A 56,387-nucleotide genomic window follows, 5' to 3' on the forward strand; every position below is an offset into this window, starting at 1 on the left:
GCATACGCTCGACAGCAGTGAGTTTGAACTGCCTGGAGAAAACGGTGCGTTCCCGCCGCACTTGCATAGCGGGAACAGCGTCTGATACGGCAAGCAATGTCTTCTTGGTCATGATGGATTCCTCTGGATGTCACTATTTTCTCAAATTAGTGACCCTCCATCAAATCCGGGCTAGCTCAGTCTGACCCCAGCCTTTTGCTGCGTACAGTTTTCCAGCGGATTTGCGTTGGGTTTAGCGCGCCACGGCCTCATACCTCGCCACCGCCACCCCATCCTTCAACAGCAGCAGCTGCTGGCCGTCAAAGCGGTAGCCATTGACTGTGCCCAGGCTTTTCAGCAGCTGGTTTTCCAGGTCCATGTCGGCTTTTTCGCAGGCCATCATGGTGCCGGCGAACTGCGAGAACATCAACGTGCTGCTGCCGTTGGTGCCATAGGCGCCCATCATCTGGTTGCAACCGCTGTGGCCGCTGACACGGCCGTCGTTGAAGACGATGGTGATGTCGCGCTGGCGCGGTGCGCTGCGAATCACGGGCTGGCCATTGAACTGCTTGAGTTTCCAGATGGTGCCGGCCAGCGGCGGCGCCGGCCTGGCTGGGGCACTGGCGACAGGCGTGCCGGCGGCCTGATTTGCAGGCGGGGTCTGCGCACAGCCGGCGATCACGGCGGCAGCGCCCAGGATGGAAACGGCTCGGAAAAATGTCAACATGGCGGTCCTTATTGTAAAGAATGGCGGCAGATTAGCAGAAGTGCGCCCGGCAAGCACGTACGCCTGGGCGCGTATTTACGGTTTTTCGCTGTCCAGGCGGGTGGCCAGGGCGGCGCGCGCCGCCGCCGCATAGGCGCGGCAGGCGCCGGCATCGACAAAGGCTTCAGTGCCCTTGTCGGCGCTGGCCGCCAGCCTTTGCCACAGTGTCGATGCTGCCGGATGCGCCGACACCAGCACATCGCAGGGCAGTTTTTGCATTACCTCGAAGCTGTGCGCAAAGTCGGCCAGCGCGTTCGGATACTCGCTGCTGGCGCTGAACTTGAAGCCGGGGCGCGACACCGGTTCCAGGCTGTCGGCATACACCATGTCCAGGCAGCGCTTGCCTTCGCACGATTGCCAGCTCCACGACAGGCCGCCCGGCGTATGGCCAGGCGTGGCGTGCGCGGTGAGCGTGAGCGCACCAACCGTGTAATGGTTGCCATCGCGCGCCAGGCGCATATCGGTCACCGGCGGAAGTTTGGCGGCCGCATGGTATTGCGGATCGTCCGGCCCCACTTCGCCGGCCGCCAGGTCCAGCGCCGACGACGGACTGGCGAAGACCAGCGCATCGCTGCGCCGCTGCAGTTCCGCCAGGCCGCCCGCATGTTCGGCATGGCCATGCGAATTCATGATCATCTTGACGTCCTCGATGCGAAAGCCCAGCGCCGCGATATTGGCGATGATGGTGCTGGCCGACTCCGGCAGGCCGGCGTCGATCAGCACATGGCCTTCGCTGGAAGTAATCAGCACCGAGCTGGCGTCCTGCGTGCCCACATAATAGGTATTGGCAAACAGGCGGAACGGCGCCGGGCCTTGCGCCTGCGCCAGCAGCGGTGATGCCAGCAGCAGGGCCAGCGCAGGTGGAAAAAAAGAGGGCATTGCAGTCCTTGTCAGTGGCCAGGGTGACCCATGCTGACATGGAAAGGGGCGCCGCGCAAATGCGGCGCCGGTTCAGATCGCGTGCGCCGCGTGCAGTTCGCCGAGGATGGCGTCTTTCAGCGCCGCCTGCGCGGCCGGGGCGCGCGAGCGCGGGCGCTCTGCCGTCACGTCGTAGTGGGCGCGCGGCGGGCCGGCGCGGGTGTCGAGCATGACGATGCGCTCGCTCAGGTACAAGGCTTCATCGATATCGTGCGTTACCAGCAATACCGTCAAGCCGTGGCGTGCGGCCACGTCGGCCAGGAGATCTTGCAGCTTCATGCGGGTAAATGCGTCGACGGCGGAAAACGGTTCGTCCAGCAGCAGAATGCGCGGCTGGCCGAACAGGCCGCGCGCGATCGCTGCGCGCTGCGCCTGGCCGCCCGAGAGCTGCTTGGGCAGGCTGTCTGCCAGGCCGTGCAGGCCCACTTCATCGAGCAGCTGCGCCACACGCGGATTGTGTTCACCTTTCGGGCCCAGGCCAAAGGCAATATTTTGCGCCACCGTCAGCCACGGAAACAAGCGCGGCTCCTGGAAGATCAGGCCGATATCGGCATGCACGCCGGCGAGCGGCTTGCCGTCCAGGCGCAGGCTGCCGCGAAAGTCGGCGTCAAGGCCGGCGACGATGGACAGCAGGCTGCTTTTGCCGCAGCCGCTGGCGCCGATCAGGCTGACGATCTCGCCACGGCGCAGCTGCAGTTGCAGGTTATGCAGCACGCGGCGCGCGCCCCAGGATTTGTCATGGATGGCGATGTCGAGCAGGGCGGGCATGTGATGGCTTCCTTTCAAATGGCGGCGTAGCTGTCGCGCCACGCCAGCAGACGGTTTTCCAGGCGCTGCATCAGGCTGTCGCTGGCCTTGCCCAGCAGGGCCAGCAGCACGATGGCGGCCAGCACGATATCGGCGCGGCTGGTTTCTCGCCCGTCGCTGAGCAGATAACCGAGGCCCTGGCTGGCGGCGATCAGTTCGGCCGCCACCATGAACATCCAGGCCAGGCTCAGGCCATTGCGCAGGCCCGTGAAAATGGCCGGCAGGGCGGCCGGCAGCAGCACGCGCCGCGCCAGCGCGGGCCGGCTCAAACGGTACATGCGGGCCGCGTCGATCAGCTTGCGGTCGACGTCGCGGATGCCCGAGGCCACGCCCATATACACAGGGAAGAAGGCGCCGATACCGATCAGTACCAGCTTGGGCGCTTCGTCGATGCCCAGCCACAGCAGCAGCAAAGGTACCCAGGCCAGCGACGGAATCGCGCGCAGCGCCTGGAAGGTGGGGTCCAGCAGCGCCTCCATGGTGCGGTTCAGGCCGACCGCCGCGCCGAGCAAAATGGCCAGCAGCGCGCCGCCGGCAAAGCCGATGGCCACGCGCACGGTGCTGGCCAGCACATGGCCGGCCAGTCCCTGCTGCGCCAGGCCGGCGATGGTGGCGGCAATCTCGCTGGGCGCCGGCAGCAGGTTGGCCGGTATCAGGCCGGCGCGCACGCCGATTTCGGCCGCCAGCAAGGCCAGCACGGGCAACAGCAAACCCAAAGCTGTACGCGGCAGGCGCAGCCTGCGGCGGCTGCCGGTATCGCCGATCGCAGGTGCGGCAAGCGTGTCTCTGGCCATGACGGGTCCTATGCCTTTTTGATGTAAGGAATCGCAAAGCGCGTATCGACCAGGTCGTTGATGGCGCGGTTCAGGTCCGCACCCGGCTTGACCAGCGCCTCATCGACCAGGATGGGCGCGGCCACCAGCAGCGCCTTCACGTGTTCGTTTGACGGCTGCGGATTGCTGAAGTCACTCCTCAGTTTCACTTGCAGCAGCGCCACCGGCAGGCTGACCTTGGCTTCCTCGGCGAGGATTTTTGCCGCTTCGGCCGGATTGGCGATGGTCCAGGCGCGTGCCCGTTCATAGGCCTGAATGACCTTGCCCACTTCGGCTGGCCGGCTGGCCAGGAAGTCCTCGCGCACGTTCAAAAAACCATAGGTATTGAAGGCAACGTTACGGTAGATCAGGCGCGAACCGGCTTCCAGTTCGCTGGCCGCCATATGCGGGTCCAGCCCGGCCCACGCATCGACCTTGCCTTGCTCAAGCGCGGCGCGGCCGTCGGCATGCTGCAGGCCCACGTGTTCGATATCGCCGCGTTTCAGGCCTGCCGTCTTCAGGGCGCGCAGCAGGAACAGATACGGGTCGGTGCCCTTGGTAGCGGCGACTTTCTTGCCCTTCAAGTCGGCGATGCTTCGAATCGGGCTGTCCTTGCGCACCACCAGCGCCGTCCATTCCGGGCGCGAAAAAATATACGGCGCGCGGATCGGATTGCCATTGGCGCGCGCCAGCAGCGCGGCCAGGCCGGCGCTCGAACCGATGTCGATGCTGTTGGCGTTCAGGTATTCGAGCGCGCGGTTGCTGCCGGCGCTGAGCACCCACTTGATGCTGGTGCCATCAGCCTTGAAGGCTTCTTCGAGCCAGCCGAAGCGGCGCAGCACCAGGCTGGTGGGCGAATAATAGGCGTAGTCGAGGCGCAGCTCTTTCAACGGCGCTTGCGCGGCGGCGCGGGAAAGGCCAGGCAAGGCGCTGGCGGCGGCCAGTTGCAATACGGTTCTGCGTTTCATGGAGTCCTGAGTAGTAAGTGGAGAGTCATGCCGCCAGCGTGGCGGTGTCGTTCGTGATGCGCACTTGCCGGCCCGCGTGGCTTTCCGGCAGGCGCGGGCCGTTGCCGAATACCTTGTGGCGCAAACTGCCTTGCTCGTACTGTGTCCTGTAGCGGCCGCGCCGCTGCAGTTCGGGCACGATATGTTCAACCACGTCGGCCATGCTGTCGTGGGCCACGGCAAACGCTAGGTTGAAGCCGTCGATGCCGGTGTCTTCAAGCCAGCTTTCCAGCTGGTCCGCCACCTGCGCCGCATCGCCGACGATTACCGGGCCACGCCCGCCCAGGCCGATATACTGCGCTGCCTCGCGCACGGTCCAGGTGCGCTCCGGGTCGGCCTGGCTGAACGAGGCCAGCGCCGAGCGGCCAGCATCGGAATCGATATAGTCTATGGTGGCGTCGAGCGGGTAGCGCGAAAAATCCACGCCGGTCCAGCCCGACAGCAGCACCAGTGCCGCCTCGATATCGATATGTTTCACGTAGTCGTCATGCTTGGCGCGCGCCTCGGCTTCGGTGGCGCCCGTGATGATCAGCGCCTGCGCGTAGATCACCAGCGCATTGCCATCGCGCCCGGCTTGCCGCACGGCCGCGCGCAAGTCGTCCGCATAGCGTTTCACCACCGTCTTGCTGGGGCCACTGACAAAGGTCGCTTCCGCATGGCGCGCCGCAAAGCGCGTGCCGCGCGGCGAGGTACCGGCCTGGTACAGCAGCGGCGTGCGCTGCGGCGACGGTTCGCACAGGTGAATGCCCGGCACCTTGTAATGGCGGCCCACGTGGTTGATGGCATGCACGCGCGCCGGATCGGCATAGATGCCGCGCGCCTTGTCGTTCACCACCGCGTCGTCGTCCCAGCTTTTTTCCCACAGCTTGTAGACCACGTCCAGGTATTCGTCGGCCAGGTCATAGCGCTCGTCGTGGCCCAGTTGCTGGTCCAGGCCCAGGTTGCGCGCCGCGCTGTCGAGATACCCGGTGACGATATTCCAGCCGATACGCCCTTTTGTGAGGTGATCGAGGGTGGAGATGCGCCGCGCAAACGTGTATGGATGCTCGTAGGTCAGCGCGCAGGTGACGCCAAAACCGAGGTGCGTGGTGGCCTGCGCCATCAGCGGCACCAGTGCCAGCGGGTCGTTCAGCGGCACTTGCACGCCGTGCGTCAATGCCGCATCCAGGCTGCCCTGGTACACGTCATACACGCCCAGCACGTCGGCCAAAAACACCGCGTCGAACAGCCCTTTTTCCAGCAGCTGCGCCAGTTCGGTCCAGTGTTCGGGTTGCGTATAGCGGTGGCTGCGGTCGCGCGCATGCGTCCACAGTCCTGGCGACTGATGGCCGACGGTGTTCATCTGGAAGGCGTTGAAACGGATCGCTTTCACCATTATTTGGCTGCCGTCTGCAACGCTTGCTGGTAGTCGGGTTTGACATAGCCGGCAAAGTGCTTGTTGGTGATGTCGAGGAATTCACGCGAGCGGTAGGCGGCGGCCAGGTCTTTCGCGAACTGCTTGTCCTTGTCGGCTGTGCGCACCGCCACCAGGTTGATGTAGTTGGGCGGGATTTTCTCGGCCACCAGCGCCTCGGTCAGCTTCAGGCCCGAGGCCAGCGCGAAATTGCCGTTGATGAAGGAGTAGTCGGTGTCGCCCAGCGAGCGTGGCAGCTGCGCCGCTTCCAGTGGCAGTATCTTGATCTTCTTGAGATTGACGGCGATATCTTTTTCGGAAGCGCGCACCGGGTCGATATTGTCGCGCAGCTTGACCCAGCCCAGCTGGTCGAGCAGCACCAGTGCGCGCGCCTGGTTGGTCGGATCGTTCGGCAGGCCGACGGTGGAACCTTCCTTCACTTCCGCCAGCGACTTGTGCTTCTTGCTGTACAGGGCGATCGGCGCGGTGGGCACCTGGATCAGGTCCGTGATGGCCAGCTTGTGTTCGAGCGCGAATTTTTTCAGGTAGACGATATGCTGGAAGGCATTCGCGTCCAGCGAGCCTTCGGCCAGCGCGAAGTTCGGCTGGATATAGTCGTTGAACTCCACCAGCTTGACCTTGTAGCCCTGCTTTTCCAGGATAGGCTTGATGCCCAGCTTGATCTGGTCCGCATACGGGCCGGCGCTGGCGCCGATGGTGATGTCTTTCGGGTCCTTGGCGTGGGCGAAGCCGGTGGCCAGGGCGAGGCTCAATGCGCTGAGAACAAGGGTGCGGCGGGCGATGGTCATGGCGGTGTTTCCGTATGGTTGAAATAGTGTCAGGAATAAGCCGTCGGCTCGGGCACGGTGCCCGACAGCGCATAGCGCCCCAGGTCGCGCAGCTTGTAGTCGACCGGGTCATGCAGGGTATGCACGCGCACATTGCGCCAGTAGCGGTCAAAACCAAATTGGGCCGAGGTCGAGCGCGCGCCCGTCAGTTCGAACATCTGGCTGCTGATTTCCAGGCCCGCCTTGTGCGACAAAACCTTGGCTTCGGCCACGGCGACGGCCAGCAGTCCCCGTTCCTGCGCAGTGACCAGGGCACCCTTTCGAAACACCGTATCGAGTTCCTGCGCGGCCAGGTCGGCCAGCACTTGCGCGGGGCGCAGCAGCAGCCATAGCTGGCCGTAGCGGTGCTGTACTAAGGGGTCGTCCGTCGCTTCCTTGACGCCGGAGGCAAACCAGGCCTTCGCCTGCCCGCTGGTATAGCTGCGCGCCGCCTCGAAAGCGCCTTCGGCGATGCCCAGGTAAAGGTTGGTCATGATCAGTTGGGCAATCTGCGAGCGCACGGTGGCCTGTGGCGTGGCTACCTGCGCGGGTGCCTGCAGCACCAGGTTCGCCGGCAGTGCCACCTGCGTGAAATGCACATTGCCGCTATCGGTCTGGCGCTGGCCGAACGCGTCCCAGTCGGGCTGCACCTGCACGCCTGGCTGGCTGGTGGGCAGGGCGGCGATCAGCGCCGTTTGCGTGGGCGCATGCCAGGCCGACACCGTCAGCCAGTCCGAACCCACCGAGCCGGATGAAAAACTCTTGATGCCATCGAGGACAAAGCCGTCGGCGCTGTCGGTAGCAACCACGCGCTTGTCGAGCGGGTTCAGGGCATTGCCCCAGAACAGGCGCTGGTCTACCGTCAACGTGAGCAAGCGGCGCTGCTGCTGCGCGCTGCCGTACAGCTGCAAGCCTGCCAGCTGTAAATGGTGAAAGCCGAACACATGGGCCAGTGCGCTGTCGGCGCGCGCCAGGATACGGATCACCTGGTACACCAGCGGCCAGGAAGCGCCCTGGCCGCCGAATTGAACCGGGATCGACAGGGTCAGCAGGCCGGACTCGCGTATCCACTCGCGCTCTTGTGCAGCATGGCCGCCGGCCTGGTCGCGGGCGTTGGCGTTTTCGGCCAGGCGCGCGGCAAGGGCGGTGGCGATACCGATCGCGTCAGGCTCGCTAGTGCTGATTGCAGCAGCGTTCGTGTACAGGTGTGCAGCAAGGTGTGCAGCAGGCATGGCAGTCATTCCAGAAAATCGATGCAGCCAGTATTGCACCGGAATTCAAGCGCCGTACACGAAGAAAAGCGCGCATGGATATGCGAAAAAATTTGATACGGGTGATTGCAGATGGGCTGCCGGGCGTAGTAGCACGATAGTCGAAAAACGCATATCGAAGCGTGAAAGCATTCGTTTTATCCAGCCGTTGATGGCGATAGGCTGCATGCATATACAGCAACGCCTATCGACAACCTTCAGGGGACGGACATCACATGAGCATCCTTTTACTGGGCGGCAGCCCGCACATACCTTCCAGCTCCAGCCGCTTGCTGCTGCATATCGGCGAACAGCTGGCGCTGCATGGCCACACGTACAGCAAGCTCGATGTACGCGACCTGCCGGCGCGCGCGCTGCTGCAGGCTGACTACAGCGATCTTGACATCGCCGGCGCCGTGCGCGCCGTGGCCGAAGCGGACGCCATCGTGATCGCCACGCCGATTTATAAAGCCTCGTACACGGGCCTGTTGAAAGCCTTCCTCGACCTGCTGCCGCAAGACGGCCTGGCCGGCAAGCTGGTGCTGCCGCTGGCCACCGGCGGCGGCCATGCCCACACCCTGGCGCTCGACTATGCGCTGCGGCCGGTGCTGCACGCGCTGGGCGCCAAGCAGGTATTTACCAGCATCTACGCCAATGCGCAGCAGCTGGACTGGCATGAAGAGCGCGGTCTGAGCCTGGATGCGCCGATCGAACTGCGGGTGCAGGCCGGGATTGCCGAAGTATCGGCCGGCCTGTTCATCCTGCAGGGCGCGCGCCGCCCGGTAGCGGCCAACGGTGATGCTTTGGCGCCTGCCCGCTCGCTGCAGCAGCAACCTTATACGTCTTCCCTTCAAACCGCCTGACCCATCACCCTATTAGGAACCGCCATGACCAATCGCCTTGAACAACGCCTTTCCCGCCGCACCACCGTGGGCTTGCTGTTGGCCGCCCTTGCCGGCCTCGGCGTGATGGCGGCCGGCATGCCGGTGATGGCGCAGGCGCAAGTGAAGGCCGAAGTGCGTATCGGCTATCAGAAGTACGGCACCTTGACCCTGCTGAAAGGCCGCGGCACCCTGGAAAAACGCCTGGCAGAGCAGGGCGTGGGCGTGAAATGGACGGAATTTCCGGCCGGCCCGGTGCTGCTCGAAGGCCTGAACGTCGGCAGCATCGATTTTGGCACCGTCGGCGAGGCGCCGCCGATCTTTGCGCAGGCGGCCGGCGCCAACCTGGTCTACGTCGGCAATGAGCCGCCGTCGCCGGCCAGCGAAGCGATCGTCGTGCCCAAGGGTTCCTCCCTGCGTACCCTGGCCGATTTGAAGGGCAAGAAAATCGCCCTGAACAAGGGCTCGAACGTGCACTACCTGCTGTTGAAAGCATTGGAAAAGGCGGGCGTGGCCTATGCCGATATCCAGCCCGTGTTCCTGCCGCCAGCTGATGCGCGCGCCGCTTTCGAGCGCGGCAGCGTCGATGCCTGGGCCATCTGGGACCCATTCCTGGCGGCCGCCGAAAAACAGATCGGCGCGCGCGTGCTGGCCGACGGCAAGGGCCTGGTCGCGAACTACCAGTTCTACCTCGCTTCGCGCACCTATGCTGAAAAAAATCCCGAGATCCTGCGCATCGTGCTTGACGAAGTGGCCAAGGTCGATGACTGGGGCCGCAGCAATCCGGACGAAGTGGCGACCATTCTGTCGGCGCAGACGGGCTTGAGCAAGGATGTGGTGGCGCTGGCCGCCTCGCGCTATGCCTACGGCGTCAAGCCGGTATCGGTCGACGTGATCGCGGCCCAGCAAAAGGTGGCCGACGCGTTTTCCAACCTGAAGCTGATCCCCAAACCCATCGTTGTCAAGGACGCGCTGCTGCCCGTCAAGCAAGTCGCCACCAAATAACAAAGAGAGATAGAGAACACCATGTCATTGAATATATTCTGGTTCATTCCTACCCACGGCGACAGCCGTTACCTGGGCACCTCGCAAGGCGCGCGCGCCGTCGATGCCGACTACCTGCGCCAGGTGGCGGTGGCCGCCGACACGCTGGGCTACGACGGCGTGCTGCTGCCGACCGGCCGCTCCTGCGAAGACGCCTGGGTGGTGGCGTCATCCTTGATCAGCGTGACGCAAAAGCTCAAATTCCTGGTTGCCGTGCGCCCCGGCCTGTCGACTCCCGGCCTGGCCGTGCGCATGGCCTCGACCTTCGACCGTTTGTCGAATGGCCGCCTGCTGATCAATGTCGTCACCGGCGGCGACCAGGGCGAACTGGAAGCGGACGGCCTGTTTGCCGATCACGCCAAGCGCTATGAAATCTCGGACGAATTCATCAAGGTCTGGCGCGCCACCCTGGCCGGCGAGGGCGGCGCGGCCGGCTACGATTTCGAGGGCAAGCATATCCAGGTCAAAGGCTCCAAGACCCTGTATCCGCCGGTGCAAAAACCGTATCCGCCGCTGTATTTCGGCGGTTCGTCAGAGCCGGCGCATGAGCTGGCGGCCGAGCAGATGGACGTGTACCTGACCTGGGGCGAGCCGCCGGCCGCCGTCGCTGAAAAAATTGCCGACATCCGCGCGCGCGCCGCAAAAAAAGGCCGCACGGTGCGCTTCGGCATCCGCCTTCATGTGATCGTGCGAGAAACCAACGAACTGGCCTGGCGCGCGGCCGATGAACTGATCAGCCACCTCGACGACGAAGTCATCGCCAAGGCACAGGCGGCGTTTTCCAAGATGGATTCGGTCGGCCAGCAGCGCATGGCAGCCCTGCACGGCGGCAACCGCGACAAGCTCGAAGTGTCGCCCAACCTGTGGGCCGGCGTGGGCCTGGTGCGCGGCGGCGCCGGCACGGCCCTGGTCGGCGACGCCGAAACGGTGGTGGCGCGCATCAAGGAGTATGCGGACTTGGGCATCGACACCTTCATCTTTTCGGGCTACCCGCACCTGGAAGAATCTTACCGCTTTGCCGAACTGGTATTTCCGCTGCTGGGCAAGGGCAAGGCCGTCGGCGAGCAGTCCCTCTCCGGCCCGTTCGGCGAAGTCATGGCCAGCAATATCGTGCCGGCGGCAAGCCAGAAAAAGGCGGCCTGAGATGGCGGCGCCAACCATCAAGGCTGCGCCCAATCCCTGGCGCGACAACCTGGCGCCATGGGCCTTGCCGGTGGCGCTGCTGTTGGGTTGGCAACTGGCGTCGCAGCTGGGCTGGTTGTCGAGCCGCATCCTGCCCGAACCGTGGGCGGTGGCAAAAGCCTTCTGGTCCCTGGCCGAGTCGGGCGAATTGTGGCTGCACCTGAAGACCAGTTTGTGGCGCGCCACCGTCGGCTTTGGCGTGGGCGCCGGCCTGGGCCTGCTGCTGGGGCTGTTGACGGGCAGTTTTCGCCATGCCGAAACCTTATTGGATACCACCTTGCAGATGGTACGCAATATCCCGGCGCTGGCCCTGATCCCGCTGGTGATTTTGTGGTTCGGCATCGACGAAACAGCGAAACTGTTCCTGCTGGCCGTCGGCGTATTCTTCCCCGTCTACCTCAATACCTTCCACGGCATCCGCTCGGCCGACCAGGGTCTGATCGAAATGGCCAAAAGCTACGGCTTGTCCGGCTGGCCCCTGTACCGCGACGTGATCCTGCCGGCCGCCATGCCGTCGATTCTGGTCGGCGTGCGCTTTTCGCTGGGCCTGGTATGGGTGCTGCTGATCGTTGCCGAAACCATTTCGGCGCAGGCCGGCATCGGTTACATGACCATGAATGCGCGTGAATTTTTGCAAACGGATGTGGTACTGGTGGGTATCCTGCTGTACGCCTTGCTGGGCAAGGCTGCCGACCTGTTTTCACGGCGCCTGGAGAAACACTGTTTGCGCTGGAATCCCGCCTACCGTTAAGAAGGAATCATCATGCTGTTAGCTCCGATCCAGATTGAAACGGATTTGTTTTCCCACTTTGCGCAGGATGACTTGGCCGCTCCCGTACGCGCCAGGGTGGCGCCACTGGCGCCGCTTGAGCGCAGCGGCGTGCCGCTGTCGCTGACGAACCTGAGCAAGTCCTACACCACGCGCCCGGTGCTGAAAAATGTCGACCTGAAGCTCGAAGCCGGTGAATTCGTCGCCATCGTCGGGCGCAGCGGCTGCGGCAAGAGCACCTTGCTGCGCTCGATCGCCGGCCTGGAAAGCATCGACCAGGGCTCGATCACGGTGGGCTCGGGCAAGACCGAACCCGATATCCGCATCATGTTCCAGGAAGCGCGGCTGCTGCCATGGAAAACCGTGCTGGAAAACGTCGCCCTCGGTTTGCCGCGCGGCGTGGGCGCGGCAGCGGCTTCCTTGTGGACGGTGGGGCTGGCGGAACGGGCCGACGAGTGGCCGGCGGCGCTGTCGGGCGGCCAGAAGCAGCGCGTGGCACTGGCGCGCGCGCTGGTGCATGAACCGCAGCTGCTGCTGCTCGATGAACCGCTGGGGGCACTCGATGCGCTGACCCGCATCGAGATGCAGCAGCTGATCGAGTCGCTGTGGCTGGCGCGCGGCTTTACCGCCGTGCTGGTCACGCACGACGTGGCCGAAGCGGTGGCGCTGGCAGATCGCGTGCTGCTGATCGAGGATGGGCAGATCACCTTGGACGTGCAGGTCGACCTGCCGCGCCCGCGCCAGCGGGGCAGTGCGGCATTTGCGGCGCTGGAGCAGTCTATTCTGGGGCGGGTGCTGCAGCCGACTGCGCCAGCACGATAAAGCCGTCTTCATCGACGGTGGCCACCATTGCTTCATAGCTGGCGATTGACGGATGGCGCGTGGCCAGCGGATGCGCATGCGTGGCGCTGATCACCATCACCTTGGCGCCGGCCGCTTCACCGGCTTCGATGCCGACCGAGGCGTCTTCGAACACCAGGCAGTCGGCGGGTGACACGCCCAGTTTTTCCGCAGCCAGCAAATAGCAGTCCGGCTTGGGTTTGCCTGCCTTGACATCTTCGGCCGTTACCATCACGGCGGGCACCGGCATGCCGGCCGCTTTCAGGCGCGCCACGGCCAGCGCGCGCGGCGCCGAGGTGACGATGGCCCACTGTGCGGGCGGCAGCGACTGCAAAAAGCGCTGGGCGCCGGCGATTTCAATAATCCCTTCCACATCGATGATCTCGGCATCCGTGATGCCCTGCGCTTCGTGGCGCGGATCGAGGCCGGGCAGGGCCAGCCGGGTGATCGTGTCGACCGAGCGCGCGCCGTGGATGGTGGGCAGGAATGTGGCCACGTCCAGGCCCTGGCGCGTGGCCCACAGGCCCCAGATACGTTCGGCGGCAGCGATGGAATTGATCACCGTGCCGTCCATGTCGAACAGAAAAGCGCGGTAGCGGCCGGCGGCTGCCGAAGGTGGGGATGCGGGAACGGCGGACATGGCTTCCTTCCAAAAGTAGGGTGAAAGCCATTGTAGCGGCAGTGCGTTTTTATTTCAGGTAGACGGATTCATAGCGGGCCACCGGCGCGCCGTCCTTGAGCAGTATCAGCTGCTCGCCCTCGATGCGAAAGCCCGTCACGCTGTTCAGATTGGCCAGCACGGCGCTTTCCAGCTGCATCGCCGGCGGTGGGCACATCATGCGCGTGCCGGCCAATTGCGTAAAGCGCAGCACATCAGCCGCCACCGTATAGCCGCCCATCACCCGGTTGCAGCCCGTGAAACCTGTGACCTTGCCGTTGTCGTCCAGCGTGATGCGTACTTCGCGTTCCTGTTCCGGCGTCATGCTGACGCGCGCGCCATCGAGTTCGGTCAACTTCCAGTAGGTATTGGTCAGGGAGGCTTTTGACGAAGTGGGGGCGGTGCTGGCGCAGCCGGCGGCCAGCGTAATGGCGGCGGCAAGCGGCATGAGTCGTGCGAGTTTGAAAACGGGGAACATGGGATCTCCTTCTGGTCAGCTGACAGGCATCGAGCGTATCAAAAGACCGGAAGGAGGGGCGCCAGCGAGGTTGCAGGATTACTTTTTCAGCGTCTTTTCCAGCGCGACCTGGTAATCGGTCTTCTCGTAGCCGGCAAAATGCTTGTTGGTCACGTCCAGAAAGGCGCGCGAGCGGTAGGCCGCTTCCAGGTCTTTCACCCAAGGCTTGCCCTTGTCGGCCGTGCGGATCGCCACCAGGTTGATATAGCTGTCCGAGATTTTCTCGGCCACCAGGGCGCTGGTCAGCTTGATGCCGGCCGCCTGGGCGAAGTTGCCGTTGATAAAGGCGAAGTCGGTATCGGCCAGCGCGCGCGGCAGCTGCGCCGCTTCCAGTGGCACCAGTTTCAGTTTTTTTGGATTGGCTGCCACGTCGCGCTCGGAGGCGCGCAGCGGGTCGACGTTCGGTTTCAGCTTGATCCAGCCCATCTTGTCGAGCACCACCAGCGCGCGCGCCTGGTTGGTCGGGTCGTTCGGCATGGCGATGGTGGCGCCGTCCTTGATCTCGGTCAGGGCCTTGTGCTTGCTGCTGTACATGGCAATCGGAATCGTCGGCACGGTGATCAAGGGCGTGATGGCCAGCTTGTTATCGGTGGCGAACTTGGTGAGATAAACGATGTGCTGGAACACGTTGGCGTCCAGCGAGCCTTCGGCCAGCGCGTAGTTCGGCTGCACGTAGTCGTTGAATTCGACGATCTTGACTTTGTAGCCCTGTTTTTCCAGGATAGGCTTGATGCCGATCTTCAGCTGGTCGCCATACGGGCCGGCGCTGGTGCCGATAACGATTTCCTTCGGGTCTTTTGCGTGGGCCGAAAAGGCCAGGGCCAGGCCGACGGTGGCGGCGAGCAGGTTGCGGCGGATGGTGTTCATGTGATTCCCTTGATTCAAATTTGGATTAACGTTTGTCGAGGCGCTTGGCGATGCGGGTGCCGGCGAACTGGATGATCTGCACCAGCACGATCAAGATGGCCACGGTGACGACCATGATGTCGGTTTCGAAGCGGTAGTAGCCGTAGCGGATGGCCAGGTCGCCAATGCCGCCGCCGCCGACCACGCCGGCCACGGCCGAATAGGACAGGAAACTGATCGACAGCACGGTCAGGGCCAGCACCAGTCCGGAGCGCGCTTCGACCAGCAGCACGCGCACGATGATCTGCATTTCGGAGGCGCCCATGGCGTGCGCCGCTTCGATCACGCCGCGCGGCACTTCGCGCAGATTCTGTTCGACCAGGCGCGCCAGGTAGGGAATTGCGGCAAACGACAGCGGTACCGCGGCGGCCAGCGGGCCGATCGAGGTGCCGGCGATCACGCGCGTAAATGGCGTCAGCGCGACCAGCAGAATTATGAACGGGAACGAGCGCACGGTATTGACCAGCCAGCCGAGGATCATCGACAGCGGACGGTTTTCCAGCGACTGGTTTTCCGATACCAGGAACAGCAGCACGCCCAGCGGGCCGCCGATCAGGATGGCGGCGGTCAGGCCAATGCCCAGCATGGTCATGGTCTGGCCGAGGGCCACCCAGATTTCCGGCAGCAGGGCGACGACGTTATTGATCGATTCTTCAAACATGGCTTGCGTCCTTCCAGGCAGTCGCTTCAAATGCTTCGGTGCCGTAGTAGGCCAGTTCGCGGCCCAGCGCCGTCTTGCGCGGGGTGGCGGTGTCGGCGAGTTCAAACTGTTCGGCAATCGCGCCGTTTTCCACCACCGCCACGCGGTTGCAGATGGCGCCCAGCACCGACAATTCATGGCTGACGAACACGATGGTCACGCCCAGGCGCTGATTGATGTCGCGCAAAGTGCCCAGCAGCGCGCGCGTGGTTTCGGCGTCCAGCGCCGACGTTGGTTCATCGCACAGCAGCACGTCCGGGTGGCTGGCCAGCGCGCGCGCAATCGCCACGCGCTGTTTCTGGCCACCCGACAACTGCGCCGGATAGCTGTGCTGCTTGTCGGACAGGCCGACCAGCGCCAGGCATTCCTCGACGCGGGCGGCGATCTGCTCGCCCTTGGCCGTGCCATGGATTTTCAAAGGGAAGGCGACGTTGTCGAACACGGTGGCGTTTTGCAGCAGGTTGAACTGCTGGAAGATCATGCCGATATTCTGGCGCGCATCGCGCAGTTCCTTCTTGCCCAGGCTGGTCAGTTCACGGCCGGCCACGGTGATGGTGCCGCTGTCCGGGCGTTCGAGCAGGTTGATCAGGCGCAGCAGGGTCGATTTGCCGGCGCCGCTCTTGCCGATCAGGCCAAAGATATCGCCAGGGTAGACATCGAGCGTGACGTCCTTGACCGCATGGAATTGTTGGCCCTTGGGCAGCGCGAAGGTCTTGTTCGCGCCTTCGATGCGGATCACCGGCGGGCGGGATGGTGTGGTCATGCTGTTCCTTTTATTATTGGCGCGTCGTGGCGCTGGCAGTGCCCGTGCTGAGGCGGCGGATAGCGGCCATGCGACGTCGGTTGCGTAGTATACCCGATCGCGTTATTGCGCCAACGACAGAATCTTGCTTTGGATATGCAAATAATGTCTATGGCGGCGTTTCAGGCAGCGAAAAGCAGACGCAGCGATTGTTTGCCGAATTAAATTCAGATCGCTAAATCAGGCTGGCTGTTTGCCGGGGCAATATTCGCAGGCGGGAAGCGTGCGGCGATGCGCCTTGCCAGGGGGGTGCCGGCAGGAAGCGGCGTTTAGTGCTCGACCACCGGTGGCGCCGGGGCAGATTCTGCTTCGGCGGGCGAGGCGGCTGGCGCCGGGCCTTCCGGACGGCGCAGCAGATAGACCAGCACGCCAAGCTCCATCGCACCGACCATGGCGATCACCCACCATGGCGGGTGTCCCAGGCACATGGCGACAAAGCCGATCGCCATGCCCAGCGCCGCCATGGCCTTGCCGCGGCGCGAGACGGCACGGTGCTGGCGCCACTGGCGCAAGGGGTGGCCAAAACGCGGATGGTGCAGCAGCCAGTGTTCCAGGCGCGGCGAGGCGCGGCTGAAACAGGCCAGCGCCAGGATCAGGAAAATCGTGGTGGGCATGACCGGCAGCATGGCGCCAATGATCCCCAGCGCCACCATCAGCATGCCGGCCGCCGTCCAGGCCCAGCGGCGCAGGCGCGCGCCATGCGCTTCGCGCACGGCCGGTGCTACCGCCGATGGACCCGCGTCGCTCATAGTCCCTGCGCCTCGACGTGGCCGTGCATGCGCATGAAGGCGGCGCGGGCCCCTTCGATCAGGCGCGCTTCGCCATCGAGGTCCAGCGGCGCCGCGTCCAGCACGGCGGTGAATTCGCGCCAGTGGCGTGCGCGCCCGTCCGGATGACCGGCCAGGTGGCGCGCGCCAAAGTGTTCATCGAGGCCGATCTTGCCGGCCAGTTTGTACAGCACGGCCGCGCCCAGCTTCGAGCCTTCGCTGACATACAGCCAGCCCAACGCGGTGGCCAGGTCCAGCTGCGCATCGAACGGCGGCGTCGGCGAGTCCACCGGCAGGGCGGCATCGAGGTCGCGCAGGTCGGCCGCGATGCTGGCGTAGCGGCGGCGCTGTTCCAGGTCGGGCAGCAGGGCGGCCAGGCCGGCATGGTCGTACAGGGCGTCGACATCGCGCAGGAAAGCATATTGCGCCTGCAGGAAGCGCGCATAGTTTTGCTGGTTGTCGAACGGCGCGCTGGCCATGATGCGCTTGTCGAGCACGTCGTGGGTGGCCGAGGTGTCGGCCTTCAGGCGCGCGCTGCGCGGCAGGGCAGGGCTGGTGGTGGCGCGCGCATCGGTGGAGTCCGGGGTGGCAGCTGTCAGTGCAGTCATTGCGGTCATATGCGTAGGGCTCGCTTCAGGTCTCGATATTATGGAGGATGCGGCGCGATATTGCAGGCGCGGCAAAAGGCAGGGATGATAGCAAGCACCCACAATAATAACAAGAATCATTCTCATTTAAGTTGGTGGAGTTTTTCGGCAGCGCGGTCAATAATCGATAGCAGAGGCCGGTGCCGTGGGGATTTTGCTCTTACTATCGATTTTTTCGATGCTAACTAGGTAAATTTTCCGTTTTACATCGATCTTCATGCCATGCATAATCGTTGCATCAGAAGCCACTCCAGCCAGCCCGATTGCAATCATGCAGGCGAGCTGCTTGCGGTTTTACCTTAATCCACACTTTCAGGAATTGAACATGAAAAAACTGCTCGCCTTTATCGCCGCCGCCGGCTTCTCGCTGTCCGCCTTTGCCGCACCGGAAGTGTATGTCATCGATGGCAGCCACACCTTCCCGCGTTTTGAATACAGCCACATGGGTTTTTCGACCCAGCAAAGCCGTTTCAATAACACCACCGGCAAGATCACCCTGGACCGCGCCGCCAAGACCGGTTCGGTCGAAGTGCTGATCGACACCAAATCGGTCGATACCGGCTCGACCCTGTTCAACACCCACATCCAGGGCGAAGACTTCCTCGACACCGCCAAGTTTCCGGTCGCCACCTACAAGTCGACCAAGTTCAACTTCAAGGGCGACAAGCTGGCCACCGTCGACGGCAACCTGACCCTGAAAGGCGTGACCAAGCCAGTTACCCTGACCGTCACCTCGTTCAACTGCGCACCGCACCCGATGCTGAAAAAAGACGCTTGCGGCGCCAACGCCACGGCCCAGATCAAGCGCTCGGAATTCAATGCCGGCAAATATGCGCCAGCCGTCAGCGATGAAGTGACCCTGACGTTTGCGATCGAATCGGTCAAAGAGTAATTGTCTTGAATTGAAAAAATGGCGGCGGGCCGATGGTCCGCCGCCATTTTTTTCGCCTGTCGTGAATTTGCGGTTACGACAGGTGATGCACCTGCTGCTGCCCGTACACGGGTGTGTCCAGCCCTTCCATCCGCGCCTTCAGCTGCAGCGACAGATACTGCGAATAATGGCGCGACTGGTGCAAATTTCCACCATGGAACCACAGCGCCTGCTGCTGCGTCGGTTTCCACATATTGCGCTGTTCGCCTTCCCATGGGCCAGGGTCCTTGGTGGTGGCTGAGCCCAGGCCCCAGACTTTGCCCACCTTGTTGGCCACTTCCGGCGAGATCAGGTCGGCTGCCCAGCCGTTCATGGAGCCATAGCCGGTGGCATACACCACCAGGTCGGCCTGCAGTTCGGTGCCGTCCGTCAGCACCACGGAATGCGCCTTCAGCTCGGTCACGCCGACGCCGCTTTTCAGCTTGATCTTGCCGTCGGCCACCAGCTCGGAGGCGCCGACGTCGATGTAGTAGCCGGAACCACGGCGCAGGTATTTCATGAACAGGCCTGAGTCGTCATCGCCGAAGTCCAGCATGAAGCCTTTTTCTTCGAGCCGCGCATAGAAGTCGGCGTCGCGCTCACGGATCGCCTTGAACACGGGCTTCTGGAAGTCGGCCAGTATTTTGTACGGGATCGAGGCAAACGTCAGGTCGGCCTTGGCCGTCGTCATGCCGGCTGCCAGCGCGCGTTCGGAATACAGGTCGCCCAGCGCCAGGTCCATCAGCGAATCGGATTTCACGATATGGGTCGACGAGCGCTGCACCATGGTGACGTCCACCCCCGCTTCCCATAGTGCCGCGCAGATATCGTGGGCCGAATTGTTCGCGCCAATCACCACCACCTTCTTGCCGACATAGGCGTCCGGTCCCGGATGCTGCGACGAGTGCTGCTGCTCGCCCTGGAATACGTCCATGCCCTTGAATTTGGGCATGTTCGCCTTGCCCGACATGCCGGTGGCCAGCACCAGCTGCTTCGGGCTCAAGGTGACCGGCTGGCCATCGCGCACCACCTTGACGGTCCACTCGCCGGTGGCGTCATCGAAACTGGCCGACTCGCAGGTGGTCGAACCCCAGTAGTTCAGCTCCATGACCTTGGTGTACATTTCCAGCCAGTCGCCAACCTTGTCCTTCGGCGTGAAGACGGGCCAGTTATCGGGGAAAGGGATATACGGCATATGGTCGTACCAGACCGGATCGTGCAGGCACAAGGACTTGTAGCGCTTGCGCCAGCTGTCGCCGGGGCGGGCATTTTTTTCGATGATGATGGTTGGTACGTTCAGCTGTCGCAGGCGGGCGCCAAGCGCGATGCCGCCCTGGCCGCCGCCGATGATCACGCAATACGGCTGGCGCCCGTAGCCGAGTTCGGCCGCTTCGCGCTCGCGCTGCTCCAGCCAGCTGCTGCGGTTGGTGTGCGCACCGTGTTCGGCGCCCATCGGCCGGCGGCCACCCTTGGCTTCTTCAAAGCCTTTCAGCTCGCTCATGGTGGTAAGCAGGGTCCAGATCCTGCCCTCGCGGATGCGCACAAACCCCACGCCGCGCGCCAGACTGGTCTCCACCGTGATCCAGCATTGCGTGACCCCTGCCGCCTCGCTGGCCTGTTCGCCGTCGGCGATACGGATGGTGACCGGCTGCACGCTGGACAGCTGGGACGCCAGCATGGCGGCGATCTGTGCGCGGCCTTCCAGGGTCTTCAGGTTCCAGGTAAACAGCACCAGGTCGCGCCAGTAGCCGTCTTCTTCGAACAGCTGCGCTGCGCCGTCGTTGTCGCCGGCGCGCAAGGCCCCTTCAAGCTGCTCCAGCAGGGCAGCCACCATATGTTGATGTGGATTGGTCGTCATTGTGTCTCCTCATGTCGTGATGATGGAATGCGGTTTGCAGGTTCACTGCACCGCTGACGATGTTGTATCACGCACGATCGGAGCCCGCATTGCGCATTGCAGCACGAGCGGCCATGAGACAAAAGTCTCACCGGACCGGAGTAGCTATTGTCTGTGTGGCGGCACGATCCCGAAGTGCTTGAGGCGCCGGTACAGGGTGGCGCGCGATACGCCCAGCATGGCCGCTGCGGTCAATGGCCGCCATTTCGATTGCGTCATCGCCTGCACGATGCGCGTGCGTTCGGCCACTTCCTCGTTCGTGTAGTCGGGAGCCGGTGCTTGCTGGACGCTTTTGAGGCGGCTGCGCAGGGACGCCGTTTTCACGGGAGCGCGCACACGTGCGTGCAACCAGTTGCCGGCGCCAGCCACGCGCAGCGACAGCAGGTTTTGTCCCGCTCGCGCATCGAACAGGCGTTCGGCACGCACTTCCAGCACGTCGCCCACGGGCCGCGGCAGGGCATCGAGGGCGGGGATGACTTGCCGCGCGCAACGGTTGGCCGCCACCACGTCGCCATGTTCATCGATGGCCAGCAGCATTTCAGGCTGCACTTCGACGAAATGGCGGTTGCGGTGCGCCAGCACGATGCAGCAGTGGCTGTACGATTTCAGGAAAAAGCCATCCTCGATCACGGTCGCGCTTTGCCGCACCAGCTGCCTGACCAGGCGCTGGCTGTCGCGTGCGTCGGGCGAGGCCAGGGCCGAGGCATCGAGCACGCCGATCAACTCGCCGTGCGGCGAAAAGATCGGCGCCGCGCTGCAGGTCAAGCCCGTGAACGCCGCGCGGAAATGGTCGGTCTTGTGCACGGTGATCGCTTCATGGTCCAGCAGCACCGAGGCGATGCCGCAAGTGCCTTCCTCGTTTTCGGACCAGCACGAACCCGGATACAGGCCGGCCTTCTTGAAATGCTTGCGCTGTTCCTGGTCGACCACGTAATCGATGGTCACGCCGTGCGCATTGGCCAGGATCACGCAGTAGCCCGCTTCGCGCACCATGGCGTGCAGGCGCGGCAGGCACTGGCCGGTCGAGCGCAAGAAGCCTTCCTCGGCCTGCTGGACCGCGCGCAGCTCGCCGCCGGTCAATATGCGCGGACCGGTGGTGGAAGCCGGGTCGAGCCGGTAGTCGTCAAGCGAGCGGCGGTAGGAAGAAGCCAGGCGCGCCACGTCAGCAGCGCCTGCGGGATCGGCAATGCGGCCGGCGATCAGGTTGCGGACCCGGTCGAGATGCGTAGTCTGGCGCACATAGGGCATGGCGGTCTCCTTTTTTATGTGCTGTTTGTAGCATGAAGCGGCGCGGCGCGCATCCTGCGGCGCAGCATAGGATGCCAAGGTGCGCGCCAAAGGTGCGCTGCCTCTGAGCACTATTGCAATACTATATTCTTGTCGTTACTAACTATTAATCAAGAAGCAAGCTTCGGAAAGACAGAAACACCATGAATGCCGACGACCACGCCGCACCGCCACCGCCGCCAAGGCTGAGTTTGGGAAAACGCCTGCTGTGGCCCTTTGTGCAAGTGGGCCACGCCTTCAAGCTGACGGGCACGCATTTGCTGCACCATATTATCGGCGCAACCCTGATCGCGTCCGTGATGCTGATGCTGGAAGGTTTTCATGTGCTCGAATGGCTCGATGCGGCCATGCTGCGCGCCAGCGCCGAGCACGGACAGATCGTGCGCGAACGCACCGATCAAGGCGAAAAATACCGGCCCGGCATTATCGAGATCGACCAGCCCGCGTTTGAAAAGGTGTTCGACGAGCGCGAACCTTTGGAGCGCTCGCGCCTGGAGCAGCTGATCGCCAGCGCGGCCGCGCGCGGCAGCAAGGTGCTGGCGATCGATCTGGACCTGGCGCCGGCCGTGTATGAACAGCATAAGGCAGGCGAACGTCCGCTCGACAGCCTGCTCGACAAGCTTGCCCAGGGCGGCCAGCAACTGGTGCTGATCCTGCCCGAACAGTCGGACCAGAACGCCAACCTGCCGTGGATACGCGAACGCTGCGCCGCTGGCGTGCATTTCGCCAGCGCCCGCATCCGCGAGCGCATGGGCGCCGTCACGCGCATCGAAGTGAAAAGCCCGGTGCTGGCCGCTGTCGCCTTCGAGCTGGCGCATGGCGTCAAGGAGCAGGAGCAAAAACAGCCGATTCCGGCCGTCTTGTCCGAGCAAAAGGAAGTGGTGGCGCTGGCCGACCGCGTGTGCCAACTGGCCAGGCGTACCAACAGCGAAAAGGAACTGGCCCGCTGGGCGTTCGAACCAGTGATCCATGGCGACGCCAAGGATGCCAAGGAACAGAACGCCGTCACCGCACCATTCCACCCGACGGCCGTGGCGCCGGAATTCCTCGACCCCACGCGCACGCGTGTCAAACTGATCGATGGCAAGGCGGGAGTGGCGGACAACGCCCTGCGCAAGAACGTGGTGTATATCGGCAGCACGTATGATGTGCGCGACCGCTACACCACGGCCGAAGGCGAACAGGCCAGCCTGCACCTGCATGCGGCCGCCCACACCTCGCTGGGCATCGGCACGGCCGACGTCAACAAATACGCGGTGTTCGCGGCCGATATCTTTATCGGCATCCTGCTGGGCTGTTTGTTCGGTGGGTTGTGGACCTTGTATGGCCGCGCCGAACTGGCGATCGACAAGCGCATGGAAGACCATGATATCGGCAGGCTGCACCAGATGGGCACCCTGGCCGAGTTCTATGGCATCCGCGTTATTCTGGCCGTGGTGTGGGCTTCGCCGGTGCTGATCGGCGTGCTGGCCGTCTACCTGTCGCACGGCTTGCTGGAGCAGGGCTGGTGGGTCAATCCCGGCCCCCTGATCGCCGGCATGTTCCTGCACGCCATGTCGCTGCGCGACGAAGCGCACCATCCGCACGAAGAAGTGCCGGGCCTGAACGTCTGGGCCCAGCTGCGCCGCACCCATCCGGGCATCGTGCTGGTGCAGGCGCCGCTGGCGGTCATTCTGTTCATCATTGCGCTGGTGTAGGTCGGATTTGCGGCGCGCCGCGCCGCGTAATCCGACCACCGGTCAAGCCGCCTGTTGCCGACGATTTACTCAGTCGAGGAAGCGGTGCGCGTCATTTTTGGCCGGCATCAGGCATGCATCGGCATGGCCAAACAAACGGTAGCGGTTGCGCGCAATCAGCCGGTACAGCCCGTCGCGCAGAGGGGCCGGCACCAGCCAGAACAGCCACGCCAGCCGCCATGGCCAGCCCAGTTGGTGCAGCACGCGCAGGATGGCGGCCGTATGTTGCCAGCTGCGCTGGCCGTCGACCAGCAGCAAGGTTTCCAGACGATCGATCCGCAGCCCCGCGCCAGCCAGCAAGGTTTTGCCCGCCTCGCTGTGCATGGCGGCAAAGCGGAACACGGCGCGCCGGTCATGTTTCAGCAGGAACTTGACCCAGCCGTTGCACAGCAGGCACTGGGCGTCGAAGACGATGATCATGGACGTTTGCGTGTCAGGTGAGCAGCTTCAATCCCGGCGGCAGTGCCTCCCCGAGAATGCGGCGGGTAGCCGCCTCGTCGAGCTGCACTACCTCGCGCACCATCGCCACCCAGTTCTCGGGCGCGCCGACGCCCTTGAGCCTGGCAATAATCGTGGTCCGCTGCGCATCGCCGATATCGCGCGAGCGGTCGCCCGTCATGCGCGCGATATGGGCGCTGGCAAAGGCGGCCGCTTCGGTTTTTTTCCAGTCCAGCGCCAGCAGCCGGTCCAGCCATGCCGACGCGGTTTCGGCGTCCACCACTTCATGCGCGCTGCCATGGAAAGGCTGGCGCGCGCCGACCCGGGCCAGCGCCCACAGGCTGTGTGCGTCGCCGGCGTCGGTCCGGTTTTTCGGTTTTTCCAGCCGTTTCAGCAACCAGGCGCCCACTTCGGCCTTGTAGCTGCCGGGGATGCGTTCCAAGGAGGCACCCAGGCGCAGCATGTCGTCGTCGCTGCCGTTGACCAGCGTGACTGGGCGGCTGCCGCGCTGGGCTGCATCGGCCTGCAGGTTGAAGGCGAAGTCGTCGAGCAATCGCAGCTGCTGGCTGGGGTCCAGGCCACCGGTGACCCTGCGCCACAGGGTCCACCATTCAGCGCAGACCTGGCTGTCCTTGTGGTGCTGCACGCCGCTGTCGAACATGGCCCACAACTGCTCGATACGCCAGGAATCGAGCGCGTCGCCGTAGCCGGGGCGCAAACACCAGCCGGCCAGGTTCAGCCACACGCGCTCATGTTCGGCAGAGCGGCGCCGGCCCCGATTGCGCTGCAGCAGGGCGTCGAACAGCTGGCGCAGCAGCGCGGTATCCCAGCCTTCGCGCCCGCCCAGGCCCTGTTCCAGGTGCTGGCGCAGCTGGCGCACTTCCTTCGGCGTGACTTTTTGCGCCTTGCCACCGAAAATGCGCTCGATCTTGTCGACCGCCTCTTTTACGCGCGGCGCGACGGTCGATACCTCGCTGTCCATGTCCTCCTCGTCGCGCAGCTGGAATTCCAGTAGCCAGCGCAAGCTGGCCTGTTCCTCGGCCACGCAGTGCACTTCCAGCGTGCCTACTTCGGTCATTACGGTAGCCAGCTGCACCGTGATTTCGCGCTTGTCGTTTGGGTGGTCGGGATCGTGCAGCACGCTGGCCAGCGGCGGCAGGCGCACGAAGTCTCCGTCGCCCAAGTCGACAAGGTCACCCAACTGCGGCGGCGTGCCGGTTTCGCCTGTGGATGACGCCAGGTGAAAGCGCACCGGCCGCCCCAGGCGCAGCGCGAAGCGGCGCTCAAGCAGGCGGACTTCCTCGCCGCTGTTTGCACCGCGCGGCAGGATGCAGACGGCGCGCTGATCCTTGCCGGCGTCGCCCAGCACCAGGAAGTAGCTGCGCGGCGAGCCGCCGGCGATGCGCGGCGCCTGGCCACGGCGCGCCAGCGCATAGGCGACGGCGCCGCGCGCCACCGCCACGTCGGGGTTATCGTTGTGCAGCACGGTGATTGGCGCGCCGCGCCAGTGCGTCAGCGTGTCGGCCAGGCGTCGCGCCAGCGCGTCGGCGCGGAACACGCCGCCGTTCAGCAGCAAGGTGTCGGGCAGTTCGCCCGGATGCTGCTGCAAAAAGCTCGCCAGGTGGCGCGTAATAGCCGCATCCTGGGCGTAGGGCAGGCCAAATTCGACGATGCCGGCGCGGCCCTTCCTGGCTGTGTCGGACGCTTCCACCAGCGGGAAAAAGCCGTCGACCACCATGCTGGCCACTTCCTCGCGCGTGAGGTCGACCGAGCGCGTGCCGCCAATCAGGCGCGAACCTGAACCGAGCAGGGTGACCGTCGCCCGGTCCGGCGCATCGCTGGACAGCAGCACTTCCTTGGCGGCGCGGCAGCGCTCCATCAGCTGCGACAGCCGTGCGGCCGACAGTTTCATGCCGCCGTCCAGGCCGGCCGACATCCGCGTTTCCACCAGATGCGCCAGCGCCAGATCCATATTGTCGCCACCGAGTATCAGATGGTTGCCCACGCCGCTGCGCGTGAACTGCGGTTCGCCCTGTTCATCGAGATCGACATCGATCAGGCTGAAGTCGGTGGTGCCGCCGCCCACGTCAACCACCAGGATGCGGCGCGTGCGCGCCAGCTGCGTCGGCAAGTCGTCGCGGTGGCGGTGCAAAAAGTCATAAAAAGCAGCTTGCGGTTCTTCCACCAGCTTGAGCGTATTCAAGTCGGCCAGCCTGGCCGCTTCCAGGGTCAGGGCGCGCGCGCCTTCGTCGAACGAGGCGGGTATCATCAGTACCAGTTCCTGGCGCTCGAGCGGTGCCTCGGGAAAGCGCGCATTCCAGGCGGCGCGCACATAGGCCAGATAGCTGGCGCTGGCGGCCACCGGCGAGACCTTCGCTACATCGCCCTCGGCGCCCCACGGCAGGATGGGCGCGTGGCGGTCGACATTGGCATGCGACAGCCAGCTCTTGGCGCTGGCCACCAGCCGGCCCGGCACCTGGCCGCCCAGCACGCGCGCCAGCGTGCCCGTGACGGCGTTATTTACGCCAGCGACGTCCGGTGCCGACCAGGGCAGGCGCAGTTCGTCCTGCGCCAGCTCGCCTTCGGCCGGGTGGTAGCGCAAGGACGGCAGCAGGGCGCGCGGCCCCACTTCGCCCGGCGCCAGCAGCTGCTCGATCTCGAACAGCTTGATGCCGGATGCCGTATCGCTGGCGTCAGCATATGCGACCACCGTATTGGTGGTGCCCAGGTCGATGCCGACCAGATAAGAAACCGGAGCCTTGGCCTTGGCCATTTACTGTACTGTGCCGCGCACGTCGAATTCCACCTTCCAGCGCTCGGCGCCGTCAGGCGATACAGCCAAAAGCTCAAGCGTTCCCGCCTCCGTCACGCGTGCATGCAGTTTCACTTGCACCACGTCGCCGGCCTGGCGGTTTTCGGCTGACAGGGTGGCCTGGATCTCGCTCAGTTCCTGCAGTTCTTCGGGACCCCAGAAGTCGAGCAGGTCGCCGATCTGGTCATTGCGACGGGTCGACGAGGCAAAGAAACGGAAGTGCACCGGTTCGCCCACCACCAGGCCGAATTGCTGGCCCGGCAGTTCCAGTTCGCTGCCTTCTTCCATGCCGAACGGCGCCACGCACAGGGCCTGGATCGGCGGCTCCATGCCGGGGATGGCCGGCATCGCCGACTCGATCGCCACATAGAAGGAACTGGCCGTGCCGCCCCGAATGCGCACGCCATGGCCGCGCCGTACATAGCTGTAGTAGGCGGCGCCGCGCGCCACCGCCAGGTCAAGGTCGGCGCCGGCCAGCATGCGTGCCGGTTCCGCGCCTTCCAGGTACAGCCAGTCGTTGACGGCGCCCATGATGCGCTGTACCAGCAGGTCGGACTTGAATACGCCGCCGTTGAACAGCACGGCGGTCGGGTGCAAGAAGCTGGCCTCGCCAGACTGGCGGCTTTCAAAGCCTTCCAGTTCGGCGGTGGCGCCAACTTGCCGGCCCAAAAATGCCGCCAGGTGGCGCGTAATGGCCGCGTCCTGCGCATACGGCAGGCCCAGTTGCGTCAAGCCGGCGCGTGTGCGCGCGGCAGGGCGGCTCGACGCTTCCACCTGCGGGAAGAAGCCATCGAGAATAAAGGTCGATACTTCGGCGCGCGTCAGTTCGGTGCGGATCGAGCCGCCGATCAGTTTCGAGCCACGGCTTGGCACCACGATCGCCGCGCTGTCCATGCCGCTGTCGGCCAGCAGGCTTTCCTTGGCGCTGCGGCAGCCGTAGGTCAATGCGCGCATCTGCCAGGCGTCCAGCTGGGTGCCATTGGTGGCGAGTTTGCGCGCCACCAGGTGCGCCAGCGCCAGGTCCATATTGTCGCCACCGAGCAGGATATGTTCGCCGACGGCGACGCGGTGCGGTTCGAGCACGCCGTCGCGTTCAAGCACGGCGATCAGCGAAAAGTCGCTGGTGCCGCCACCGACGTCAACCACGAGGATGATGTCGCCCGGCTTGACGTCCTTGCGCCAGCGCCCTTCGCTGGTCTGGATCCAGCTGTACAGGGCAGCTTGCGGCTCTTCCAGCAGGGTCAGATTGCTGTAGCCTGCCGCCTGCGCCGCTTCCATCGTCAGCTCGCGCGCCGATGGGTCGAACGAGGCGGGTATCGTGACGGTGATTTCCTGCTGCGCAAACGGCGCTTCAGGGTGCGCGTTGTCCCAGGCCTGGCGCAAATGCGTCAGGTAGCGCGTGGCGGCCGTGACCGGCGAAATGCGCGCCACTTCCGGCGGCGCATCGTTTGGCAAAATCGCCCCGCGGCGGTCCACGCCAGGGTGGCACAGCCAGCTTTTCGCGCTCGACACCAGGCGGATCGGTGTGGTGGCGCCACGGCTGCGCGCCATTTCGCCAACCACGAACGGTGCCTCGGCTTCTTCGGTGACCCAAGGCAGGGCCAGGTCGCCTGGCGCGACTTCGTCGGCGTGTGGCAGATACACAAACGATGGCAGCAGTGGCAGTTCTTCCAGGGTGCCGGGGTTTGATAACTGCGGCACTTGCAGCACGCCGTGCACGGATTTTTCGCCGTCGCTCTGGCCCAGGTTCACATACGACAGCGCGCTGTGGGTGGTGCCCAGGTCGATGCCGATGGCATACAAGGCGCTCACAGTTCCACCTCGGCCGGTGCCAGGATGGACGCGTCGTGCTTGTCGTTCAGTTTCGGCAGGCGCACGCTGGAGGCGCGCCAGCCGCGGTGGCTCAAGGTGCCCTTGAACGGCGCCGAGCCGACCACATTGCCGGTCAGGCGCACGGTAGCCGGATCAAAGCCTTCTTGCAGCACGATGCGGCTGCCTTCGTTTTCCGAACGCACCGGTTCGATGCTGAAGTACTCGCGCATGACCTTGGCGCAGCCTTCGTGCACCACACGGGCGGCCGCGCCAATATCGGCGTCGGCATGGCTGGCCAGGTTTTCCTGGGTAAAGTCGATCAGGCGCGCTTCGCGCTGCAGCAGTGCCAGCAATTGCAGTGCGGCGTCAGGCGTGGCTTCTTTCAGGATCACGGGGGCGGCGGCAGGCACCGGAGCCGGTGCGGGAGCAGGGGCGACCGGCGCGACTGGCGCTGCTTCAGGCAGGTTCAGCTTTTCCACGCGGGCGGCATACGCGCCATCGGACAGGGTGCTGAAAAAAGCGCCAAAGGCCAGCGGGATGCGGCGCCAGAACGACGGATGATTTGGTGTGCTCATGATGGATGGATTCTCTTATATTTAGGCGTCGGCGGCGCATGCTCAAGCAAAGCTGTGGCGTGGCCGCTTCGCGGTGTGTTGCAGGGCTGGTGCCGATGAACAGGCCAGCGTTTGCCCGCATGATACCAGTTAGCGGCGCAGGGCCAAAGCGGGGGGAGTTCGCCGCGTTGGCAATGATTTACACTTGGCAATAGAATGCACCTAATTACATATTAATAAAAAGGAAATCATGCAATTTTCTATCAAGCTGGGCAAAGCCGCTGCGATCGTGGCCTTGATCGTCCTGGCCGGCTGTGCGGGGAAAGAAGGACCACATTATCCAGTCGAGACGCGCATTGTCGAGGAAGTAGAGGGCAGGCAAGAACAGTTGCTTGCTTACGAACATAATATTGACATAGGAACAAGCGAGGCCCAGGTTGCTGCGTTATATGAAAAGGTGATCGCTGCCTGCAAGGCCGATACCGCCAACGCCTGCGTGCTGCTCGATTCCAATATCAGCAGTGGGCGTGAAGTGCGAGCGCGCATCAATTTGCGCGCCAGGCCAACGGGCATCAAGAAGATCGTGTCCCTGGTTGGCAGCGCGGGCGAAGTGACGAGTCAGGGCACCAAGGTGCAAGACCTGGGCCGCCCTGTGCTGGACAGCCGCAAGCGCCTGGCCATGCTGAAACAGTATCAAACACAGCTGCAGGAACTGGAACAGCGTTCGAGCAAGGATGTCGATGCGCTCATCAAAGTGACCAAGGAACTGGCTACCGTGCAGACGGAACTGGAGCAGGCGACTGCCGCGAATGCGCTATTGATGCAGCGCATCGATACTGACTTGCTGACGATCGATATCAGTTCCGAGGGTCGGAAATCATTCTGGTCCCCGATCAAACAATCGTTGGGCAATTTTACCGAGAACCTGTCCGAGGGCGCTGCCAACGGCATCACGGCGCTCGCCTATCTGCTGCCATGGCTGCTGGCGTTTGCCATCCTGTTCCCGCTGCTGCGCAAAGGCTGGCGCCGTTTGCGCGCACCACGCAAGGGCGTTGACAGGTAAAGCACCAGCGCCTTGCATTTGCCAAGCCCGGCTGCACAGTCCTTGTGCAGCCGGGTTTTTTTCGTGCAACAAAATCACTGGCGCACCAAACCGTGGCGCTTTCTTGATGTGGTGAACCTGTCAATGCTGGCATGCAATCTGCTTTAACACCTGTGTATGCCCCTCTCGACTATCCATCCACACTCAGGAGTCCACATGTCACGACGCATCATCTTGAAAGCGGCAGCAGCAGGCGCAATGGCCTTGGTTGCCTCGGCCTACACGCAGTCGGCGTTTGCCGCCGACACCATCAAGGTAGGGATACTGCATTCCCTGTCCGGCACCATGGCCATTTCCGAAACGTCGCTGAAAGACGTGGCGCTGATGACGATCGCCGAGATCAACGCCAAGGGTGGCGTGCTGGGCAAGCAGCTGGAACCGGTGGTGGTGGACCCCGCCTCGAACTGGCCGCTGTTCGCCGAAAAAGCGCGCCAACTGGTGGCGCAGGATAAAGTCTCGGTGGTGTTCGGCTGCTGGACGTCGGTATCGCGCAAATCGGTCTTGCCGGTCTTCAAGGAACTCAACAGCCTGCTGTTCTACCCGGTGCAGTACGAGGGCGAGGAACTGGAAAAGAATGTGTTCTACACGGGCGCCGCGCCGAACCAACAGGCGATCCCTGCCGTCGAATACCTGATGAGCGCGGACGGTGGCGGCGCCAAGCGCTTCGTGCTGCTGGGTACCGATTATGTATATCCGCGCACCACCAACAAGATCCTGCGTGCGTTCCTGAAAAGCAAGGGCGTCAAGGACAGCGATATCAGCGAGGTCTACACGCCGTTCGGCCATGCCGACTACCAGACCATCGTTGCCAATATCAAGAAGTTCTCGGCCGGCGGCAAGACCGCCGTCATCTCGACCATCAATGGCGATTCGAACGTGCCGTTCTACAAGGAACTGGGCAATGCGGGCCTGAAAGCGACCGACGTGCCGGTGGTGGCGTTCTCGGTCGGCGAGGAAGAGCTGCGCGGCATCGACACCAAGCCTTTGCTGGGCCACCTGGCGGCATGGAATTATTTCGAGTCCGTCAAGAACCCGGTGAATACTGACTTCATCAAGAAGTGGAAAGCCTACGCCGTCAAGCAGAAGCTGCCGAACGCCGGCTCGGTGGTCACCAACGACCCGATGGAAGCGACCTATGTCGGCATCCACATGTGGGCGCAGGCGGTAGAAAAAGCCAAGTCGACCGATACCGACAAGGTGATCGCCGCCATGGGTGGCCAGACCTTCAAGGCGCCATCGGGCTTTACCCTGACCATGGACGCCACCAATCACCACCTGCACAAGCCTGTGATGATCGGCGAGATCAAGGCCGACGGCCAGTTCAACGTGGTGTGGAAAACCAGGGAACCGATCCGCGCACAACCGTGGAGCCCGTTTATCAAGGGTAATGAGGCGAAGCAGAAGTTGTAAGCGCTTGCGCGTCGAAACTTAGTTGTGACCCCAGGCAAAGAGCTGGGGTCAGACCCGCCGGGTCTGACCCCGGAACTTGCCTTTGGGGTAAGGAAGCTCATCAACATAGTTGCTTTTCCACCCAGGAACCCATGCGCATGCAGCTCCTCCCCAAACTGCTGGCCCTCGCCTGCCTGCTTCTTTCTTCGCTGGCACAGGCCGCCATCGACCCCACGCTATTGAAACCATTATCCGGCGACGACCCCGAAGCGCGGGTTGCCGCTGTCGGCCAAATCGCCGCGCTGGCCACGCCGGAAGCAGCCCGCGTCTTGCAGGCGCTGCAGGCCGAAACCCTGTATGCCACCCCGGGTGGCGATGTGCTCATCGTCGAAGGCGATGGCGCGCAAGCGTATGACCCGGCTACCGGCAAGAGCGCAGCAACGCCCGACGGCATCGACGGCGTGATGGTCAACAACCGCCTGCGCGGCGTGGTGGAAGGCGCCTTGTCGGGCCTGAAACTGCTGGCGCCGGAGCGCGGCGAACGCCTGGCTGCGGCCCGGGAATTGCAAAAAGCCGTCAGCCCGGCGCAAATCCCGCTGATCCGCAAGGCGCTGGCGCAGGAGAGCGATGGCGAGATCAGGCAGATGCTGCAGGTGCTGATCGCCAGCGCCAACCTGCATGCGCCGGACGCGGCCACGCGCAAGCAGGCGGTGCAGGACCTGGCCGTCAGCAGCGATGCGCGATTGCTGGCGCCGCTGCAATCGATGCTCGACAAGGGTGCCGACGGCAAGCCGGGCGAACCCGACGAAGCCGTGCGCATCGCCGCTGTCGACACCATCGGGCAAATAAAAGGACGGGTGCAGCGCACTGAATTTGTTGGCAATATCTTTTACGGCCTGTCGCTGGGCAGCGTGCTGCTGCTGGCGGCGCTGGGCCTGGCGATTACCTTCGGCCTGATGGGCATCATCAATATGGCGCACGGCGAACTGCTGATGATAGGCGCCTACACCACTTACCTTTGCCAGCTGTTCTTCCGCGCGTATTTGCCGGGCATGCAGGACTGGTATCTGCTGGCGGCGCTGCCGGCGGCGTTCTTTGTTGCCGGCCTGGTCGGCGTGGTGCTGGAACGCACGGTGATCCGCTGGCTGTATGGCCGGCCGCTGGAAACCCTGCTGGCGACCTGGGGCATCAGCCTGATCCTGATGCAGCTTGTCCGCACCATCTTTGGCGCGCAAAACGTGGAAGTGGCCAATCCGGCCTGGATGTCGGGCGGCGTGACGGTGCTGGGGTCTCTGGTGCTGCCATACAACCGCATCGCCATTATCGTGTTCGCCATGCTGGTGGTGGTGGCCGTGTGGCTGATCCTCAATAAAACCCGGCTCGGCCTGTTCGTGCGCGCCGTCACGCAAAACCGCCGCATGGCCGATTGTGTCGGTGTCGCCACCGGCAAGGTCGACATGCTGACCTTCGGCCTCGGTTCCGGCATCGCGGGCCTCGGTGGCGTGGCACTGTCGCAACTTGGCAACGTGGGGCCGGACCTGGGACAAAGCTATATCGTCGACTCCTTCATGGTGGTGGTACTGGGCGGCGTGGGCCAGCTGGCCGGCACCGTGATCGCAGCGATCGGCCTGGGCGAAGTCAACAAATTCCTCGAACCGGTGGCGGGCGCCGTGCTGGCCAAGATCGCCATCCTGGTGTTCATCATTATCTTTATCCAGCGCCGGCCGCAGGGCCTGTTTGCCATGAAGGGACGCAGCGTCGAATGATTACCTCTCTACGCGTCAAGCAGGGCCTGTTTTCGCGGCCCGTCTGGGCGGCCATTGCCGCCTTCACCCTGGTGGCGGCCTTGCTGCCGATCTTTAACCTGATGTTTGCCGAAGGCCATCCGCTGCATGTGTCGGCCTATACGGTCGGCCTGGTCGGCAAGTTCATGTGCTATGCGCTGGCCGCGCTGGCGCTCGACCTGGTGTGGGGCTATACCGGCATTTTGTCGCTGGGCCATGGCGTGTTCTTTGCGCTGGGCGCCTATGCACACGGCATGTATCTGATGCGCGCGATCGGTGCCGGGGGCCAGTATCAAAGCGCCTTGCCCGATTTTATGGTGTTTCTCGACTGGAAGACCTATCCCTGGTACTGGGCCTTCACCGAACACTTCTGGTACTGCATGGCGCTGGTGGTGCTGGTGCCCGGCGTGCTGGCCTTCGTGTTCGGCTACTTCGCCTTCCGTTCGCGCATCAAGGGCGTCTATTTTTCGATCATCACGCAGGCGATGACGTATGCCTTCATGCTGCTGTTCTTCCGCAACGATACCGGCTTTGGCGGCAACAACGGTTTTACTGACTTCAAGACCATCCTCGGCCATAGTGTGACGGCGCCCGCCACCAAGGCCGCGCTGTTCCTGTTGACCCTGGCGTTTCTGGTCAGCGCGCTGATCGGCGCGCGCGCCATCGTCAGCTCCAAGCTGGGCAGGGTGCTGCAGGGCGTGCGGGACGGCGAGGCGCGGCTGATGTTCCTCGGTTATAACCCGCTGTGGTTCAAGCTGTTCGTGTGGACCCTGTCCGCCGTGCTGTGCGGCATTGCCGGCGCCCTGTATGTACCGCAGGTGGGCATTATCAACCCGTCCGAAATGTCGCCGGCCAACTCCATCGAGATGGTGGTGTGGGTGGCGGTCGGCGGACGCGGCACCCTGATCGGCCCTATCCTGGGCGCCTTTACCGTCAATGGCCTGAAAAGCTGGTTTACGGCCGCCTTGCCCGAGCTGTGGCTGTTCGCGCTGGGCCTGCTGTTTATCGTCGTCACCCTGTTCATGCAGCAGGGCATCCTTGGCGTGCTGGCCAAGTTGAAACGCAAGAAATCCGCCGTCGTGGCAGAGGAGGCCGCATGAGCATCCGCATGGTACCTGGCATGGCCAGCGGCGAAGCCGGTTCCTCCTATGCCAGGGTCAAGGGCGAAGGCGTCGACACCACCCACGGTGCGATTCTGTACCTGGAAGACATCACCGTGTCGTTCGATGGCTTCAAGGCCATCAACAAGCTGAGCCTCGATATTTCGGTGGGCGAGCTGCGCTGCATTATCGGGCCGAATGGCGCCGGCAAGACCACCATGATGGACGTGATCACCGGCAAGACGCGGCCCACCTCCGGCACGGCCTGGTTCGGCCAGACCATGGATTTGTCGACCATGACCGAGTACGCGATCGCCCACGCCGGCATCGGCCGCAAGTTCCAGCGCCCCACCGTGTTCGAGCAGCATACGGTGTTCGACAACCTGGAATTGGCGATGAAGATGAACAAGCGCGTCGCCACTACCCTGTTTGCGCGCCTGTCGTCCGAGCAGGAAGGCAAGATCGAAGCCATCTTGCGCCTGATCCGCCTGCATGGCCACGAGGCGCGGCTGGCCGGGCTGCTGTCGCACGGGCAAAAGCAGTGGCTGGAAATCGGCATGCTCTTGATGCAGGAGCCGCAACTGATCTTGCTCGATGAACCCGTGGCCGGCATGTCGGACGCGGAAACCGCGCGCACGGCCGAGCTGCTCAATGAATTGCGCGGCAAGCATTCCATCATGGTGGTCGAGCACGACATGGGATTTGTCAAGGAAATCGCCCAGCAGGGCATCGTCACTGTGCTGCACGAGGGTTCGGTGCTGGCGCAGGGGCGCATGGATGAAGTGCAAGCCGACGAGCGCGTCATCGAAGTCTACCTGGGAAGATAAACATGCTGGAAGTGACGCAACTGAACCAATACTATGGCTCCTCGCACACCTTGCGCGGCGTGTCGCTGACGGCGAAAAAAGGCGAATGCCTGGCTTTGCTGGGGCGCAATGGCGTCGGCAAGACCACTTTGCTCAAATGCCTGATGGGCGTGCTGCCGGTGGCGCAGGGCAAGGTGGTGTTCAATGGCCGCGACATCACCAAACTGTCGCCGCATGCGCGGGCCAAACTGGGCATCGCCTATGTGCCGCAGGGGCGCGATATTTTCGCGCGCCTGACGGTCGAGGAAAACCTGCTGATGGGCATGGCCGTGAAAAGCGGCCACCAGGCCTCGCGCATCGACGAGATGGTGTATGACCTGTTTCCGGTGCTGAAGGAAATGCTTGCGCGGCGCGGCGGCGATTTGTCCGGCGGCCAGCAGCAGCAACTGGCGATCGCGCGCGCCTTGCTGGCCAGCCCGGAGCTGATCATTTTTGACGAACCGACCGAAGGCATCCAGCCGTCGGTAATAAAGGATATCGGCCGCGTGATCCGCCTGCTGAAACAGCGCGGCGATATCGCCATCGTGCTGTGCGAACAGTATTTCGATTTCGCGCGTGAACTGGCCGACCAGTTCATCGTGCTGTCACGCGGCAGCGTGGTGGCCAGCGGTGGAGCGGAGCTGATGGATGGCGAGGATGTCAAACGGCATCTGGCGGTCTGACTACACCAATTGATACCATCCCAGCACGGCGCCTGCTGCCAGCAGCCACAGCAGGTGGATTTTCGTGCGCCAGATAATCAGGCCGGCCACCACCGACAAACTCCAGATCGGCCAGTCGGTGGTGAAATTATGGTTGGCGCCGCCCAATATCATGCCGGTGGAAATCAGCAGGGCGACGACGATGGGCGCCATGCCCTGCTTGAAGGCGCGCACGCCGCGCAGGTGGCGGTTGCGGTGGCCCCAGCTGGCGGCCAGGTAGGTGAGCGTGGTGCTGGGCAGCATGATGCCCACCATGGTCACCAGCACGCCCATGCAGGCGGCGGCGGTGCTGCCGGCGTTCATGCCCACGTTCCAGCCCATCAGTGCGACAAACAATACATTGGGACCAGGTGCGGCCTGGGCGATGGCGATCGACTCGTTGAACTGCGCCTGCGTCAGCCAGCCATGCTGTTCCACCAGGAAGCGGTGCATTTCGGCGGTGGTGGAAATGGCGCCGCCAACCGACATCAGGGACAGCATCAGGTAGTGGCCGAAAAGGCTGAGCCAGTCGGAGGTGCTCAGCACCAGTTGCAATGGCGGGTTCATGGCGGCAGCCTGCGCCAGGTCAGTGTGCAGCCCAGGCCGCCCAGCACCAGCAGCACATAGACCAGCGGCAGGCGCAGCACGGCCACCGCCAGCACGCCCAGTACCACCAGGCTCAAGGTCAGCCACAGCGGCAGCGGGTGTTTGACCAGCGCGGCGGCCAGCTTGACGCCGGTGGCGGCAATCATGCCGGCCGACACGGCGGCCATGCCGCGCAGGGCGCCTGCCAGCTGCGGGTCGGTACCGAAGCGCGTGTAGAGCACGCCCAGCACCAGCACGATCAGCAGTGGCACGGCCAGCATGCCGGCCAACGCCGCCAGCGCGCCGGACAAGCCGAAATAGCGCCCGCCCACCATCAGCGACAGATTGACCACATTTGGCCCGGGCATGATTTGCGCCACCGCCCAGTCTTCCAGGAACTGTTCCTGCGTCAGCCAGCGCTTGCGCTCGACCATCTCGCGCTGGATTACGGCCAGCACGCCGCCAAAGCCCTGCAGGGCCAGCCAGGTAAACGAGAAAAACAGATCGGATCGGGATGCTGGCCGTGGCTGGCTGGCGTCATCGGCGAAGGTGGGGGAGTGGTGCTCGGTCATGGCCGATTATGGCCGTGCCGGCCCCACCTTGTCCATCTCTTCCTAGCCGCCGCCGATGCCGGCGATCACCACGCCGCTGCCGGCGCACATGGGGCAAACCTGGCCATCGGGCATGGTGCCCACGCCATTGCAGTGGGTGCATACGTCTTCGCCGGTGCCCGGGGTGTCGGGCGGGGCGATATCGCCAGGGTTGACATCGTCGCTGGCGCTGCGGTCTTGATCCTGTTCCTGGTTCTGATCCTGATTGGCATTGGGCATGGCAGTCTCCGTTGGCACATAGGGTGATTGGGTGATTGGGTGATTGAGTGATTGGACAGCGGCCAGCCAGGAAGATTCCCCATCGCGCTAACTCGCGCATTGTGTCTTGCCGCTTGCTGTTCAGTTATACACAAATGATGAGTTGGTGAAACAGTGGAAATAATTTTCCGGCGATGAAGCTTGGGTTTGCAAGTCGTTGATTTTGCTCGGTAATTTTTCTGCTGCTTGATTGAGCAGTTTATTGAAAGCCGCACCGGCTGTGGCTTTGAGGGCTGTCAATAGGCGCTTATCCACAAAGATATCCACAGTCCGTGTGGATATCTGAAAAAGCGCTTAACAATCCGCCACTTAGCGTCATTGCGCGGAGGAATCAGGAAATTTTCAGCACCAGCGGCCGCTGCTGATACTGCTGTATGCCCATCCAGTGCGGGTGGGAAACTCAGCGCGCAGGGTCTATGCAGTGTTCCAGCGCCGCCGCCAGGTCGGCTACCTGGCGTTCCGCATCGCGCAGGCTGGCGTAGGTGCGCAGCGAAGAAATCACGGTCGTAAACAGTTTGCGCGTGGTGAGATCGGTCTTGCACCAGAAATCGTTGATGTCGTAGTCGATGATGATGCGGTGTTCGAGCGCCTGGCCCGGCTGGCCGGTGCGCAGGATAATGCGCACCGCACTGTTGTGCAGGTCTTCGCGGATCTGGCGCGCCACGTGCAGGCCGGCATCCTGGGTTTCCATGATGACGTCGAGCAGGACCACGGCGATGTCCTGCGTGCTGCGCAGCAAGGTGAGTGCTTCCTCGCCCGTATAGGCGTGCAGGAAGCTCAGCCTGCGGCCTTCGAAGCTGGCCTGGCTGAGGGCGAATTTGGTGACCACGTGCACATCGACATCATCGTCGACGATCAGCACCCGCCACGGTTGCGCACTGGCCTGGCCAGCATCGTCGTCATCTTCGCTGCGCGGTTCGTCGACCAGCCAGTCGGCTTCATCATCCGCGTTGGCGGTTTTTACAGTATCTGTATTCATGCATTTCCCAGCGTTGAGCGTGCGCGCCGCATCTACCTTAGGCCAGTGTGCGCGCTTTGTCAAAGGGCACGGCGGCCGCAGGCGCGTTGCCTGCCGATGCTGATGCTCAGAAAATATATTTTTCCTCATGGACAAAAAATTACTGCGCCAGCGCAAAGCTTGCCTTGCAAGTCATTGATTATATTCAGGAAAAAAATTGCCTGCGAATTCAGCAAATTATTGAAACCCGCACCAATACTGGCGTTGCGGCTTGTCAAGAGGGGCTTATCAACAACTTTATCCACAGTTGCTGTGGATATCTGAAAAAACCGTGCAAAAACCGTGGCTTAGCGCAACAAGCCGGCGCCAGGTTGGCGGCCCTGGGGCGCGCGCAATTCTTCGAAGCGCTGCAGGAAGCGCTGCTTCGCTTCACTGGGGTCCATGGCAACAATTATAGCGGGCAAGGGGGCAATGCCGTCAAGATAGGCCCAGCGCTCGGCCGAATGCGGCATCAGGTCGCGCTTTTCCGTCGCCAGCGCGATCAGGTCGGCCCGCTTGATGGGGGCGTAGTCGGAAAAATCGATACCGTAGGTGGCAGCGATAATGGCCGTCACCCGGTCTTCCAGCGCGGCAAATTCAGGCATCAGCACTTTCAAGGGCTTGACCATGTCGCCCAGGTAGGCTTCGGCCGCGTCATGCAGCAGCGCGGCCAGGCGCAACGGCGGCGGCACCAGGCCGGCAACGATCAGGCTGTGCTGGGCAACTGAATAAAAGGTTTTCGTCTGGCCATTGAAACGACACTGGTAGGCCAGGCCGTGGGCGATATCCTCGATGGCGACCCGGTCGATATGGGGCCGCAGCGGATAGAAGCGGTTGCCGGAAAAAGTGGAAACGTAATCGGTGGTAATGGCGGTGGATTGCATATCGATAGTCTGCGGGGCGCGTGCGTTAGGCATGCCGCCATCGTACACCGCGCGCCGTGCGGGGGAGGGTCTTGTTGGCAGGCCCGGCAATTAATTTCATAACGTCAATCTTTCTTTTTCATCTAGACTATATCGAACATCCATTCCTAACCGGCGGGAGCAGGCGATGACGGCAAGACCTTCTTATATCTACCAGGGCGGCTCGGTGATGATGCACTCGCCGCTGCAGCTGAAGCAGGCCGAAATGTATGGCTACTTTGTCAAGGGCGACCTGGCCAAACTGCAGGCCACCATCAACACCAGCTTGAACCAGGTGGCCGGCAAGCGCATGACGTTCAAGGCCTTGTCGCCGTATGTGATGCTGACCTTTACGCGGGTCAACCATGCCGATTCGGCCAACCCGGTCGACCAGGCCAAGGGCTGGATCACGGAAGTCGATATCGTCACCTGGATTATGGTCGGCCAGATGGATGAGCACGGCAAGCTGGCGCATATCTTCTGGTACCCATGCCATATCTTTGTCGACGACGCGATGGCCCTGATCAACGGGCGCGAGCTGTTCGGCTACCCCAAATACCTGTGCGAATACGAGATCCCCGAACCCGGCAGCGAACCGCTGCGCTGCTCGGTGGCCACCAAGGGTTTCCACCCTTTTTCGCCCGAGACGAAAATCGCCCTGCATCCGTTGCTGGAAATAAACGCCACCGTGCAGACGGGGCCGCACAAGCCGGTCAGCAGTTTCCTGGACCTGATCGAGCAGGCCTTCAGGATGTTCCTGTCGATTCCCGATTTCTTCGACCTTGATCACGCTGGCTGGCACGATATCCTGTCGCTGCTGCGCAAGCCGCGCATCGGCCAGATCTTCCTCAAGCAGTTTCCCGACAGCGCGGGCGTGAAAGCGGTCTACCAGGCGCTGGTGGCCGCGCCGGCCGACATCAACCGCCTGCACAGCGGCCGTCTGCTGGGCCATGAATACGAATGCACTTTGCACGCTTTTGACAGTTTTCCGCTGGACCAGACCCTGGGCTTGAAGCTGGGCGCGCAATCGGCGATCCTGCCGTTCAACGTAAATTTCGACTTTACCGCCATGCCGGGCGAGGAACTGCTCGACAATTCGGCCATCGCGCCTGAAAAAATTGCCATTCTCGGTGGCGGCGTCGGCGCGCTGACGGCCGCTTATTACCTGACCGACCAGCCGGGCTGGCAAAACCAGCACGAAATCACCGTCTACCAGCTGGGCTGGCGCCTGGGCGGCAAGGGTGCCAGCGGGCGCAATGCGCAACTGGGCCAGCGCATCGAGGAACACGGCCTGCATATCTGGTTCGGCTTCTATGCGAATGCTTTCAAGATGATAAAGGAGGCCTATGCCAGCCTGGATCGCCCGCCCGGCTCGCCGCTGGCCACCTGGCGCGACGCCTTCAAACAGCAGGATTACGTGGCGCTGTCGGAAGACGTGCGCGGCCAATGGCGCAACTGGTCGATCGTGTTTCCCACCTTGCCGGGCGAACCGGGCGAGGGCGGCGAAGACGTCACCCTGTGGCAGATGGCGGTGGCGATGGTGGGCTGGATCGAACAGTGGATACGCCAGATCCGGCAGGTGGCCGAAGCCGACGCGCGCATCGCCCGCGCCGCGGCCGGCCTGGACCAAGGAGGCGAAGGCAAGTGGCCGGGCTGGCTGCGCCGGCTGGCCGATGAGGTGGTGGAGCAGGCCGATGAACTGGGGCTGGACGTGGGGCTGTCGGTGGGCGCACTGGTGGCGCTGGTGGCCGACCTGGCGCCCGATTCCACGCGCCACGACGGCGCCCGCCACCAGCTGCTGGCCGGCACTCTTTCCGGCATCCGCGCCTGGCTGCGGCTGCGCTACCGGGCGCTGATCGACGCCGACGATGAACTGCGCCGGCTGTTCACCTGCCTGGACCTGGGCATCACCGTGATGAAGGGCTGTTTCGAGGATGGCGTGTTCAAACACGGCTTTGACGTCATCAACGATATCGATTTCCGTGACTGGCTGCGCAAGCACGGTGGCGACGAGCGCTTCAGCATCGACTCGGCCCCCGTGCGCGGCTTCTACGACCTGGTGTTTGCCTACGAAGGCGGCGATTTTTCAAAGCCGAATATCGAGGCCGGCACCTTGCTGCGCTCGATGGCGCGCATCGGCCTGGCCTACAAGGGCGGCATCATGTTCAAGATGCAGGCCGGCATGGGCGACACCATTTTCACGCCCCTGTATGAAGTGTTGAAAAAACGCGGAGTACAGTTCAGATTCTTCCAGCGCGTGGAAGAACTGGTGCCTGCCGATGGCGAGATCGACAGCATCCGCATCACCGAGCAGGTGGCACTGCGCGACAGCGCCGCCGGCTACGCGCCGCTGGTCGACGTGAAAGGCCTGGCCTGCTGGCCCGGCGCGCCCGATTACGCGCAGTTCGAGCCGGCCCAGGCAGCCCTGCTGCAACAGGCTGGCATCAACCTGGAATCGTACTGGAGCGACTGGCCGCAGCGTTACCAGCAGGCGTTCGGCCAGCCGCTGCCGGTCACTGTATTGAAGAAGGGCGTCGACTTCGACAAGGTGGTGTTCGGCATTTCCATCGGCTCGCTGCCGGCCCTGTGCCCACAGTTGCTGGCGGCCAGTCCCGCGCTGGCGCAGACGGTGGACAAGGTGAAAACGGTGGCCACGCAGGCCTACCAGGTGTGGCTGAACCAGGACCTGGCGCAGATGGGCTGGACCACACAACCGGGCGGCCAGCAGCCGGTGCTGTCGGCATTTATGGAACCCTACGATACCTGGGCGCCGATGGACCAGCTGCTGGCGCATGAAGACTGGCCGGTGGGACATGAGCCAAAAAATGTGTCGTACTTTTGCAGCGCCTTCCCCGTCGACAGCTATCCGCCCGTGACCGATACGGCGTTTCCCGCCCGCTGCGCGGCGCAGGCAAAGCGCGGCGCCGTCAATCAGCTGGAAAGCCAGATCGCCGCGCTGTGGCCCGAAGCCGGGCCAGCCGGCGCCTTTCCCTGGCACTGGCTGGTCGATGCGAAAGAGGCCAGCGGCCCGGCGCGTTTCGACAGCCAGTACTGGCGCGCCAATGTCGACCCGTCCGAGCGTTATGTAATGTCGGTGGTGGGCAGCACCCAATACCGGCTGGCCGCCGACCAGTCGGGGTTTTCCAATCTGTTCCTGACCGGCGACTGGCTCAAAACGGGGCTGAACGCCGGCTGCGTCGAGGCAGCCGTGATGGCGGGCATGCAGACCTCGCGCGCGATGACCGGGCATCCGGCCGTGATCAAGGGCGAGACCGATTTTTAGTCTTGCTATGATGGCGTTTCCTTTCAATCGGAGCGCCCATGAAACGCCTGCCTGGTCTTTGCCTTGTGTTTGCCAGCCTGCATGCGCTGGCCATGCCGCCCGGCGCGATCGCCCTGTGGCCTGGTGCGCCACCCGGTGGTGCGGCTACCGGGCCGCAACAAGTCAGCGGCAAAGGCTCGATTACGCAGGTGGCGCAGCCATACCTGATCGCCCACCTGCCGGCGCAACCGAATGGCATGGCGATGCTGGTGATCAGTGGTGGCGGCTATGCGCATATCGAGGCAGGCAAGGAAAGCGCGCCGGCGGCGGCCTGGCTGCAAGAGCAGGGCATCGCCGCCTTTGAACTGGTTTACCGCTTGCCGCGCGAAGGCGGCGGTACCCAAGCCCCATTCCAGGACGCGCAGCGCGCCATGCGGCTGCTGCGCTTCCATGCGACGCAGTGGAAGATCGATCCGGCGCGCATCGGCGTGCTCGGTTTTTCCGCCGGCGCCCACCTGGCCGGCATGACGGCGGTGCGGCCCGATGCGCCACTCGCCACCGCCATCGACAAGGTCGATGCGGTGTCGGCGCGGCCCGATTTTGCCGTGCTGCTGTATCCGGTGCTGACCATGCAGGCGCCGTTCGACACCACGCATGCGAAAAAAATCCTGCTCGGCGCCGCGCCCGGGCAGCGCGCGCGCGACGCGCTGTCGGTCGAATTGCTGGTCGATCGCCACACGCCGCCGGTGTTCCTGGCGCAGGCGCTGGACGATCCGATTGCGCCGGTCGACAACAGCCTGCTGATGTTTGCGGCGCTGCGCCGCGCACAAGTGCCGGTGGCGCTGCATCTGTTCCAGCGCGGCGGCCATGGCTGGGGCATGGGCAAGGCTGGCAGCGAGCTGGCCGCGTGGCCGTTGCTGCTGCAGGCCTGGCTCAAGGCCGGCTCAGATTGACGCGCCCAGGTCGCGCCGCGCCTCGTCCAGGGCCGCCTCGATCTGCGGCAGGTGTTCTTCCACCTCGTCCAGCAAACCATTCGAGGCCAGCGTTTCCATCTGGTGGCACAGGGCGTGCAGAGTAGGGCGGCTCAGGTAGCCGGCGCTGCCTTTCAGGGCATGGAAGGCGGCCGCCACCGCGCTGGCGTTGCCGTCATGCACGGCGTGGCGGGCCAGTTCGAAGCGGCGCGGCGCTTCATCCAGAAATGCCCGCGCGATGCGCTGCAAATGCTGCTGCGACAGGCCGGCCAGCGGCAGGATATGCACCGGCGCCGTCATCGGATTGCTTGCCGCTTGCTGGAACACATCTTGGTTGACCGGCTTGCCCAGGCCGAACTGGCGCGCCAGCGCATCTTCGTCGGCCTGCGCCGGCGGCGAGGGCACGGTGCAGGGCAGCTCATGGCCGCGCGCCAGCAGCAAGTCGATCACGGCGTCGATTTTCTGGAACAGCAGCGCTTCATCGACCGGTTTACTGAGGAAGTCGTCCATGCCGGCGTCCAGGTAGCGCTGGCGGTCATGTTCGCTGGCGTTGGCCGTCAGCGCGATAATGGGGATCTGCGGGTCGGGAACCGGGAAGGCCTGGTTGCCGCCGGCGCGTATCAGGCGCGCCGCCTGCTCGCCATCCATCAGGGGCATGCGCCCGTCCATCAGCACCGCGTCATAGGTGCTGCCGGCCAGCGCGCGCAGCACTTCCTCGCCGTTTTCGACGATGGTGACGGTGTGCCCCATGCTTTCCAGCAGGGTGCCGATAATGATCTGGTTGGTGCGCACGTCTTCGGCGCACAGGATGTGCAGGCGGCAGCCATGGCGCGCATTGCGGGCGACGTGGCGCGCGTCTGCCGGCGGCGCGCTGCCTTCGGGCAAAGGCAGGCTGAAATGAAAGCGCGAACCGACGCCAACCTGGCTTTCCACGCCGATGCTGCCTTGCATCAGTTCGACCAGCTGCTTGCAGATGGCCAGGCCCAGGCCCGTGCCGCCATAGCGGCGCGTGGTGGAATGGTCGGCCTGCTCGAATTTCTGGAACAGGCGCGGCAGGGTGTCGGGGTCGATGCCGGCGCCGGTGTCGCTGATGACGAAATCGATCTGGTGGCAATCCTTGTGGTTTGACGGCGTGCGGCTGCAGCGAACTTCGAGCAGCACTTCGCCGTTGGCGGTGAACTTGATGGCATTGCCCAGCAGGTTGATCAGGATCTGGCGCAGGCGCGTCGGGTCGGCGCGCACATAACGTGGCAGGTCCAGCGCCAGTTCGCGCCGCAACAGCAGGCTCTTGGCGTCGGCCTGGCCCTGCACGATGCCGGCCGCGTCGCCGATCAGCGCCAGCAGGTCGAAGTCCACCGTTTCCAGGGTCAGCTTGCCGGCGTCGATCTTGGAAAAGTCGAGGATGTCGTTCAATATCGTCAGCAAGGATTCGCCGTTGTGCAGGCCGATGCGCAAGTATTCCTGGGTGCGTCCGCGCACGGTCTGGTCGCGCAGGGCGAATTTGAGCATGCCGATCACGCCGGCCAGCGGGGTGCGGATATCGTGGCTCATGGCCGACAGAAAATCGATGCGGTGGCGGCTGACCACTTCGGCCTGGGTCTTGGCCGTCAGCAGCGCATCATTGCTGTGCGTGAGCGCCTGCGTGCGTTCCTGTACCCGCTGTTCCAGGTGATTGCGCAGCAGGCGTATCTGCTCTGCCAGCGCAAACGCCAGCAGCAGGCCATCGAGCGTGCCGCCCAGCAGGGTCCACAGCTGGGCGTTGTTGACCAGCGCAGGTATCAGGCCCAGGTTGGCCGGCAGGATGATCAAGCCGGGCAGTATCAGGGCAACAAAGCCCAGCACGAAGAAGCGCGCCGGCTGGTAGCCGCCGCGCCACACGACGATGCCCGATACCAGCGCCATGACCATCCAGATGGTGATGGCGATGGTGGCCAGCGCATGCGCATACTGCAGCGCGAAAAAGCAGCTGGGCATCAGCAGCAGCGGCAATGCCAGGTTCAGACGGCTCCAGCGATGCAGCCGTGGCGCCAGTTCGCGCAGGCGCAGGAACTGCGCGTAGAAGAGGGTGCTGAGGATGGGCAACAGGAAGAAGGGCACATAATGGAACTGCAGCCAGCGCCAGTCCAGCAGGTCCGAAAACACATGAAACGTCATGGCCCACGCCAGGCCATACGTCAGCACATACAGTGCGTAGTAGAGCGAGGCTGTTTCCCGCGTCAGGGAAAAAATGAAGAAATTGAACAGGCCCAGCGCCAGCAAGGCGCCGATCGAGGCGATGATCAGGAAGTTTTCCTGGCCCACCAGTTTGCGGTATTGAAGCTGCGTCTTGACGGCAAACAGCGGCGGGCGCGCGTAATACGGGCTGGAAAAATGGATCAGGATGTCATACGTGGCGCCCGGCGCCAGGGTGACGTTCTTGCCATAGTGCAGCAGGTATTCATGTGGCCGCTGGTAACCGGACAGCAAGGTGACCGGCGCGCCTTGCTGGCCGGGGCCATATACCCGGATATCGACCGTGTCGATCAGGGTGTCGTTCGGGTCGATCACCCACGCCGTTTCGCCCGTGGCATTCTGCACGCGCGCATGCAGCCAGTAGGCGCCACCGAACAGGTCCACTTCCTCAGCCGGCCGCTGGCGCGCCAGCCAGGCCGGCAGGGCGCTCGCGGCTGGCGGTGCCGCCTCGGTGCCGGCGCTGTAGAGTTTCCCTTGCGCGCCCAGGTGATGGATGCCCTGCGGCGGCAAGGCGATGTTGTCCGCCTGCGCGCCGCGCGCGATGCAGAACAGGGCCAGCACGAGCACGGCCAGCCACGCCGCCACGCAGCGTCGTGTCAGGCAAGGGCGGCGGTGGAATGGTAAGTAAAGGGCTGGCATCGGTTGGTATGGTGGCCCTGCGCTGGGATCTCTTATTCTAATCGACAAGTACAGGGCGGACGCAAGTGCTTGCAATTAAGGCATTAAAGCTGATGCAGCCGCAACAGTTTCTGTATCATGGCAGTTTTTCCTGCGAGCGCGCGCATGCTGAGTCCCGAACAATTGATGGCCTTCCTGGCCGCTGCCGTGCTGGTCACGGCCAGTCCCGGTCCCGACAACCTGATGGTGCTGGGCGTGGGCATGTCGCGCGGACGGCGCCAGGGCGTGGCCTTCGGCCTCGGTTGCGCACTGGGCTGCCTCACGCATACCCTGCTGGCAAGCATCGGCGTATCGGCTTTGCTGGCCGCCTTGCCGACGGCGTTTACGGTCTTGAAAGTGGCAGGCGGCCTGTACCTGGTGTGGCTGGGCCTCGGCGCCATCCGCAGCCGCGGCGGTGCGAAAGTCGACGGGGCGGCCGCCTTGCCCGACGAATCGCTGGGCCGCCTGTTTGCCAAGGGCATGTTCGCCAACAGTATCAATCCGAAAGTCGTGCTGTTCTTTTTGTCGTTCCTGCCGCAATTCGTGGTGGCGTCACAAGGCAATGTCAGCTGGCAGACGGCGCAGCTGGGCCTGGTCTTCACGGCCCAGGCCTGCGTGCTGTTCGGCCTGCTCGGCTATTTTTCGGGCGCGGTCGGCAAGTGGCTCAACCGCCGCCCGCGCGCCGGCCTGTGGCTGGACAGGGTGGCCGGCGCCATCTTCATTGCGCTGGGACTGCGACTGATCCTGGCGCGCTAGCCTGGTTATTGGCGACGATCTCGAAAGCCAACTCCATCGGGTCCTGCACCGCCATGGCGCCGCCGAGGATGGCGAACGGCACGATGCCGAAATCGCTTTGTTTCAGCACGAAGGCGCCGCTGGCGCGCAGGCTGCGCCCGTCTGGCGCTTGCGCCAGCGTGACCGGCACCACCACCTGGCGCGTTACGCCGTGCAGGGTAATGGCGGCGTCGACGGCGTTGCCGCTGGCCTGCAGCCTCGCTTGCACCCTGACATCCGGATAGCGTTCGGCGTCCAGTACGCGCACCAGCATATTGTGGCGCGTGCCGGCAATCGCCTCGGCTGACGGCGTCGTTTCCAGTCCCGCGCTGGCGCGCAGCGCGCTTTCATCGACTGTCATGGCGTCGAGCCGGAACTGGAAGTCGGCCTGTTGCAACCCGGGCGCCACCCAGCCCGTGACCGTGCGGCTGGCCACCACATGATCGTGCCCCAGCCGCGCCAGGGCGCCGCCGCGCCGCACGGTGATGGTCAGCAAGGTGGCGCCGGTGTCGATGGTCCATAACTTCGAGTCCCTGGCTGGCGCCGCCAAAGGCACGCTGAGCGCCTGCGTGCTGGCGGGGGCGGGCGGTGCGATGGTCATGGGAGTGCAGGCGGCAAGCAGCAGGCAAGTCAACAGCAGGCAGGGGTGGCGCATGTGGGTTCCTGGGCAAAAGTAATGTGCCGATGGTAAGCGATTGCGAAAAATCCGGGAAGTATGCAGGAAAGTTGGTGCGCGTCATGCTGGCGTCATATCGCGCTGTTATCCTTCTTTCGTTGGCACAGCATATGTGGCGCAGATCACTACGCTCGGGGAGCGATAGGATGCTCATATGACTCAACAGCTTAGCCGGTGAGCTCAACCATCGGCACCAATTTCCGCAGGGAAATCAGTCAGGCTTAATGAAGTCCTAAGCCTGATTAAAGGAAGGACTGGCATAGTACGTACATGGCGCACGGACATACCGGGCGCAAGGTTGCCGGACACCTCAATGACCGGCACGAATGTGTCGTTCTGCAGTACAGTACTGCCCTCCTGTTTATCCCTGCGCTCTGAACAAGCGTTTCAACCGGCTGCCGCTAACGCGAAGCCGGTTTTTTTTTATTTCATGCAAGCCGGTGACGTTCCTTTTACCTCAAAAGCAAGATCTTGGGTCAGACCCGGCGGGTCTGACCCCGGCATTTCAGCTTTCTGACTTCGGTATCATTGCCTTTACGATTGGGTGGCCAGCCACTTGTCAATCGCCGGCAACCTTTGCTCCCGCACCTTGATGCGGTACTGGATGTCGGCAATCGAGGTATCGGCGTCGCCGCGCGCGGTGGCGGCCAGATGCGCTTTGGCGTAGGCGTCCAGCTTGCCGAGCATGGCCGGCTCGCCCGATGCCGCGGCCAGGCGCGGGAAGTAGCGGCTGCGCGAGCTGGCATCGATGCGGGCGTTGACCTGGTCGAGATGGGCCAGCGCAAAGTCAAACGCCAGGTCCGGGTGGGCACGGGCCACGCGGCTGATCATGGCCGGGCTGTTGGTCAGGCCAGGTTCGTCCGTCAGCGCCAGCGCCAGCGCGCGCTGCGCCAGCGCCGTGTCGTCGCTTGAGGCCAGCAGGTCGTACAACTGATTGCGGATCAGCGGGGTTTTCTCGGCTTGCGCTTCGGCGTGCAGTTGATCCCAGGTGGCGCTGTCGGCATGCTGGGCCACTACACCCAGGATGGCGCGGCGCAGCGGGGCCGGCATGGCGGCCGGGTCGCCGCTTGCAGCGGCATGGCGGCGGCGCGCTTCGGCGATCACGGCCTGGTCGCCCAGATCGCTCAGGGTGCCGATCAGCTGGCTGCGCAGGGTAGCCACTGTGGCCGCCTCGCCATCACGCGCCTGCCAGCCGGTTTGCGCCATCACCGGCGCCAGGCGGGCGATGGCCCAGGCGTCGAAGCGGCGCTGGCGCGGCTGGTCACCCGCGTACTGGTCATGCAGGCCATTCAGGGCGCCGGCCACCTTGCCCCACACCTGCGGATCGGCGGCCAGCGGCGTGGCTTTCACCAGTTCCAGGAAGTCGGCCGGGTTCTGCAAGCCGGCCATGCCCAGCGACTGGCTGTCCGACAGCAGGCCCAGTTGGTCGATGGCGGGCAGTTTTGTAAAGTTTGACGCCAGCGCGCCTGCCTGTTTCGGTGCGTACAGGGTGCGGTAGTAGCCGCTCTGGCCGGCGTTCACCAGCAGCGTGCCGCAGCCGGGCACCGTCAAGGTGGCCTTGCCGTTCTGTACCAGCACGCGCGCCAGCTTGTCGCTGCCGACGGTCTGCGCGATCACCGGCACGCGCCAGGACAGCGGTTTTTTCTGTTCGCGGTCCTTGGTAAATTCGCCCTGGCTCAAGGTGACGGTGGTATTGCCGGCCTTGCAGACGGCTTCGCCCACGCGTATCAAAGGCACGCCCGGCTGCAAGGTGAAGTCGTGCGCAATCGCGCTGACCGGCTTGCCGGCGGCGGCGTCGACTTCGCGCCACAAGTCGTTCGAGACAGTATTGCCGTAGGCGTGCTTGCGCATGTAGCTGCGCACGGCGGTGCGCCAGGTGTCCGCGCCCACATAGGCTTCGAGCATGCGGATCACCGATTCGCCTTTTTGATAGGTGATGGTGTCGAAGGCCTGGCTGGCCTGTTCCACCGTGGCGATGCGCTGCACCACCGGATGCGTGGTCGCCAGCGCGTCGCGGCTCATCGCGCCTTCGCGCACCCGCACGCTGGACAAGGCCGAGTTCCACTCCGGGTGCATGCGTTCGGTGGCGCGGCTTTCCATCCACGAGGCAAAGCCTTCGTTGAGCCACAGGTCGTCCCACCAGCGCATGGTGACCAGGTCGCCGAACCACTGGTGCGCCATTTCATGCGCCAGGGTGGTGTAGATGTTTTCCTTGTCGGACTGGGTCGAGATGGATGGGTCGAGCAGCAGGCTGTATTCGAAGGTGAACACGGCGCCCCAGTTTTCCATCGCGCCGAAGAACTGGCTGCGGCCCGGCGCGGCGATATTGTCCAGTTTTGGCAGCGGGTAGCGCACGCCGAAATAATCGTTGTATTCGCGCAGCAGGGCGGCCGATTCATCGAGCGCGAAGCGGCTTTGCGCCAGCGCGCCTTTCTTGGTGATGACGCCCACTTCGGTGCCGTCGGCCATGGCCGTGGCGCGCTCGAAGTCACCCAGGCCAAAGAACAGCAGGTAGGTCGACATGCGCGGCGTGACGCCGAACGTCACGCGCTTTTTGCCATTGCCCAGTGCCGTGCTGCTGGCAATGGGCATGTTGCCGACCGCCATTTGATTGCTGGGCACTGTCACATCGAGCGCGAAAGTGGCCTTGTAGTCGGGCTCGTCCCATGACGGAATCACGCTGCGCGCATCCGAGTTTTCAAACTGCGTGTACAGCGCACGCTGGCGGCCGGTTGGCGTGTCGTAGTCGAGCGAGAACAATCCCGTGGCCTGCGTGCCGATCTTGCCGCTGTAGCTGATCGCCAGCGTATGCTTGCCCTTGGCCAGCGGCCGGGCAAAATGCAGGGTGGCCGTCTGCGCGCTTGCGTCGACATCGATCTTGCTGGCCTGCTGTGTACCGCCCGCGCCTTCGGCGGTGGCGCCCATAAACGCCAGTTCCAGCGCATTGAGCGTAACAGCCTTGGTCGGCGCGGCGACGTCCACCGTGATCACCACATTGGCGGTAAACGTGGCCGCCTGCGCATCGGGCGTCAGCGACAGCGCGTAGTGGCTGGGCGTGACGCCGCGCGGCAGCTGCGTGGTGGTGGAAAGGGCGTGGCTGGCCGACGCGAGCGTGGGCGCGGCGTTGGCGGCGTGAGCGGTCAAGGACACCAGCGCCAGGACGGCGGCGGCGATACGGCTGCGTGAAAGATTGCGGTGCATGGGAACCCTGTTGATGAAGAGTGTCGCACCAGCCGGCTGGTAAGCGGCTGGCGCACTGGAAGGTTGGCGGCACGCTGGCATGGTTGGTCAGCATTCCGTCAAGCAATCTAAGTGCAAACGCAGGCAAAGTCAAACATCTGGGGGCAGGTATGATACGGCACGATCACAATAAACAGGAGACCCTCATGAAACTGTATGTCAGCCCCCGCACGCCGAACCCGCGCCGCGTCACCATGTTCATTGCCGAAAAGGCCATCACCGGCATCGAGGAAGTGTCGCTCGACCTGATGGCGGGCCAGCACCGCGATCCGGCATTTCTCGAAAAGAACCCGATGGGCAGGGTGCCGGCTTTGGCATTGCCGGACGGGCGCGTGCTGGCCGAAACGCGCGCCATCTGCACCTATCTGGAAGGGCTGCAGCCGCAGCCGAACCTGATGGGCGAGGGGTTTGAAGAGCGTGCTTTTATTGAAATGGCCGACCGCCGCGTGGAACTGCATCTGTTCCTCGGCGTCGCCAATTGCGTGCGCCACAGCCATCCGGCGCTGGCGGTGCTGGAAAACCCGCAGTTCCCCGACTTCGGCGCGGCGCAGGGCACGAAAATGCGCGAGACGGCGCAGTGGCTGGACCAGGTGCTGGCGCGCCAGCCCTACGTGGCCGGCGAGCGCTTTACCATCGCCGACATCACCGCTTTCTGTGCCCTGGAATTCGCGCGCGGCCTGATGAAATACCGCCCGGGCGCGGAAGGGCTGGAACACCTGCAGGCCTGGCGCGACCGCATCGCCGAGCGCCCCAGCGCTCTGGCCAGGTAGGTCGGGTTAGCCCGCAGGGCGTAACCCGACAACATGGTTGGCTTATTTCAACTGACCCTGCAGGAAAGTATACGTCAGCGCCCACATCAGCGCCTGCTGGTCGTTATTGGCGGCGCCCGCATGGCCGCCTTCCGTATTTTCCCAGTACAGCACGTCGTGGCCTTGTTCTTCCATCTTGGCCACCATCTTGCGCGCATGGCCGGGGTGGACCCGGTCGTCGCGGGTCGAGGTGGTAAAGAACACGCGCGGATATTTTTTATCCTTGAAGACGTTCTGGTACGGCGAGTACTTGCTGATATACGCCCATTGTTCCGGCACGTCCGGGTCGCCATATTCTCCCATCCACGAAGCGCCCGCCAGCAGCTTGTTATAGCGGCGCATGTCGAGCAGCGGCACCTGGCTGACCACGGCGTTGAACAGGTCCGGCCGCTGCGTCAGCACGGCCCCCACCAGCAGGCCGCCATTGCTGCCTCCCATGATGCCCAGGTGGCGCGGGCTGGTCAGCTTGCGCCTGATCAGGTCCTGCGCCACCGAGATGAAATCGTCATAGGCCTTCTGGCGGTGTTCCTTCAGCGCTGCCTGGTGCCAGCGCGGGCCGAATTCGCCGCCGCCGCGGATATTGGCCAGCACATACACGCCCCCCTGCGAAAGCCACGCCGTGCCGGTAATGCCGCTGTAGTTCGGCTTGAGCGACACTTCGAAGCCGCCATAGCCATACAGCACGGTCTGGTTCTTGCCGTCGTATTTGGTCTTCTTGTTCATGATGACGAAATACGGCACTTTCGTGCCATCCTTCGAGGTCGATTCGAACTGCTCGACCTTGTACGGACCGGCGTCGAAATAGGCGGGCAGCGACTTGATTTTCGTGCGCGCGTCGCTGCCGGCCGTGGCCAGGTACAAGGTGGTGGGCGTGAGGAAGTCGGTCACGGTCAGGAAGTACTGCTCCGAGTCGACCGAATCGAGCGGGCTGGCCACCAGGGTGCCCAGCTTGGGCGCGTCGACCACGCGGCGCTGCCACTTGCCGTTCACATGGCGCAGTTCCGTCAGGCGGTTCTTCACCTTGTCGAGCGTGGTCAGCAAGATAGCCGATCTGGTGGCCGACACGTTGTCGAGCGAGGTGGTGGCGGTCGGCGCGAACAGCACTTCGAACGCCTGCTTGCCCTGCATGAAGGACTTGAAGTCGGTCGCCAGCAAAGCGCCTTGCGGGTAGGTCGCGCCGTTCACTTTCCAGTCCGAGCGCAGGTTGATCACCAGCTGGTCGCGTACGGTGAACGCCGTGGCGTCGTCCGGTTTCGGCACTTTCGTCAAGCTGTCGCCTTCGCGCAAAAACATCTCGCCGCTGTAGAAATCGATCTGTCGTTCGACGAACTGGTATTCATGGCCGGGTGTGAAATCCTTGTAGGCGCCGGCACTCATGTCCTCTGGTTTGGCTTCGTACAGCGTTTTGGCCTGCTCCAAAGGCGTGCCGCGCTTCCATTCCTTGATGATGCGCGGATAGCCGGAACTGGTCATCGAGCCGGGACCGAAATCGGTAGAGACAAACAGCGTGTCTTCGTTGATCCAGCTGGCATTGCTTTTCGCCTCTGGCAGAGTGAACCCGTCCGCCACGAAGGCGCGCCTGGCAACGTCGTATTCGCGCACCACCTTGGCGTCACCGCCGCCGCGCGACAGCGAAACGAGGCAGCGTTCGCCTTTCGGATACAGGCAGGACGCGCCGCCCCAGACCCAGTTTTCGTTCTCGCCGGCGGCCAGCTGATCGAGGTCGATCACGGTTTCCCAGGCAGGTTCGGGCAGCTGGAACTGCGCCAGCGTGGTGCGGCGCCAGATGCCGCGCACATGCTGGGCGTCGCGCCAGAAATTATAGTAATAATCGCCTTCCTTGCTGACGTAGGGAATCCGCTCTTTCGAGTTGAGAATGGTTTTCAGCCGTTCCTGCAGCGCAGGGAAGGAAGCCTTGCCTTCCAGTTCCTCGAGGCTGACGGCGTTGTGCTGGCGCACCCAGTCCATCGGCTTTTCGCCAGCGACTTCTTCCAGCCATTGCAGCGGATCGGTCGGGGGATTGGACGCGGCGGCGGCACCAGGCGCTTGCGCATGGGCGACGCCCGCTGCGGCCATACCGAGCAGCATGCTGCCGGCAAACTTGCGATAAAAAGACATGGACAGGTTCCTTGACGATGGTCGGTTGCGCAGCTTTGCTTGTCAAAACGGCGCAGCCATGTTGCCATGGATTGCCGGCCGGAACCAGAGGCCGGGGGCGCCTGGCGAGGAAAAACCATGTTTTTCCAATATTGTTTGCTGGAATGGACGATGGCCGCAGAATCTGCGGCTGCCGCTCATTTGACGCATGGCGAAATTGCGGGCCGGCTTGCCAGTAACGGCGCAATGACGCTATGCTAAATTCCTTTGAGGAATAATTAATGGATAGACTGTCCTTGATGGAAGCCTATGTGTGCGTGGTCGAGACGGGCTCGTTTTCGGCCGCCGCCAAGCGCCTCGGCGTCGGCCAGCCGGCCGTCTCGAAATCGATCGCACAGCTTGAGCAGCGCCTGGGCACGCGCTTGTTGCTGCGTTCGACGCGCGGTTTGACGCCGACCGAGGCGGGACAACATTTTTTAGAGGGCGCACGCCGCACCATCGCCCAGGCTGACGAGGCCGACGACGCGGCGCGCGGCTCGGGGGCCAATCTGGCCGGCCGCTTGCGCATCTGCGCGGCCGTCACCTTCGCGCGCCTGCATGTGGTGCCGCACATCAAGGCCTTTCTCGACGCCCATCCCGCGCTCGATATCGACGTGGTGCTCGATGACCGCCATATCGACCTGCTGGAACAGGGCATCGACGTGGCCCTGCGCATGGGCGAGCTGAGCGACTCCTCGATGACGGCGCGCCGCATCGCCCGCGGCCGGCGCCTGGTCGTCGCCACGCCCGCTTATCTGGCCGCCCGCGGCGTGCCGCTGGTGCCGGCCGACCTGGTCGCGCATGCCGCCGTCGTGTATGGAAACGACAACGGCGGCAGCGGCAGCTGGTCGTTCCGCCAGAACAGCACGGCAGTGTCGGTGGCCGTCAATGGCCGGCTGCGCGTCAGCGCGGCCGAGGGCGTGCGCGCCGCCGTCTTTGCCGACATGGGCATCGCCATTGGCTCGGAATGGATGTTTGCGCCGGAACTGGCCAGTGGCCAGGTGCGGGCCGTGCTGACCGACTGGGAGTTGCCGGCGATCGACCTGTGGGCCGTGTACCCGTCCGGCCGGCTCGCCAGCGCGAAGGCGCGCGCGTTTGCCGCCTTCGTCGAGCACATCATGCAGGCGCATGTGGCCGATGCGGCCTTGGCCTCAAACGACTTGGCCAGCCCGCAGGAAAAGGCCGGCGCGGGGCCGGCCATGTAATAACGAGGCGTCAGGGCTCAGGCGGCGCGGGCCTGGTGGCGCAGCACGGGCAGCATGCTGGCCGGCTCGGGGCGCAAGGTGTAGTCGGGGTTGACCTCGGCGTACACGATGGTGCCGTCCTGGGCGATGACGTAGCGGGCCGGCATCGGCAGGGTCCAGCTCGGATCGCCGTTAAATGCGGGCAGGTCGTTCTTCAGCATCTTGTAGAGATCGACCAGGTAGCCGGGCAGGGTGAAGCGCAGGCCGAACGCGGCCGCCACGGCGTTTTCCGGATCGCCGAGAATCGGGAACCCCAGCTTGTTCTGGCGCTGCGATTTGCGGCTGTTGGCCGCCACCTGCGGCGAGATGGCCACCAGGCTGGCGCCCAGTGCCACGAATTGCGGCAGCGTTTCCTGCAGCGCCTGCAATTCGAGGTTGCAGTACGGACACCAGACGCCGCGATAAAAACTGATCACCAGCGGTCCCTTTGCCAGCAGCTCGGCCGAGGACACGGGCTGGCCTTCCGGATCGTCGAGAGTGAAGGCGGGCGCCTTGTCGCCCGCTTGCAGGGCCCGCCCTGCCTGGCCGGAGGCGATCAGTTCGGCGGTGGCCCGCTCCATGATCGGATGGATCTCCGGCGGCGCGAAATACGGCGCCTTGCCGCCCTTGAAGTCAGCCTTGAACGCGTCCAGTTTTGCTTGCAGTGTCATGATGGCGCTCCTTTGTTCAGATGGCTGGGGCGGCAGGGAAATCGACCGGCACCTGGGTCAGCGCGTGCAGGTAGTTGGTGATGATCTTGTCGCCGATGACGATGACGGTGTCGACCAGGTTGCCTTCGTTGTAGCCGGCGGCGAAGAACGCGTCCACCGTCTCCTGCGCCGCGTGGCCGCGGTGCTCGGCCGTGCTCCTCACCAGCCGCGCCAGCGCGTCCAGCTTCGGATCGAAGCTGGCGCCGCCCTTGCGGATCTCGATGATTTGCTCGGGCTTGAAGCCGACCATGCCGCCCAAGGCAGTGTGGGCCGCCAGGCAGTAGACGCACTGGTTGACCTGGCTGACCACCAGATTGATCACTTCGCGCTCCTTCGCGCTCAGCGAACTTTTGCCGTTTTGCAGCGCCAGGTAATTACCCAGGCCATGTTCGGAATACGCCAGCGTGGCGTACAGGTTCGGCACCATGCCGAGGCCTTTTTCAAGCTGTGCGAAGATGGCCTGGTTGGCTGGGGAAACGCTGGCTGCGGTGGGGACGGTGATGGT

51 protein-coding genes (1 of these 51 running past the window's edge) are annotated in these 56,387 nt (G+C 63.7%); 18 read left to right on the forward strand and 33 right to left on the reverse strand.

Annotation, left to right across the window (positions count from 1 at the left end; translation table 11 throughout):
- Positions 1 to 232: 232 nt before the first annotated feature.
- From AC0Z42_RS27060 to AC0Z42_RS27095, 8 genes are all read right to left on the reverse strand, one after another.
- Positions 233 to 706, reverse strand: coding sequence for an META domain-containing protein (locus AC0Z42_RS27060; protein WP_485471166.1), 474 nt, complete (start codon positions 704 to 706; stop codon positions 233 to 235).
- A gap of 75 nt (positions 707 to 781) precedes the next feature.
- On the reverse strand, positions 782 to 1,624 hold the full coding sequence (gene bla / locus AC0Z42_RS27065; protein ID WP_485471167.1) for a subclass B3 metallo-beta-lactamase: 843 nt from the start codon (positions 1,622 to 1,624) through the stop codon (positions 782 to 784).
- 72 nt (positions 1,625 to 1,696) lie between these two features.
- On the reverse strand, positions 1,697 to 2,431 hold the full coding sequence (locus AC0Z42_RS27070) for an ABC transporter ATP-binding protein (RefSeq protein ID WP_485471168.1): 735 nt from the start codon (positions 2,429 to 2,431) through the stop codon (positions 1,697 to 1,699).
- A gap of 14 nt (positions 2,432 to 2,445) precedes the next feature.
- Complete coding sequence (locus AC0Z42_RS27075; RefSeq protein WP_485471169.1) at positions 2,446 to 3,264, reverse strand: ABC transporter permease; 819 nt, start codon at positions 3,262 to 3,264, stop codon at positions 2,446 to 2,448.
- Between the two features lie 8 nt (positions 3,265 to 3,272).
- Positions 3,273 to 4,250, reverse strand: coding sequence for an aliphatic sulfonate ABC transporter substrate-binding protein (locus AC0Z42_RS27080; protein WP_485471170.1), 978 nt, complete (start codon positions 4,248 to 4,250; stop codon positions 3,273 to 3,275).
- A gap of 25 nt (positions 4,251 to 4,275) precedes the next feature.
- Entirely contained in the window at positions 4,276 to 5,664 is a 1,389-nt protein-coding gene (locus AC0Z42_RS27085) for an LLM class flavin-dependent oxidoreductase (protein ID WP_485471171.1), read from the reverse strand.
- Positions 5,664 to 6,491 (reverse strand): MetQ/NlpA family ABC transporter substrate-binding protein, encoded by an 828-nt coding sequence (locus AC0Z42_RS27090; protein ID WP_485471172.1) that lies wholly within the window; start codon positions 6,489 to 6,491, stop codon positions 5,664 to 5,666. The genes AC0Z42_RS27085 and AC0Z42_RS27090 overlap by 1 nt, the downstream gene beginning before the upstream one ends.
- 29 nt (positions 6,492 to 6,520) lie before the next feature.
- The gene (locus AC0Z42_RS27095) at positions 6,521 to 7,741 is read right to left on the reverse strand and encodes an acyl-CoA dehydrogenase family protein (RefSeq protein WP_485471173.1); all 1,221 of its coding nucleotides are present in this window, start codon (positions 7,739 to 7,741) and stop codon (positions 6,521 to 6,523) included.
- 254 nt (positions 7,742 to 7,995) lie between these two features.
- Here AC0Z42_RS27095 and ssuE point away from each other — a divergent pair, with 254 nt between their 5' ends.
- From ssuE to AC0Z42_RS27120, 5 genes are read left to right on the forward strand one after another with little or no spacing between them, the layout of a single operon-like run.
- Entirely contained in the window at positions 7,996 to 8,622 is a 627-nt protein-coding gene (gene ssuE / locus AC0Z42_RS27100) for an NADPH-dependent FMN reductase (protein WP_485471174.1), read from the forward strand.
- Between the two features lie 24 nt (positions 8,623 to 8,646).
- Positions 8,647 to 9,645 (forward strand): sulfonate ABC transporter substrate-binding protein, encoded by a 999-nt coding sequence (locus AC0Z42_RS27105; protein WP_485471175.1) that lies wholly within the window; start codon positions 8,647 to 8,649, stop codon positions 9,643 to 9,645.
- A 21-nt stretch (positions 9,646 to 9,666) separates the two neighbouring features.
- Entirely contained in the window at positions 9,667 to 10,827 is a 1,161-nt protein-coding gene (gene ssuD, locus AC0Z42_RS27110) for an FMNH2-dependent alkanesulfonate monooxygenase (protein ID WP_308921963.1), read from the forward strand.
- A 1-nt stretch (position 10,828) separates the two neighbouring features.
- Positions 10,829 to 11,617, forward strand: a complete 789-nt coding sequence (gene ssuC / locus AC0Z42_RS27115) for an aliphatic sulfonate ABC transporter permease SsuC (protein ID WP_485471176.1) — start codon at positions 10,829 to 10,831, stop codon at positions 11,615 to 11,617.
- Between the two features lie 12 nt (positions 11,618 to 11,629).
- Complete coding sequence (locus AC0Z42_RS27120; protein ID WP_485471177.1) at positions 11,630 to 12,457, forward strand: ATP-binding cassette domain-containing protein; 828 nt, start codon at positions 11,630 to 11,632, stop codon at positions 12,455 to 12,457.
- On the opposite strand, the gene AC0Z42_RS27125 is transcribed toward AC0Z42_RS27120, so the two are convergent.
- The 7 genes from AC0Z42_RS27125 to AC0Z42_RS27155 form a co-directional block, all read right to left on the reverse strand.
- A complete protein-coding gene (locus tag AC0Z42_RS27125; RefSeq protein WP_485471178.1) occupies positions 12,414 to 13,115 on the reverse strand; it encodes an HAD-IA family hydrolase in 702 nt (233 codons plus the stop codon). The two genes, AC0Z42_RS27120 and AC0Z42_RS27125, sit on opposite strands and share 44 nt — an antisense overlap.
- A gap of 49 nt (positions 13,116 to 13,164) precedes the next feature.
- Positions 13,165 to 13,611: an META domain-containing protein gene (locus tag AC0Z42_RS27130; protein ID WP_485471179.1), complete on the reverse strand. Its 447-nt coding sequence runs from the start codon at positions 13,609 to 13,611 to the stop codon at positions 13,165 to 13,167.
- A gap of 78 nt (positions 13,612 to 13,689) precedes the next feature.
- Positions 13,690 to 14,517: a MetQ/NlpA family ABC transporter substrate-binding protein gene (locus AC0Z42_RS27135; RefSeq protein WP_485471180.1), complete on the reverse strand. Its 828-nt coding sequence runs from the start codon at positions 14,515 to 14,517 to the stop codon at positions 13,690 to 13,692.
- Positions 14,518 to 14,542: 25 nt separating this feature from the next.
- Entirely contained in the window at positions 14,543 to 15,217 is a 675-nt protein-coding gene (locus AC0Z42_RS27140; protein WP_485471181.1) for a methionine ABC transporter permease, read from the reverse strand.
- Positions 15,210 to 16,019, reverse strand: coding sequence for a methionine ABC transporter ATP-binding protein (locus tag AC0Z42_RS27145; protein WP_485471182.1), 810 nt, complete (start codon positions 16,017 to 16,019; stop codon positions 15,210 to 15,212). Before AC0Z42_RS27145 ends, AC0Z42_RS27140 begins: the two co-directional genes overlap by 8 nt.
- 308 nt (positions 16,020 to 16,327) lie before the next feature.
- Positions 16,328 to 16,807: a YbaN family protein gene (locus tag AC0Z42_RS27150; RefSeq protein ID WP_485471183.1), complete on the reverse strand. Its 480-nt coding sequence runs from the start codon at positions 16,805 to 16,807 to the stop codon at positions 16,328 to 16,330.
- Positions 16,804 to 17,433, reverse strand: a complete 630-nt coding sequence (locus AC0Z42_RS27155; RefSeq protein ID WP_485471184.1) for a biliverdin-producing heme oxygenase — start codon at positions 17,431 to 17,433, stop codon at positions 16,804 to 16,806. The genes AC0Z42_RS27150 and AC0Z42_RS27155 overlap by 4 nt, the downstream gene beginning before the upstream one ends.
- 364 nt (positions 17,434 to 17,797) lie before the next feature.
- Here AC0Z42_RS27155 and AC0Z42_RS27160 point away from each other — a divergent pair, with 364 nt between their 5' ends.
- Positions 17,798 to 18,364: a YceI family protein gene (locus AC0Z42_RS27160; protein ID WP_485471185.1), complete on the forward strand. Its 567-nt coding sequence runs from the start codon at positions 17,798 to 17,800 to the stop codon at positions 18,362 to 18,364.
- Positions 18,365 to 18,437: 73 nt separating this feature from the next.
- On the opposite strand, the gene AC0Z42_RS27165 is transcribed toward AC0Z42_RS27160, so the two are convergent.
- Both AC0Z42_RS27165 and AC0Z42_RS27170 read right to left on the reverse strand, forming a co-directional pair.
- The gene (locus AC0Z42_RS27165) at positions 18,438 to 20,240 is read right to left on the reverse strand and encodes an NAD(P)-binding domain-containing protein (RefSeq protein ID WP_485471186.1); all 1,803 of its coding nucleotides are present in this window, start codon (positions 20,238 to 20,240) and stop codon (positions 18,438 to 18,440) included.
- A gap of 144 nt (positions 20,241 to 20,384) precedes the next feature.
- Positions 20,385 to 21,527, reverse strand: coding sequence for a sigma-54-dependent Fis family transcriptional regulator (locus AC0Z42_RS27170; RefSeq protein WP_485471187.1), 1,143 nt, complete (start codon positions 21,525 to 21,527; stop codon positions 20,385 to 20,387).
- A 182-nt stretch (positions 21,528 to 21,709) separates the two neighbouring features.
- Here AC0Z42_RS27170 and AC0Z42_RS27175 point away from each other — a divergent pair, with 182 nt between their 5' ends.
- Entirely contained in the window at positions 21,710 to 23,263 is a 1,554-nt protein-coding gene (locus AC0Z42_RS27175) for a CHASE2 domain-containing protein (RefSeq protein ID WP_485471188.1), read from the forward strand.
- Positions 23,264 to 23,332: 69 nt separating this feature from the next.
- Here the strand turns inward: AC0Z42_RS27175 and AC0Z42_RS27180 are convergent, their stop codons facing one another.
- Genes AC0Z42_RS27180 through AC0Z42_RS27195 form a run of 4 tightly spaced genes read right to left on the reverse strand, consistent with a single transcriptional unit; the run spans position 23,333 to position 28,939 of the window.
- The gene (locus AC0Z42_RS27180) at positions 23,333 to 23,722 is read right to left on the reverse strand and encodes a thiol-disulfide oxidoreductase DCC family protein (RefSeq protein ID WP_485471189.1); all 390 of its coding nucleotides are present in this window, start codon (positions 23,720 to 23,722) and stop codon (positions 23,333 to 23,335) included.
- A 13-nt stretch (positions 23,723 to 23,735) separates the two neighbouring features.
- Positions 23,736 to 26,513, reverse strand: a complete 2,778-nt coding sequence (locus tag AC0Z42_RS27185) for an Hsp70 family protein (RefSeq protein ID WP_485471190.1) — start codon at positions 26,511 to 26,513, stop codon at positions 23,736 to 23,738.
- The gene (locus AC0Z42_RS27190) at positions 26,514 to 28,364 is read right to left on the reverse strand and encodes an Hsp70 family protein (RefSeq protein ID WP_485471191.1); all 1,851 of its coding nucleotides are present in this window, start codon (positions 28,362 to 28,364) and stop codon (positions 26,514 to 26,516) included.
- Positions 28,361 to 28,939, reverse strand: coding sequence for a DUF2760 domain-containing protein (locus AC0Z42_RS27195; protein ID WP_485471192.1), 579 nt, complete (start codon positions 28,937 to 28,939; stop codon positions 28,361 to 28,363). The genes AC0Z42_RS27190 and AC0Z42_RS27195 overlap by 4 nt, the downstream gene beginning before the upstream one ends.
- A gap of 229 nt (positions 28,940 to 29,168) precedes the next feature.
- Between AC0Z42_RS27195 and AC0Z42_RS27200 the strand changes: the two genes are divergently transcribed.
- The 6 genes from AC0Z42_RS27200 (at position 29,169) to urtE (ending at position 35,821) form a co-directional block, all read left to right on the forward strand.
- Positions 29,169 to 29,981 (forward strand): DUF4349 domain-containing protein, encoded by an 813-nt coding sequence (locus AC0Z42_RS27200; RefSeq protein WP_485471193.1) that lies wholly within the window; start codon positions 29,169 to 29,171, stop codon positions 29,979 to 29,981.
- 195 nt (positions 29,982 to 30,176) lie between these two features.
- Entirely contained in the window at positions 30,177 to 31,430 is a 1,254-nt protein-coding gene (gene urtA / locus AC0Z42_RS27205; protein ID WP_485471194.1) for an urea ABC transporter substrate-binding protein, read from the forward strand.
- A gap of 137 nt (positions 31,431 to 31,567) precedes the next feature.
- Positions 31,568 to 33,175 carry an urea ABC transporter permease subunit UrtB gene (gene urtB / locus AC0Z42_RS27210; RefSeq protein WP_485471195.1) on the forward strand — a complete coding sequence of 536 codons (1,608 nt, stop codon included), beginning with the start codon at positions 31,568 to 31,570 and terminating at the stop codon, positions 33,173 to 33,175.
- Positions 33,172 to 34,293, forward strand: coding sequence for an urea ABC transporter permease subunit UrtC (urtC, locus tag AC0Z42_RS27215; RefSeq protein ID WP_485471196.1), 1,122 nt, complete (start codon positions 33,172 to 33,174; stop codon positions 34,291 to 34,293). Before urtB ends, urtC begins: the two co-directional genes overlap by 4 nt.
- Positions 34,290 to 35,120, forward strand: coding sequence for an urea ABC transporter ATP-binding protein UrtD (gene urtD, locus AC0Z42_RS27220; protein WP_485471197.1), 831 nt, complete (start codon positions 34,290 to 34,292; stop codon positions 35,118 to 35,120). The genes urtC and urtD overlap by 4 nt, the downstream gene beginning before the upstream one ends.
- A gap of 2 nt (positions 35,121 to 35,122) precedes the next feature.
- The gene (urtE, locus tag AC0Z42_RS27225; protein ID WP_485471198.1) at positions 35,123 to 35,821 is read left to right on the forward strand and encodes an urea ABC transporter ATP-binding subunit UrtE; all 699 of its coding nucleotides are present in this window, start codon (positions 35,123 to 35,125) and stop codon (positions 35,819 to 35,821) included.
- On the opposite strand, the gene AC0Z42_RS27230 is transcribed toward urtE, so the two are convergent.
- The 6 genes from AC0Z42_RS27230 to AC0Z42_RS27255 form a co-directional block, all read right to left on the reverse strand.
- Entirely contained in the window at positions 35,822 to 36,406 is a 585-nt protein-coding gene (locus AC0Z42_RS27230; RefSeq protein WP_485471199.1) for a chromate transporter, read from the reverse strand. It lies immediately after the preceding gene.
- Entirely contained in the window at positions 36,403 to 36,996 is a 594-nt protein-coding gene (locus AC0Z42_RS27235; protein ID WP_485471200.1) for a chromate transporter, read from the reverse strand. Before AC0Z42_RS27235 ends, AC0Z42_RS27230 begins: the two co-directional genes overlap by 4 nt.
- 42 nt (positions 36,997 to 37,038) lie before the next feature.
- Positions 37,039 to 37,254 (reverse strand): hypothetical protein, encoded by a 216-nt coding sequence (locus AC0Z42_RS27240; RefSeq protein ID WP_485471201.1) that lies wholly within the window; start codon positions 37,252 to 37,254, stop codon positions 37,039 to 37,041.
- Between the two features lie 120 nt (positions 37,255 to 37,374).
- Positions 37,375 to 37,548 (reverse strand): hypothetical protein, encoded by a 174-nt coding sequence (locus AC0Z42_RS27245; RefSeq protein WP_485471202.1) that lies wholly within the window; start codon positions 37,546 to 37,548, stop codon positions 37,375 to 37,377.
- Positions 37,549 to 37,693: 145 nt separating this feature from the next.
- Positions 37,694 to 38,272, reverse strand: coding sequence for a response regulator (locus AC0Z42_RS27250; RefSeq protein ID WP_485471203.1), 579 nt, complete (start codon positions 38,270 to 38,272; stop codon positions 37,694 to 37,696).
- 326 nt (positions 38,273 to 38,598) lie between these two features.
- Positions 38,599 to 39,174 carry a phosphohydrolase gene (locus AC0Z42_RS27255; protein ID WP_485471204.1) on the reverse strand — a complete coding sequence of 192 codons (576 nt, stop codon included), beginning with the start codon at positions 39,172 to 39,174 and terminating at the stop codon, positions 38,599 to 38,601.
- 166 nt (positions 39,175 to 39,340) lie between these two features.
- Here AC0Z42_RS27255 and AC0Z42_RS27260 point away from each other — a divergent pair, with 166 nt between their 5' ends.
- On the forward strand, positions 39,341 to 42,475 hold the full coding sequence (locus tag AC0Z42_RS27260) for an NAD(P)-binding protein (protein ID WP_485471205.1): 3,135 nt from the start codon (positions 39,341 to 39,343) through the stop codon (positions 42,473 to 42,475).
- A gap of 38 nt (positions 42,476 to 42,513) precedes the next feature.
- Complete coding sequence (locus AC0Z42_RS27265; protein ID WP_485471206.1) at positions 42,514 to 43,407, forward strand: alpha/beta hydrolase; 894 nt, start codon at positions 42,514 to 42,516, stop codon at positions 43,405 to 43,407.
- Here AC0Z42_RS27265 and AC0Z42_RS27270 read toward each other — a convergent pair.
- Entirely contained in the window at positions 43,399 to 46,242 is a 2,844-nt protein-coding gene (locus AC0Z42_RS27270; RefSeq protein WP_485471207.1) for a hybrid sensor histidine kinase/response regulator, read from the reverse strand. The genes AC0Z42_RS27265 and AC0Z42_RS27270 overlap by 9 nt on opposite strands.
- Positions 46,243 to 46,440: 198 nt before the next feature.
- On the opposite strand from AC0Z42_RS27270, the gene AC0Z42_RS27275 reads away from it, so the two are divergent.
- A complete protein-coding gene (locus AC0Z42_RS27275) occupies positions 46,441 to 47,070 on the forward strand; it encodes a LysE family translocator (RefSeq protein ID WP_485471208.1) in 630 nt (209 codons plus the stop codon).
- Here the strand turns inward: AC0Z42_RS27275 and AC0Z42_RS27280 are convergent.
- Complete coding sequence (locus AC0Z42_RS27280) at positions 47,033 to 47,743, reverse strand: YceI family protein (RefSeq protein ID WP_485471209.1); 711 nt, start codon at positions 47,741 to 47,743, stop codon at positions 47,033 to 47,035. The two genes, AC0Z42_RS27275 and AC0Z42_RS27280, sit on opposite strands and share 38 nt — an antisense overlap.
- A 555-nt stretch (positions 47,744 to 48,298) precedes the next feature.
- Complete coding sequence (locus AC0Z42_RS27285) at positions 48,299 to 50,965, reverse strand: M1 family metallopeptidase (RefSeq protein ID WP_485471210.1); 2,667 nt, start codon at positions 50,963 to 50,965, stop codon at positions 48,299 to 48,301.
- Positions 50,966 to 51,150: 185 nt separating this feature from the next.
- On the opposite strand from AC0Z42_RS27285, the gene AC0Z42_RS27290 reads away from it, so the two are divergent.
- On the forward strand, positions 51,151 to 51,774 hold the full coding sequence (locus AC0Z42_RS27290) for a glutathione S-transferase family protein (protein WP_485471211.1): 624 nt from the start codon (positions 51,151 to 51,153) through the stop codon (positions 51,772 to 51,774).
- Between the two features lie 42 nt (positions 51,775 to 51,816).
- Here the strand turns inward: AC0Z42_RS27290 and AC0Z42_RS27295 are convergent, their stop codons facing one another.
- Positions 51,817 to 53,931 (reverse strand): prolyl oligopeptidase family serine peptidase, encoded by a 2,115-nt coding sequence (locus tag AC0Z42_RS27295; protein WP_485471212.1) that lies wholly within the window; start codon positions 53,929 to 53,931, stop codon positions 51,817 to 51,819.
- 260 nt (positions 53,932 to 54,191) lie between these two features.
- On the opposite strand from AC0Z42_RS27295, the gene AC0Z42_RS27300 reads away from it, so the two are divergent.
- Positions 54,192 to 55,154 (forward strand): LysR family transcriptional regulator, encoded by a 963-nt coding sequence (locus AC0Z42_RS27300; RefSeq protein ID WP_485471213.1) that lies wholly within the window; start codon positions 54,192 to 54,194, stop codon positions 55,152 to 55,154.
- A 17-nt stretch (positions 55,155 to 55,171) separates the two neighbouring features.
- Here AC0Z42_RS27300 and AC0Z42_RS27305 read toward each other — a convergent pair whose 3' ends face one another.
- Complete coding sequence (locus AC0Z42_RS27305) at positions 55,172 to 55,843, reverse strand: peroxiredoxin-like family protein (RefSeq protein WP_485471214.1); 672 nt, start codon at positions 55,841 to 55,843, stop codon at positions 55,172 to 55,174.
- A 16-nt stretch (positions 55,844 to 55,859) separates the two neighbouring features.
- A protein-coding gene (locus AC0Z42_RS27310; RefSeq protein ID WP_485471215.1) for a carboxymuconolactone decarboxylase family protein crosses the window boundary here: on the reverse strand, positions 55,860 to 56,387 show its 3' portion. Its footprint extends 6 nt past the window's final position; only the last 528 of its 534 coding nucleotides appear in the window; its start codon lies off the right edge, out of view; it ends in the stop codon at positions 55,860 to 55,862.

This window comes from Janthinobacterium sp. 1L-D-8-B-C4 (assembly GCF_057291295.1).

Coding starts and splice junctions, on each gene's coding strand:
- AC0Z42_RS27275 (WP_485471208.1), top strand. CDS start 46,441: ATGCTGAGTCCCGAACAATTGATGGCCTTCCTGGCCGCTGCCGTGCTG.
- AC0Z42_RS27305 (WP_485471214.1), bottom strand. CDS start 55,843: ATGACACTGCAAGCAAAACTGGACGCGTTCAAGGCTGACTTCAAGGGC.
- AC0Z42_RS27175 (WP_485471188.1), top strand. CDS start 21,710: ATGAATGCCGACGACCACGCCGCACCGCCACCGCCGCCAAGGCTGAGT.
- AC0Z42_RS27230 (WP_485471199.1), bottom strand. CDS start 36,406: ATGAACCCGCCATTGCAACTGGTGCTGAGCACCTCCGACTGGCTCAGC.
- AC0Z42_RS27165 (WP_485471186.1), bottom strand. CDS start 20,240: ATGACGACCAATCCACATCAACATATGGTGGCTGCCCTGCTGGAGCAG.
- AC0Z42_RS27090 (WP_485471172.1), bottom strand. CDS start 6,491: ATGACCATCGCCCGCCGCACCCTTGTTCTCAGCGCATTGAGCCTCGCC.
- urtA (WP_485471194.1), top strand. CDS start 30,177: ATGTCACGACGCATCATCTTGAAAGCGGCAGCAGCAGGCGCAATGGCC.
- ssuD (WP_308921963.1), top strand. CDS start 9,667: ATGTCATTGAATATATTCTGGTTCATTCCTACCCACGGCGACAGCCGT.
- urtB (WP_485471195.1), top strand. CDS start 31,568: ATGCAGCTCCTCCCCAAACTGCTGGCCCTCGCCTGCCTGCTTCTTTCT.
- AC0Z42_RS27290 (WP_485471211.1), top strand. CDS start 51,151: ATGAAACTGTATGTCAGCCCCCGCACGCCGAACCCGCGCCGCGTCACC.
- AC0Z42_RS27280 (WP_485471209.1), bottom strand. CDS start 47,743: ATGCGCCACCCCTGCCTGCTGTTGACTTGCCTGCTGCTTGCCGCCTGC.
- urtD (WP_485471197.1), top strand. CDS start 34,290: ATGAGCATCCGCATGGTACCTGGCATGGCCAGCGGCGAAGCCGGTTCC.
- AC0Z42_RS27265 (WP_485471206.1), top strand. CDS start 42,514: ATGAAACGCCTGCCTGGTCTTTGCCTTGTGTTTGCCAGCCTGCATGCG.
- AC0Z42_RS27240 (WP_485471201.1), bottom strand. CDS start 37,254: ATGCCCAATGCCAATCAGGATCAGAACCAGGAACAGGATCAAGACCGC.
- AC0Z42_RS27300 (WP_485471213.1), top strand. CDS start 54,192: ATGGATAGACTGTCCTTGATGGAAGCCTATGTGTGCGTGGTCGAGACG.
- AC0Z42_RS27295 (WP_485471212.1), bottom strand. CDS start 53,931: ATGTCTTTTTATCGCAAGTTTGCCGGCAGCATGCTGCTCGGTATGGCC.
- AC0Z42_RS27180 (WP_485471189.1), bottom strand. CDS start 23,722: ATGATCATCGTCTTCGACGCCCAGTGCCTGCTGTGCAACGGCTGGGTC.
- ssuE (WP_485471174.1), top strand. CDS start 7,996: ATGAGCATCCTTTTACTGGGCGGCAGCCCGCACATACCTTCCAGCTCC.
- AC0Z42_RS27140 (WP_485471181.1), bottom strand. CDS start 15,217: ATGTTTGAAGAATCGATCAATAACGTCGTCGCCCTGCTGCCGGAAATC.
- AC0Z42_RS27120 (WP_485471177.1), top strand. CDS start 11,630: ATGCTGTTAGCTCCGATCCAGATTGAAACGGATTTGTTTTCCCACTTT.
- bla (WP_485471167.1), bottom strand. CDS start 1,624: ATGCCCTCTTTTTTTCCACCTGCGCTGGCCCTGCTGCTGGCATCACCG.
- AC0Z42_RS27260 (WP_485471205.1), top strand. CDS start 39,341: ATGACGGCAAGACCTTCTTATATCTACCAGGGCGGCTCGGTGATGATG.
- AC0Z42_RS27170 (WP_485471187.1), bottom strand. CDS start 21,527: ATGCCCTATGTGCGCCAGACTACGCATCTCGACCGGGTCCGCAACCTG.
- AC0Z42_RS27145 (WP_485471182.1), bottom strand. CDS start 16,019: ATGACCACACCATCCCGCCCGCCGGTGATCCGCATCGAAGGCGCGAAC.
- AC0Z42_RS27070 (WP_485471168.1), bottom strand. CDS start 2,431: ATGCCCGCCCTGCTCGACATCGCCATCCATGACAAATCCTGGGGCGCG.
- AC0Z42_RS27080 (WP_485471170.1), bottom strand. CDS start 4,250: ATGAAACGCAGAACCGTATTGCAACTGGCCGCCGCCAGCGCCTTGCCT.
- AC0Z42_RS27285 (WP_485471210.1), bottom strand. CDS start 50,965: ATGCACCGCAATCTTTCACGCAGCCGTATCGCCGCCGCCGTCCTGGCG.
- AC0Z42_RS27200 (WP_485471193.1), top strand. CDS start 29,169: ATGCAATTTTCTATCAAGCTGGGCAAAGCCGCTGCGATCGTGGCCTTG.
- AC0Z42_RS27130 (WP_485471179.1), bottom strand. CDS start 13,611: ATGTTCCCCGTTTTCAAACTCGCACGACTCATGCCGCTTGCCGCCGCC.
- urtE (WP_485471198.1), top strand. CDS start 35,123: ATGCTGGAAGTGACGCAACTGAACCAATACTATGGCTCCTCGCACACC.
- AC0Z42_RS27160 (WP_485471185.1), top strand. CDS start 17,798: ATGAAAAAACTGCTCGCCTTTATCGCCGCCGCCGGCTTCTCGCTGTCC.
- AC0Z42_RS27125 (WP_485471178.1), bottom strand. CDS start 13,115: ATGTCCGCCGTTCCCGCATCCCCACCTTCGGCAGCCGCCGGCCGCTAC.
- AC0Z42_RS27085 (WP_485471171.1), bottom strand. CDS start 5,664: ATGGTGAAAGCGATCCGTTTCAACGCCTTCCAGATGAACACCGTCGGC.
- AC0Z42_RS27135 (WP_485471180.1), bottom strand. CDS start 14,517: ATGAACACCATCCGCCGCAACCTGCTCGCCGCCACCGTCGGCCTGGCC.
- AC0Z42_RS27255 (WP_485471204.1), bottom strand. CDS start 39,174: ATGCAATCCACCGCCATTACCACCGATTACGTTTCCACTTTTTCCGGC.
- AC0Z42_RS27250 (WP_485471203.1), bottom strand. CDS start 38,272: ATGAATACAGATACTGTAAAAACCGCCAACGCGGATGATGAAGCCGAC.
- AC0Z42_RS27155 (WP_485471184.1), bottom strand. CDS start 17,433: ATGACTGCACTGACAGCTGCCACCCCGGACTCCACCGATGCGCGCGCC.
- AC0Z42_RS27150 (WP_485471183.1), bottom strand. CDS start 16,807: ATGAGCGACGCGGGTCCATCGGCGGTAGCACCGGCCGTGCGCGAAGCG.
- AC0Z42_RS27095 (WP_485471173.1), bottom strand. CDS start 7,741: ATGCCTGCTGCACACCTTGCTGCACACCTGTACACGAACGCTGCTGCA.
- AC0Z42_RS27060 (WP_485471166.1), bottom strand. CDS start 706: ATGTTGACATTTTTCCGAGCCGTTTCCATCCTGGGCGCTGCCGCCGTG.
- AC0Z42_RS27195 (WP_485471192.1), bottom strand. CDS start 28,939: ATGAGCACACCAAATCATCCGTCGTTCTGGCGCCGCATCCCGCTGGCC.
- AC0Z42_RS27235 (WP_485471200.1), bottom strand. CDS start 36,996: ATGACCGAGCACCACTCCCCCACCTTCGCCGATGACGCCAGCCAGCCA.
- AC0Z42_RS27185 (WP_485471190.1), bottom strand. CDS start 26,513: ATGGCCAAGGCCAAGGCTCCGGTTTCTTATCTGGTCGGCATCGACCTG.
- AC0Z42_RS27075 (WP_485471169.1), bottom strand. CDS start 3,264: ATGGCCAGAGACACGCTTGCCGCACCTGCGATCGGCGATACCGGCAGC.
- ssuC (WP_485471176.1), top strand. CDS start 10,829: ATGGCGGCGCCAACCATCAAGGCTGCGCCCAATCCCTGGCGCGACAAC.
- AC0Z42_RS27105 (WP_485471175.1), top strand. CDS start 8,647: ATGACCAATCGCCTTGAACAACGCCTTTCCCGCCGCACCACCGTGGGC.
- urtC (WP_485471196.1), top strand. CDS start 33,172: ATGATTACCTCTCTACGCGTCAAGCAGGGCCTGTTTTCGCGGCCCGTC.